Source organism: Tateyamaria omphalii (genome assembly GCF_001969365.1).
GTDB classification, from domain to species: domain Bacteria; phylum Pseudomonadota; class Alphaproteobacteria; order Rhodobacterales; family Rhodobacteraceae; genus Tateyamaria; species Tateyamaria omphalii_A.
The window spans coordinates 3,752,285-3,809,955 of sequence record NZ_CP019312.1 but is presented as its reverse complement, the minus strand read 5'-3'; the positions used below and the strand labels follow the sequence as shown (position 1 = coordinate 3,809,955).

General features: G+C 62.5%; 54 protein-coding genes (1 of these 54 cut by a window edge). 29 read left to right on the top strand and 25 right to left on the bottom strand.

Features of this window, described 5'->3' with window-relative positions; all coding sequences use genetic code 11:
• The first annotated feature begins 31 nt into the window (after positions 1-31).
• Both BWR18_RS19035 and BWR18_RS19030 read left to right on the top strand, forming a co-directional pair.
• Positions 32-1,420, top strand: a complete 1,389-nt coding sequence (locus tag BWR18_RS19035) for an MORN repeat-containing protein (protein ID WP_076629971.1) — start codon at positions 32-34, stop codon at positions 1,418-1,420.
• Entirely contained in the window at positions 1,407-2,099 is a 693-nt protein-coding gene (locus BWR18_RS19030; protein ID WP_157598842.1) for a hypothetical protein, read from the top strand. Before BWR18_RS19035 ends, BWR18_RS19030 begins: the two co-directional genes overlap by 14 nt.
• 2 nt (positions 2,100-2,101) lie before the next feature.
• Here BWR18_RS19030 and BWR18_RS19025 read toward each other — a convergent pair whose 3' ends face one another.
• From BWR18_RS19025 to BWR18_RS19015, 3 genes are all read right to left on the bottom strand, one after another.
• Entirely contained in the window at positions 2,102-3,958 is a 1,857-nt protein-coding gene (locus BWR18_RS19025) for a toll/interleukin-1 receptor domain-containing protein (protein ID WP_076629969.1), read from the bottom strand.
• Positions 3,959-4,081: 123 nt separating this feature from the next.
• Complete coding sequence (locus BWR18_RS19020; RefSeq protein WP_172839410.1) at positions 4,082-5,608, bottom strand: cryptochrome/photolyase family protein; 1,527 nt, start codon at positions 5,606-5,608, stop codon at positions 4,082-4,084.
• Positions 5,605-6,267, bottom strand: a complete 663-nt coding sequence (locus BWR18_RS19015; protein WP_076629967.1) for an SDR family NAD(P)-dependent oxidoreductase — start codon at positions 6,265-6,267, stop codon at positions 5,605-5,607. The genes BWR18_RS19020 and BWR18_RS19015 overlap by 4 nt, the downstream gene beginning before the upstream one ends.
• 273 nt (positions 6,268-6,540) lie before the next feature.
• On the opposite strand from BWR18_RS19015, the gene BWR18_RS19010 reads away from it, so the two are divergent.
• Positions 6,541-8,112, top strand: a complete 1,572-nt coding sequence (locus BWR18_RS19010) for a 2-isopropylmalate synthase (protein WP_076629966.1) — start codon at positions 6,541-6,543, stop codon at positions 8,110-8,112.
• Positions 8,113-8,222: 110 nt separating this feature from the next.
• Here the strand turns inward: BWR18_RS19010 and BWR18_RS19005 are convergent, their stop codons facing one another.
• The gene (locus BWR18_RS19005) at positions 8,223-8,801 is read right to left on the bottom strand and encodes a YceI family protein (protein WP_254684903.1); all 579 of its coding nucleotides are present in this window, start codon (positions 8,799-8,801) and stop codon (positions 8,223-8,225) included.
• A 274-nt stretch (positions 8,802-9,075) separates the two neighbouring features.
• Between BWR18_RS19005 and BWR18_RS19000 the strand changes: the two genes are divergently transcribed.
• From BWR18_RS19000 to BWR18_RS18960, 10 genes are all read left to right on the top strand, one after another.
• Positions 9,076-10,122 carry a rod shape-determining protein gene (locus tag BWR18_RS19000; RefSeq protein WP_076629964.1) on the top strand — a complete coding sequence of 349 codons (1,047 nt, stop codon included), beginning with the start codon at positions 9,076-9,078 and terminating at the stop codon, positions 10,120-10,122.
• Positions 10,123-10,271: 149 nt separating this feature from the next.
• Positions 10,272-11,162, top strand: coding sequence for a rod shape-determining protein MreC (gene mreC / locus BWR18_RS18995; RefSeq protein ID WP_076629963.1), 891 nt, complete (start codon positions 10,272-10,274; stop codon positions 11,160-11,162).
• Positions 11,159-11,701, top strand: a complete 543-nt coding sequence (locus BWR18_RS18990) for a rod shape-determining protein MreD (protein WP_076629962.1) — start codon at positions 11,159-11,161, stop codon at positions 11,699-11,701. The genes mreC and BWR18_RS18990 overlap by 4 nt, the downstream gene beginning before the upstream one ends.
• Entirely contained in the window at positions 11,698-13,641 is a 1,944-nt protein-coding gene (gene mrdA, locus BWR18_RS18985) for a penicillin-binding protein 2 (protein WP_076629961.1), read from the top strand. Before BWR18_RS18990 ends, mrdA begins: the two co-directional genes overlap by 4 nt.
• Positions 13,638-14,786, top strand: a complete 1,149-nt coding sequence (gene rodA, locus BWR18_RS18980) for a rod shape-determining protein RodA (protein ID WP_076629960.1) — start codon at positions 13,638-13,640, stop codon at positions 14,784-14,786. The genes mrdA and rodA overlap by 4 nt, the downstream gene beginning before the upstream one ends.
• On the top strand, positions 14,786-15,046 hold the full coding sequence (locus tag BWR18_RS18975) for a hypothetical protein (protein ID WP_076629959.1): 261 nt from the start codon (positions 14,786-14,788) through the stop codon (positions 15,044-15,046). Before rodA ends, BWR18_RS18975 begins: the two co-directional genes overlap by 1 nt.
• A gap of 33 nt (positions 15,047-15,079) precedes the next feature.
• Complete coding sequence (locus BWR18_RS21800; protein WP_157598841.1) at positions 15,080-15,256, top strand: hypothetical protein; 177 nt, start codon at positions 15,080-15,082, stop codon at positions 15,254-15,256.
• A gap of 101 nt (positions 15,257-15,357) precedes the next feature.
• Positions 15,358-15,768, top strand: a complete 411-nt coding sequence (locus BWR18_RS18970; protein ID WP_076629958.1) for a VOC family protein — start codon at positions 15,358-15,360, stop codon at positions 15,766-15,768.
• Positions 15,765-16,697: a 2-hydroxyacid dehydrogenase gene (locus BWR18_RS18965; protein WP_076629957.1), complete on the top strand. Its 933-nt coding sequence runs from the start codon at positions 15,765-15,767 to the stop codon at positions 16,695-16,697. Before BWR18_RS18970 ends, BWR18_RS18965 begins: the two co-directional genes overlap by 4 nt.
• 73 nt (positions 16,698-16,770) lie before the next feature.
• Positions 16,771-17,487 (top strand): class I SAM-dependent methyltransferase, encoded by a 717-nt coding sequence (locus BWR18_RS18960; protein WP_076629956.1) that lies wholly within the window; start codon positions 16,771-16,773, stop codon positions 17,485-17,487.
• 4 nt (positions 17,488-17,491) lie between these two features.
• Here BWR18_RS18960 and BWR18_RS18955 read toward each other — a convergent pair whose 3' ends face one another.
• The 6 genes from BWR18_RS18955 to BWR18_RS18930 all read right to left on the bottom strand — a co-directional run bounded on the left by BWR18_RS18955 (position 17,492) and on the right by BWR18_RS18930 (position 24,107).
• Positions 17,492-19,504, bottom strand: coding sequence for a M3 family metallopeptidase (locus BWR18_RS18955; RefSeq protein WP_076629955.1), 2,013 nt, complete (start codon positions 19,502-19,504; stop codon positions 17,492-17,494).
• Positions 19,505-19,540: 36 nt separating this feature from the next.
• The gene (locus tag BWR18_RS18950) at positions 19,541-20,599 is read right to left on the bottom strand and encodes a HesA/MoeB/ThiF family protein (protein WP_076629954.1); all 1,059 of its coding nucleotides are present in this window, start codon (positions 20,597-20,599) and stop codon (positions 19,541-19,543) included.
• On the bottom strand, positions 20,599-21,060 hold the full coding sequence (gene dut, locus BWR18_RS18945) for a dUTP diphosphatase (protein WP_076630428.1): 462 nt from the start codon (positions 21,058-21,060) through the stop codon (positions 20,599-20,601). The genes BWR18_RS18950 and dut overlap by 1 nt, the downstream gene beginning before the upstream one ends.
• Positions 21,061-21,106: 46 nt before the next feature.
• Complete coding sequence (gene coaBC / locus BWR18_RS18940) at positions 21,107-22,300, bottom strand: bifunctional phosphopantothenoylcysteine decarboxylase/phosphopantothenate--cysteine ligase CoaBC (RefSeq protein ID WP_076629953.1); 1,194 nt, start codon at positions 22,298-22,300, stop codon at positions 21,107-21,109.
• Between the two features lie 128 nt (positions 22,301-22,428).
• Positions 22,429-23,187, bottom strand: a complete 759-nt coding sequence (locus BWR18_RS18935) for a ChaN family lipoprotein (RefSeq protein ID WP_172839409.1) — start codon at positions 23,185-23,187, stop codon at positions 22,429-22,431.
• A 41-nt stretch (positions 23,188-23,228) separates the two neighbouring features.
• A complete protein-coding gene (locus BWR18_RS18930; protein ID WP_076629951.1) occupies positions 23,229-24,107 on the bottom strand; it encodes an RNA polymerase factor sigma-32 in 879 nt (292 codons plus the stop codon).
• 90 nt (positions 24,108-24,197) lie between these two features.
• Here BWR18_RS18930 and cobU point away from each other — a divergent pair, with 90 nt between their 5' ends.
• The 4 genes from cobU to BWR18_RS18910 all read left to right on the top strand — a co-directional run bounded on the left by cobU (position 24,198) and on the right by BWR18_RS18910 (position 27,662).
• Positions 24,198-24,719 (top strand): bifunctional adenosylcobinamide kinase/adenosylcobinamide-phosphate guanylyltransferase, encoded by a 522-nt coding sequence (gene cobU, locus BWR18_RS18925; protein WP_076629950.1) that lies wholly within the window; start codon positions 24,198-24,200, stop codon positions 24,717-24,719.
• Positions 24,716-25,288, top strand: a complete 573-nt coding sequence (locus BWR18_RS18920; RefSeq protein ID WP_076629949.1) for a histidine phosphatase family protein — start codon at positions 24,716-24,718, stop codon at positions 25,286-25,288. Before cobU ends, BWR18_RS18920 begins: the two co-directional genes overlap by 4 nt.
• Positions 25,289-25,348: 60 nt before the next feature.
• Entirely contained in the window at positions 25,349-26,026 is a 678-nt protein-coding gene (locus BWR18_RS18915) for a glutathione S-transferase (RefSeq protein WP_076629948.1), read from the top strand.
• A 124-nt stretch (positions 26,027-26,150) separates the two neighbouring features.
• The gene (locus BWR18_RS18910) at positions 26,151-27,662 is read left to right on the top strand and encodes a YifB family Mg chelatase-like AAA ATPase (RefSeq protein ID WP_076629947.1); all 1,512 of its coding nucleotides are present in this window, start codon (positions 26,151-26,153) and stop codon (positions 27,660-27,662) included.
• Here the strand turns inward: BWR18_RS18910 and BWR18_RS18905 are convergent.
• The 4 genes from BWR18_RS18905 to rsmI form a co-directional block, all read right to left on the bottom strand.
• Positions 27,632-28,531 (bottom strand): alpha/beta hydrolase, encoded by a 900-nt coding sequence (locus BWR18_RS18905; RefSeq protein ID WP_368073628.1) that lies wholly within the window; start codon positions 28,529-28,531, stop codon positions 27,632-27,634. The genes BWR18_RS18910 and BWR18_RS18905 overlap by 31 nt on opposite strands.
• A 5-nt stretch (positions 28,532-28,536) precedes the next feature.
• Positions 28,537-29,472, bottom strand: a complete 936-nt coding sequence (gene gshB / locus BWR18_RS18900) for a glutathione synthase (RefSeq protein WP_076629945.1) — start codon at positions 29,470-29,472, stop codon at positions 28,537-28,539.
• A gap of 99 nt (positions 29,473-29,571) precedes the next feature.
• Positions 29,572-29,988, bottom strand: a complete 417-nt coding sequence (locus BWR18_RS18895) for a YraN family protein (protein WP_254684902.1) — start codon at positions 29,986-29,988, stop codon at positions 29,572-29,574.
• On the bottom strand, positions 29,985-30,863 hold the full coding sequence (gene rsmI, locus BWR18_RS18890; protein ID WP_076629944.1) for a 16S rRNA (cytidine(1402)-2'-O)-methyltransferase: 879 nt from the start codon (positions 30,861-30,863) through the stop codon (positions 29,985-29,987). Before rsmI ends, BWR18_RS18895 begins: the two co-directional genes overlap by 4 nt.
• 90 nt (positions 30,864-30,953) lie before the next feature.
• On the opposite strand from rsmI, the gene BWR18_RS18885 reads away from it, so the two are divergent.
• Entirely contained in the window at positions 30,954-32,138 is a 1,185-nt protein-coding gene (locus tag BWR18_RS18885; RefSeq protein WP_076629943.1) for a penicillin-binding protein activator, read from the top strand.
• 29 nt (positions 32,139-32,167) lie between these two features.
• Positions 32,168-34,921, top strand: a complete 2,754-nt coding sequence (locus tag BWR18_RS18880) for a [protein-PII] uridylyltransferase (RefSeq protein WP_076629942.1) — start codon at positions 32,168-32,170, stop codon at positions 34,919-34,921.
• A 15-nt stretch (positions 34,922-34,936) separates the two neighbouring features.
• On the opposite strand, the gene BWR18_RS18875 is transcribed toward BWR18_RS18880, so the two are convergent.
• The 7 genes from BWR18_RS18875 to BWR18_RS18845 form a co-directional block, all read right to left on the bottom strand.
• Positions 34,937-36,568, bottom strand: coding sequence for an alpha-D-glucose phosphate-specific phosphoglucomutase (locus tag BWR18_RS18875; protein WP_076629941.1), 1,632 nt, complete (start codon positions 36,566-36,568; stop codon positions 34,937-34,939).
• Complete coding sequence (gene glgX, locus BWR18_RS18870) at positions 36,565-38,697, bottom strand: glycogen debranching protein GlgX (RefSeq protein ID WP_076629940.1); 2,133 nt, start codon at positions 38,695-38,697, stop codon at positions 36,565-36,567. The genes BWR18_RS18875 and glgX overlap by 4 nt, the downstream gene beginning before the upstream one ends.
• Positions 38,694-40,118: a glycogen synthase GlgA gene (gene glgA, locus BWR18_RS18865; RefSeq protein ID WP_076629939.1), complete on the bottom strand. Its 1,425-nt coding sequence runs from the start codon at positions 40,116-40,118 to the stop codon at positions 38,694-38,696. Before glgA ends, glgX begins: the two co-directional genes overlap by 4 nt.
• On the bottom strand, positions 40,115-41,374 hold the full coding sequence (gene glgC / locus BWR18_RS18860; protein WP_076629938.1) for a glucose-1-phosphate adenylyltransferase: 1,260 nt from the start codon (positions 41,372-41,374) through the stop codon (positions 40,115-40,117). The genes glgA and glgC overlap by 4 nt, the downstream gene beginning before the upstream one ends.
• 12 nt (positions 41,375-41,386) lie before the next feature.
• Positions 41,387-43,579 carry a 1,4-alpha-glucan branching protein GlgB gene (glgB, locus tag BWR18_RS18855; protein WP_076629937.1) on the bottom strand — a complete coding sequence of 731 codons (2,193 nt, stop codon included), beginning with the start codon at positions 43,577-43,579 and terminating at the stop codon, positions 41,387-41,389.
• The gene (locus BWR18_RS18850) at positions 43,579-45,168 is read right to left on the bottom strand and encodes an alpha-amylase family glycosyl hydrolase (protein ID WP_076629936.1); all 1,590 of its coding nucleotides are present in this window, start codon (positions 45,166-45,168) and stop codon (positions 43,579-43,581) included. The genes glgB and BWR18_RS18850 overlap by 1 nt, the downstream gene beginning before the upstream one ends.
• Positions 45,169-45,336: 168 nt before the next feature.
• The gene (locus BWR18_RS18845) at positions 45,337-46,251 is read right to left on the bottom strand and encodes a jacalin-like lectin (RefSeq protein ID WP_076629935.1); all 915 of its coding nucleotides are present in this window, start codon (positions 46,249-46,251) and stop codon (positions 45,337-45,339) included.
• Positions 46,252-46,539: 288 nt separating this feature from the next.
• On the opposite strand from BWR18_RS18845, the gene BWR18_RS18840 reads away from it, so the two are divergent.
• Complete coding sequence (locus tag BWR18_RS18840) at positions 46,540-47,076, top strand: hypothetical protein (RefSeq protein ID WP_157598839.1); 537 nt, start codon at positions 46,540-46,542, stop codon at positions 47,074-47,076.
• Positions 47,077-47,207: 131 nt separating this feature from the next.
• Positions 47,208-48,746: a murein biosynthesis integral membrane protein MurJ gene (gene murJ, locus BWR18_RS18835; RefSeq protein ID WP_076629933.1), complete on the top strand. Its 1,539-nt coding sequence runs from the start codon at positions 47,208-47,210 to the stop codon at positions 48,744-48,746.
• On the opposite strand, the gene BWR18_RS18830 is transcribed toward murJ, so the two are convergent.
• On the bottom strand, positions 48,743-49,426 hold the full coding sequence (locus BWR18_RS18830; RefSeq protein ID WP_076629932.1) for a rhomboid family intramembrane serine protease: 684 nt from the start codon (positions 49,424-49,426) through the stop codon (positions 48,743-48,745). The two genes, murJ and BWR18_RS18830, sit on opposite strands and share 4 nt — an antisense overlap.
• A 75-nt stretch (positions 49,427-49,501) precedes the next feature.
• Between BWR18_RS18830 and trpS the strand changes: the two genes are divergently transcribed.
• Positions 49,502-50,524, top strand: a complete 1,023-nt coding sequence (trpS, locus tag BWR18_RS18825) for a tryptophan--tRNA ligase (RefSeq protein ID WP_076629931.1) — start codon at positions 49,502-49,504, stop codon at positions 50,522-50,524.
• Positions 50,525-50,602: 78 nt separating this feature from the next.
• Here trpS and BWR18_RS18820 read toward each other — a convergent pair whose 3' ends face one another.
• Positions 50,603-51,502, bottom strand: coding sequence for a LysR family transcriptional regulator (locus BWR18_RS18820; RefSeq protein WP_254684901.1), 900 nt, complete (start codon positions 51,500-51,502; stop codon positions 50,603-50,605).
• A gap of 124 nt (positions 51,503-51,626) precedes the next feature.
• Between BWR18_RS18820 and BWR18_RS18815 the strand changes: the two genes are divergently transcribed.
• From BWR18_RS18815 to BWR18_RS18805, 3 genes are all read left to right on the top strand, one after another.
• Positions 51,627-52,610, top strand: a complete 984-nt coding sequence (locus BWR18_RS18815; protein ID WP_076629929.1) for a sterol desaturase family protein — start codon at positions 51,627-51,629, stop codon at positions 52,608-52,610.
• A gap of 280 nt (positions 52,611-52,890) precedes the next feature.
• Entirely contained in the window at positions 52,891-53,316 is a 426-nt protein-coding gene (locus BWR18_RS18810; RefSeq protein WP_216637310.1) for a hypothetical protein, read from the top strand.
• A gap of 148 nt (positions 53,317-53,464) precedes the next feature.
• The gene (locus BWR18_RS18805; protein ID WP_076629928.1) at positions 53,465-53,704 is read left to right on the top strand and encodes a hypothetical protein; all 240 of its coding nucleotides are present in this window, start codon (positions 53,465-53,467) and stop codon (positions 53,702-53,704) included.
• Positions 53,705-53,852: 148 nt separating this feature from the next.
• Here BWR18_RS18805 and BWR18_RS21935 read toward each other — a convergent pair whose 3' ends face one another.
• Positions 53,853-54,065: a hypothetical protein gene (locus BWR18_RS21935; protein WP_172839331.1), complete on the bottom strand. Its 213-nt coding sequence runs from the start codon at positions 54,063-54,065 to the stop codon at positions 53,853-53,855.
• 219 nt (positions 54,066-54,284) lie between these two features.
• Complete coding sequence (locus BWR18_RS18795; protein ID WP_076629926.1) at positions 54,285-55,163, bottom strand: LysR family transcriptional regulator; 879 nt, start codon at positions 55,161-55,163, stop codon at positions 54,285-54,287.
• A gap of 119 nt (positions 55,164-55,282) precedes the next feature.
• Between BWR18_RS18795 and BWR18_RS18790 the strand changes: the two genes are divergently transcribed.
• The 4 genes in view from BWR18_RS18790 to BWR18_RS18775 are tightly spaced (at most 55 nt apart) and all read left to right on the top strand, a layout consistent with a single transcriptional unit that may run on beyond the window.
• Positions 55,283-55,777, top strand: coding sequence for a nuclear transport factor 2 family protein (locus tag BWR18_RS18790; RefSeq protein WP_172839408.1), 495 nt, complete (start codon positions 55,283-55,285; stop codon positions 55,775-55,777).
• Positions 55,778-55,803: 26 nt separating this feature from the next.
• Positions 55,804-56,685: an MBL fold metallo-hydrolase gene (locus tag BWR18_RS18785; RefSeq protein WP_172839407.1), complete on the top strand. Its 882-nt coding sequence runs from the start codon at positions 55,804-55,806 to the stop codon at positions 56,683-56,685.
• 55 nt (positions 56,686-56,740) lie between these two features.
• Entirely contained in the window at positions 56,741-57,508 is a 768-nt protein-coding gene (locus BWR18_RS18780) for a nuclear transport factor 2 family protein (RefSeq protein ID WP_076629924.1), read from the top strand.
• 38 nt (positions 57,509-57,546) lie between these two features.
• Positions 57,547-57,671: the 5' portion of a siderophore-interacting protein gene (locus BWR18_RS18775; protein WP_368073627.1), read on the top strand. It continues 694 nt past the right edge of the window; 125 of the gene's 819 nt are visible here — the first part of the coding sequence; the start codon lies at positions 57,547-57,549; the stop codon falls past the right edge of the window.

The following is a 57,671-nucleotide window of genomic DNA, read 5'->3' as shown; positions in this document are numbered from 1 at the left end:
AGGGCAGGCCAACGAATCTGAGAGGTGAGCCATGTCCGTCCGCGGTCTGATCTTCTGCCTATGCCTGTTGCCGGGTATCGCACTGGCCCAATCGGGCGCCGTACTGACCAAGCAATACGATGATGGCGGCGTCTACGAGGGGACCTTTCGCGGCGGCCTCCAGCACGGGCAGGGCACCTACCGGCTGCCCAATGGCTACGAATATTCCGGCGAATGGGTGGACGGAGAGATCAAGGGCGAAGGCACCGCGCGCTTCCCCAACGGCTCCATCTACGAAGGCACCTTTTCCAAGGGCAAACCCGAAGGATTTGGCAAGATCACCTTCGCCGATGGCGGCACCTATGAGGGCGAATGGCAGTCCGGCGCCATCGTGGGCGAGGGCGTGGCGATCTACGCCAACGGTGTCCGCTACGAGGGCCAGTTCCGCAACGCCAAGCACCACGGCAAGGGGACCATGCAGTCGCCCGGCGGCTACGAATACCGCGGCGACTGGATCGACGGCATCAAACAGGGGATGGGCGTGATCACCTATCCCGACGGCTCGGTCTATGACGGCCAGATCGACGCGGGCAAGCGCCAGGGCGAGGGCAAACTGACCACGCCCGACGGGCTGGTCTATGTCGGGCTCTGGGCCGGGGGCCAGATCGACGGCACCGGCACGCTCACCCAGCCCAATGGCGACGTCTACGAGGGCGATCTGGTTTCGGGCAAGCGCGAGGGCAAGGGCCGTGTGACCTACGCCAACGGCGACGTTTATGACGGCCAGTTCACCGACGACCGCCGCCACGGCCAGGGCACGTTCATCGGCAATGACGGCTACCGCTATATCGGCCAATGGGCCGAGGGCCAGATCGAGGGCACGGGCCGCGTCACCTACCCCGACGGCTCTGTCTACGAGGGCGCTTTCGTCGACGACCTGCCCCAGGGCACGGGCAAGATCACCTATACCGACGGCTCGGTCTACGAAGGCGAGTGGATCGCCGGCGTGATCGAGGGGGCAGGCAAGATCACCTACCCGAACGGCATCACCTACGAGGGCAGTTTCAAGAACGCCCGCAACCACGGGCAGGGCATCATGACCTATGCCGACGGCTACCGCTACGAAGGCGCCTGGGTCGACGGCAAGCGGCAGGGCATGGGTGTCGCCACCTACCCCGATGGCACCGTCTATACGGGCGAATTCAACGACGGCCAGCGCCACGGCACGGGCAAGATCGTGATGACCTCCGGCTTCACCTATGAAGGCGAGTGGCAGGACGGCGAGATCAACGGCCAGGGCATCGCCACCTATGCCAGCGGCGACGTCTACGAAGGGACCTTCCAGAACGGCAAACGCCAGGGCACCGGCACCATGCGCTACGCCACGGGCGAGGAAGCGACGGGCGAATGGGACGGCGGGACACTGAATGAAGACAGCTAAGGCTGTCGGGGCAGCACTCTGCCTGATGGGCAGCGCGGCCCAGGCCGAATGGCGCACGGTCGACGGCTTCTCCGACCCGTTCAACGGCTTTGACACCCGCGCCGCGGTGACAGAGGCCGAGGATGGCACGCAACTGCACCTCTACCGAAACCCCGTGGGCCGGGTCTACGCCCTCTTCACATTGCCCGAGGACGGCCCCGACTTCGCAACCGAAGGCCCGGTGGCCACCCTCACCCCCGAAGGCTTCAACGCCAAATCCATCGAGGCACGGTCCGAACCGGGCCGCATCGTCGAATACGGCGCAACCCAGGGGCGCACCCTGCGCGACCGGCTCTGGCATGGCGAGGGCACCGCCCCCGCCTTCGGCACCCTGCACGACCTGATCGAAGCGCCCGCACTCACCGCGACCTTCACCCTCGCCGACGGCTCCACCCACAGTGCGACATGGTCCATGGACGGCGCAGGCACCCCCATCGCCCACGCGCTTGGCATCACCATCGAAGGGGCGGCCGCCGGACAGGAATGGGAGGACGCCGCCGCGCAAGCCCTCCTTGCGGCGATGACCACCTGCCAATTCCCCAAACTCGACGTGACCTGCGTGCAAAAGGTCACCGCCTGCTCTGACAAGATCAGCACAGACCGCGACATCGACAGCTTCGACGCCTGCGTGGCGGACTAGCCTTACTCCGCCACTTTTCCGGCGCGAATGGCGCGATCAATCTCCCGAAAATCGAGCGGTGCGCCCGTTCCCAGATCTGCCACCTGCTCCAAAAGGGCTTTCATCTGCGCATCGGTCCCCGCATCCGCCCGCCGATGCCAGAACATCACGATGGCCTGATGCAGCCCCGGATAGGCCGCCGGGCGCGGCACCCCATCCGTTTCGGGATCCCTCAGGTAAAACCATGTGTGCGGGAAGCAGGACATGCCCGTCCCATCGCACCGAAACTCAAACTCAACGGACATCATGTGCTGTGCGGTCTGCGTACAGCCAAACGGGTTGGGCACCCGATCCACCGCCTCCGTCCGGTAAACACGGTTATAGAACGCGCGACCAGAGGACACGATCAGCTCGGTATACGCGGTCCGATAGGCCAGCATGTCACGGGCAAATCGCGCGATCCGCTCGCGCCATGCCGGGTCCATCTCCTCGATCTCCGCCAGCAGACGCGGGGTCACATCTGCAACCGTTCCGCTTTTCAAGAACAGATCAAGGCCCATCTCCTGCGCATAGGACGGCTGCGGCAGCGGCAAAGAAACCCTTTTGCCATCGGCCCAGGACGGCGCATTGGTATAGGCCACCTGCTCACTAAAGATGTCGTTCACCCCAAATGCGCCCAGGTAAACGGCGCGAAAGATCGTGATCGCTTCCGCATAGGTCCGGTGAAAGTGCAAAAAGTCTTCCGGCCGGTCACAGGTCAGCGCGTCAGGCGGTTGCGAACGCCCCGCGGCCACTGACCGCAGCGGCGGCGCAACCAGGGGCAGACCGCGCAACATGGTGCCCGGCAACCGCATGCGATACGCGGTGACCACCTTGTCCACGGCTGCGTCCAGAACGGCACCCCGCACCGCGTCACTCTCACTCTGGTCCAGACCAAGCGCAGACAGGATCGCCGCGCGGCGCACAGGCTGGTCTTCCTCGTAGACCAGCCTTGGTTCCTCACTAAAAAACGGCTCAATGAAAATGGGAACGAGCGAAGGCGCGCGCGCGATGTTCAAAACCCCATCATCCGCCACGCGCAACGCCGCCCGTTCGGACGGGGACAACGCACGCGGCAAGGCAGCCGGTGCAGCCGCCGACACGCTCAGAGCGGCGTCCGCCTCGGTCGCCGTATCCGACCCGCCCAACACTGCGTTCAACGCGGGCAGGTCCAACACCAACGCCACCACAATCGTGACCGGGGCCAGAACCGCCGCGATCCCGCTGGCCCAGGCGATGGGGCGACGCCACCACCGCGACCGGCGCAGCTGCGCCAGCCGGATGCGCGCCAATTCTGCAAACAGCCCGTTCGGGTAGCGCCGCAGATAAATGTTCAACTCATCCGCAGACAAATCCTTGTGGCTGTTGATGCTGCGCCAGATCGCGGCCTCGTCATCGTGGTCGTGCAAACGGCGCTGCGCCTCGGGCGCGTGTGCCGGTACTGCCTCGGGCACGCCCAACCGTTTGGCCACAGCGGCGACAAACGGCGCAAGATCAGCCGCCCCCGCCGACCCGTCCCACCCGGTCAAATCCAGCGTATGCAGATCATTGAACGGCAGCGGGATCGCGGCACGATCCAGGCGCACCGGCAACAGCTGCGATGTCTCAAGCGCCACGCGCGCCTCGGCCCGCACCCAGGTCGACAGAACCGACCGCTCAGACCACAGAACAACGGTCAGCTTTGATTGCGCAATGACGCTCTGGATTTCATCGGCGAAGCGGTCGCCGGGCAACAGATCAACGTCCCACCATACGTGCAGACCACGGCTGGTCAGCGCCTCGGCCAAGGCGCGGGCGACCTCCTTGTCTTCCCGTTTGTAGGAAACGAAGACGTCGTTCATGTCGTCCTCAACCCGCTCTGCGTGACACTACATCTTTAATGAAATCTCACGCCAAATGTGCAGGCGGCGGAGGCGACCTGTCAACAATTCCGCGCACTGCGACAGCATAACCGCGTCCGCACTCTAAACAACCGCGCCCGCCGACATCCGCTCCAGAAACGCCTCGGCCTCCCTCAGCACCGTCTCGCGCCGGTCGGCATCCATCCGGTCCCAGGTCCGGTACATGTTCCCCATCCGCGCGTTGTTGGAAAACCGGTCGCGATGCCGATCCAGAAAATGCCAGTACAGCAGGTTGAACGGGCACGCCCCCTCGCCCGTCTTCACGCTGACCTTGTAGTGACAGCCTTTGCAGTAATCCGACATCCGGTTGATATAGGCGCCCGACGACACATAGGGTTTCGACGCGATCACGCCCCCGTCAGCAAACAGCGACATGCCCACCACATTGGGCGCCTCCACCCATTCAAACGCATCGGCGTAGACGGCCAGATACCACTCCGACACCTCGGCCGGATCCAGCCCCGCCAGCAGCGCAAAATTCCCCGTCACCATCAGCCGCTGGATGTGGTGGGCATAGGCCTCGGCCCCCGTCTGTTCGACCGCCTTCGAGATGCAGCGCATGTTCGTCTCGCCACCCCAATAGAACTCCGGCAACTTGCGCTGGTGGTTCAGCCCATTGCGGCGCGGATAGTCCGGTCCTTCGTGGAAATAGATGCCGCGCACATATTCGCGCCACCCGATGATCTGGCGAATGAACCCCTCGGCGGCATTGATCGGCGCATCGCCGTCTTTCCACGCCTGCTCGACGGCCTGACAGACCTCCAGCGGATCCAGCAGGCCGATATTGATGTAAAGCCCCACAACCGCGTGATAGAGAAACCGGTTCTCCGCCAGCATCGCATCCTGAAAATCGCCAAACTTTGGCAGCGCGTGCTTCACAAAATGCGCCAACGCCCGCCGCGCCTGCCCCTGATCGGTGGCAAACCAGAACGGGCGCAGATCGCCAAAGTGATTGCCAAAGCGGCGCTCGACCAGATCCAGCACCGCCTCGACCGTTTCATCCGGCGCAAACTGCATGGGCCCGCCAAAATCCACGTCATCGGGCGCAGGCTTGCGGTTGTCGTGGTCATAATTCCACTTGTCCCCCGCAGGCGTGTCGCCCTCCATCATCAGGCCCGTCTTGCGGCGCATGTCGCGATAGAAATACTCCATCCGCAGCGCCTTGCGCCCCTCGGCCCACTCCTCGAACTCCTTATGCGAGGCGATAAACCGGTCATCCTCCAGCAGCGTCACCTTCAGCGGGCAGTCCTCAAGCGCGGCAATCAGCCGGTACTCCCCGGGCCGCGTCGCAATGACCTCCGACGCCCCATGCTGCTCCGCCCGCCGCAACAACTCGCCACAGATCGACTGACTGTTTTCGGTATCATCCAGCTCGGAATAATCGACGGTCCACCCGTCCTTGCGCAACCGCGCCGCAAACTTGCGCATCGCGGCCAGGATCAGCGCGATCTTCTTGGGGTGGTGGGGCACATACGACCCCTCCTCCGCCACCTCGGCCATCACGACGACATCACTGGTCTTGTCGGCAGCCTTCAGCGCCGCGACGTCGTCGGTCAACTGATCACCCAACACCAAAATCAACCGGCTCACCACGGCACCTCCGCCCCGGAATAATCAAAGAACTTGCCCGTCTGGTCCGGTTCCAGCCCCTGCATGACAGCAATCAACTCATCGGCGGCCTGGGCAGGCGACACAGACGGATGCCGCCCCAGATACTTCTCGGTAAAGGCCGTCGCGACAGTGCCGGGATGCAAGGCGACAACAGCCGCTTGTTTATGCGTCCGCGCCAGTTCAATCGACGCCGTGCGCACCACCTGATTGACCGCTGCCTTGGCCGCCCGATACGAAATCCACCCGCCAATCCGATTATCCCCAATCGACCCGACGCGGGCGGACAACACAGCAAGCACGCCCGGCGCCTCCCGATCCAGCAAGCGATGCGCATGGCTCAGCACCAGCGCGGGCCCCACCGCATTCAACGCAAACTGATCCAGCATCGCCGCCGGATCCAAACCCTTCACCGTCTTCTCCGGCGCCGCCCCGTCAATCTCCAGCGCCCCTGTCGCCACGACAACGCAGCCATAAGGCCCACGCCCCGCCAGATGCCGCTCCACCGACCCCGCATCCGTCACATCAAACCCGTCCACCGACCGCGACAGCCGATGCACATCAGCCCCACGCCCCTCGAACCCAGCCGCCAACGCCGACCCGATCCCGCCCGACGCGCCTAAAATCAAAACGTTCTCCATCCGCGCTGACCTAGATCACGGCGCAGTTGCTTCCACCTTCATTGTTCCTCAAATATGCAATCCACCGATGCCCGGATTCCCCACTTCCCATTTCGAGCGCAGCGCGTATAACTACCCCCATGACCAACGCCACGCATATCCCCGAAGCGCGCCCCACCGGCGTAGCCCTGCGTGGTCTCCTGCTCCTAACCCGCCTCTGAGCGTGCCCGTCGGCGCGACCGCTCAGAGGATGCCTGTCGCGCCAAGGCCCTAGGACAGAAAAAGAGACACCAAATGACCCAAGACAAGACATCTCAGGATCGCGTCGTCATCTTCGACACGACCTTGCGCGACGGCGAACAATCCCCCGGCGCCACCATGACGCACGCCGAAAAACTGGAGATTGCCAGCCTGCTCGACGACATGGGCGTCGACATCATCGAGGCAGGCTTTCCCATCGCCTCCGAAGGCGACTTCAACGCGGTCAGCGAGATCGCCAAGAACGCCGACAACGCCGTCATCTGCGGCCTCGCCCGCGCCCAGATCGGCGACATCGACCGCTGCTGGGAGGCGGTCAAAGGCGCCAAACGCCCCCGCATCCACACCTTCATCGGCACCTCGCCGCTGCACCGGGCCATCCCGAACCTGACCATGGACGAAATGGCCGAACGGATCGAACAGACGGTCACGCACGCCAGGAACCTCTGCGACAATGTTCAATGGTCGCCCATGGATGCCACGCGCACGGAGCTTGACTACCTCTACCGCGTCGTCGAAATCGCCATCAAATCCGGCGCGACAACGATCAACATCCCCGACACGGTCGGCTACACCGCCCCGCGCGAAAGCGCCGACCTCATCGCCAAGCTCATCGAAAACGTCCCCGGCGCCGACACGATCACCTTCGCGACCCACTGCCACAACGACCTGGGCATGGCGACGGCGAACAGCCTCGCCGCGGTCGAAGCAGGCGCGCGCCAGATCGAATGCACGATCAACGGTCTCGGCGAACGGGCGGGTAACACCGCGCTCGAAGAAGTGGTCATGGCCCTCAAGGTCCGCAACGACATCATGCCGTTCCAGACGGGCATCGACAGCACCAAGATCATGAACATCTCGCGCCGTGTGGCGGCTGTCTCCGGCTTCCCTGTCCAGTTCAACAAGGCCATCGTGGGCAAGAACGCCTTCGCCCACGAATCCGGCATACACCAAGACGGAATGCTCAAAAACGCCGAAACCTTCGAAATCATGCGCCCCGAAGACGTGGGCCTGTCAGAGACAAACCTCGTCATGGGCAAGCATTCGGGCCGCGCGGCGCTGCGCGACAAGCTCGAACAGCTGGGGTTCGAGGTGGGCGACAACCAGCTCAAGGACGTCTTCGTCCGGTTCAAGGCACTGGCTGACCGCAAAAAGGAAATCTTCGACGACGACCTGATCGCGCTCATGCGCACCTCGTCCGATCCCGAAGACGAGCGGCTGAAGATCGAAAAACTGGCCGTGCGGTGCGGCACCGAAGGGCCGCAAGTGGCCGACCTGGTGATGACGATCGACGGCGAACGGCACATGACGACCCAGACGGGCGACGGCCCGGTCGATGCCACCTTCAACGCGGTCAAGGCGCTCTTTCCGCATGACGCACGCCTGCAGCTTTACCAGGTCCACGCCGTGACCGAAGGCACCGACGCACAGGCCACGGTCAGTGTGCGTATGGAAGAAGCGGGCCGCATCGTCACCGGCCAGTCGGCGGACACGGACACAGTCGTGGCCAGCGCCAAGGCCTATGTCCACGCGCTCAACCGCCTGCTGGTGCGGCGCGAAAAGTCAGGCACCGACAAGGCCGAGATCAGCTACAAAGACGTCAGCTGAAGGTCGGGCGGGCGACACGCCCGCCTTACGATTGCCGACAGGATGAACAGGGCGGGTGCGCATTCACTGCGCACCAATCGTAAGGCGGAGGTGTCCTCCGCCTCAGAACCTCAGCCGCTTCTACCATCTGCATCAAACATCAGGCGCAGCGTCACCGGCACCGCCCGCACGATGTTGGGCAGGTCTGCCAATTCCATCAACTTGTCCACACCCGGATCAATCTCCGCATCCGCCGTCGACAGGAACATCATGCTGTCTGTCGTGACCATCACCTTGTCTCGCGCCAGACGCATGATGAACATGTCGCCATAAAGCGGCACATCGACACCCAGCAGGTCCAGATTGCCCTCAACCTCCATCACGGTGCTGTCGCCCACGGCCACGGCCTCCATCGCCGCCATGTCGATCTGCGCGGAAATCGACGCACGTGGCGCGTTCTTGAACACATGCTCGACCATACGCTCGTTGCGGATGTCGATCTGCGTCTCCACCGATGACAGGTCGATGCCAAGGGTCACAGCCCCATTTTCGGCCACAGTGCCGTCGATGGATTTAAAACTGTGCACTTCGCCCGTGTCGTTGAACTTGATCGACCCAAAGGCCAGGTTCGACGCCGCGCCATCCAGCGTCGAGGTCTCGGCCTGCGCCGTGGATGCGGCCAGGGCCAGGCCCAGTCCAACTGCAGCCATGCGAAAAATCATGTTCCGTCCGCCCGGATATCACGTTTTGTCCGGGCGCATACGCCCGATGTCTCGACCAGCACCGCCCCCGCAGACTTTATTCGCCCATCACATCAAAAAACTGCGACGCACCCCGTGACCTTGGCGGGACCTTGCCGACCCTGTCCGGCTTTCGGCCCTTTCGTCCTTTCCTTCGCGACCGTATAAAGCGCTCGGTCCGCGCCTCCGCATGAGTCGCGGACCCAAATCCATTTGGGCCAGTCAAAGGCAAGGGGCACGGGGCATGTCAGTATTCGGAAATCTGGGCGGGCTGTTTTCGTCCGACATGGCGATTGACCTTGGCACGGCCAACACGCTTGTCTACGTCAAAGGGCGCGGCGTGATCCTGTCGGAACCGTCGGTCGTGGCCTACCACGTCAAGGACGGCGTCAAGAAAGTGCTCGCCGTGGGCGAAGACGCCAAGCTGATGCTGGGCCGGACCCCCGGCAGCATCGAGGCCATCCGGCCCATGCGCGAAGGTGTCATCGCCGACTTCGACACCGCCGAAGAGATGATCAAGCACTTCATCCGCAAGGTCCACAAACGCTCGACCTTTTCCAAACCTAAAATCATCGTCTGCGTGCCCCACGGCGCGACGCCGGTTGAAAAACGCGCGATCCGCCAGTCGGTCCTGTCCGCAGGTGCCCGCCGTGCGGGCCTGATCGCCGAACCCATCGCCGCGGCCATCGGCGCAGGCATGCCCATCACCGATCCCACCGGGAACATGGTCGTGGACATCGGCGGCGGCACGACCGAGGTGGCCGTCCTGTCGCTGGGCGACATCGTCTACGCCCGCTCCGTCCGCGTCGGCGGCGACCGCATGGACGAGGCGATCATTTCCTACCTGCGCCGCCAGCAGAACCTTCTGGTGGGTGAAACCACAGCCGAGCGGATCAAGACTTCCATTGGCACCGCCCGCATGCCCGATGACGGGCGCGGCACCTCGATGCAGATCCGGGGCCGCGACCTTCTCAATGGGGTGCCCAAGGAAATCGAAGTGACGCAGGCGCAGATTGCCGAGGCACTTGCCGAACCGGTGCAACAGATCTGCGAAGCGGTGATGACCGCGCTCGAAACCACGCCGCCGGATCTCGCGGCGGATATCGTGGACCGCGGCGTCATGCTCACGGGTGGCGGCGCGCTTCTGGGGGATCTCGATCTCGCGTTGCGCGAACAGACCGGTCTGGCCGTGTCCATCGCTGACGAAAGCTTGAACTGCGTGGCCCTTGGCACCGGCAAGGCGCTGGAATACGAAAAACAACTGCGCCATGCCATCGACTACGACAGCTGAACCGGTGGCGTTAAGACTCTGCTAACCATCTAAGGGTCTGTTTCGGCGCGCAAAATTTTTTGTCCCAGCATGGGACACCAGGTCTCTTGCCCTGCCGGGGCAAATGTCGGACCATCCACGGAACGGACCATATTTGAGGTGACACCGCCTTGGCCAAGGACCGCGCTCAGGTAGATTATGGCGGCCCGCTCCGGCGGCTGGTTCTGGCTGTCCTGGTCCTCATTCTGGCGGGCACCTTCCTCCTCTGGCGGATCGACAGCCCCCGCGTCGAACGGTTCCGGGCCCAGGTCACGGACCGGATCGTCCCGAACATGGACTGGGCCATGGCACCCGTAACGGGCACCATCAACCTTTTCCGCGATTTCCAAAGCTACCGCCGCATCGCCGAGCAGAATACAGAACTCCGGCGCGAGCTGCGCCAGATGCAGGCCTGGAAAGAGGCCGCTCTCCAGCTGGAACAGGAAAACGCGCGGCTGCTGGACCTCAACAACGTCCGGCTCGACCCGCGCCTGACCTACATCACCGGCGTGGTCCTGGCCGACAGCGGGTCCCCCTTCCGCCAGTCGGTCCTTCTGAACGTCGGCGCCCGCGACGGCATCGTCGAGGGCTGGGCCACCATGGACGGCATCGGCCTCGTGGGCCGGATCTCTGGCGTGGCCCAGAACACCGCGCGCGTGATCATGGTCACGGACGCCTCCAGCCGCGTGCCCGCGATCATCCAGCCCTCGGGCCAGCGGGCCATCGTGGCAGGCGACAACTCTGCCGCCCCACCCATCGACTTTCTGGAAAGCCCCGACCTCGTGCGCCCCGGCGACCGCGTGATCAGTTCAGGTGACGGCGGGGTGTTTCCCGCAGGGCTCCTGATCGGACAGGTCGCCGCCGATCCGGGCGGACGGCTGCGGGTGCGGCTGGCGGCGGACTACGAACGGCTCGAATTCCTGCGGGTCCTGCGCCACTACGGCACCGAACCCGTGACCGACGACAGCAATGTCCTGGCCCCCGGCGGCGCTGCGCTTCTGGAAACGGAGGCGACACAATGAGCGACATCGCCCCGTCGACCCGGCTCTGGACCATGCGCATCGCCTTTTCGATGCTGGTTCTGATGATCCTGTTCCTGCACCTCTTGCCCTTGCAAACAGCGACGGGCGGACTGATCTGGCCAGACTTTCTGCTGCTTTTCGCGCTCGCCTGGTCCGTGCGCCGCCCCGATTACGTGCCCGCAGCACTGCTGGCCGCCCTGTTCCTGATGGCGGACCTGCTGCTGCAACGCCCCCCAGGCCTGTGGGCTCTGCTGGCGCTGATCGCCTGCGAGCAAATGAAAGGACAATCCCGATCCCTGCGCGACGCCAGCCTCGCGGCCGAGATGATGTCGGCGGCGCTGTGGATCGTCGGGATCGGCCTGGCTTATCGCATCATCCTTGCGGTGATGGTGGTCGATGTTCCGCCGCTTGGCCCGGCCGTGATCCAGATCCTCGTTACCGCCATGACTTATCCGCTGGTCGTGGCCATCACCCACGCTCTGATGCGGGTGCGCAAGCCGACACCGGGCGACATCGACGGCAAGGGAGTGCGGTCATGAAGCGGCCCCGCATCGACATCGAGGCAAACCACCGCCTGCTCACCCGCCGCGCGGCGATCCTGGGCGGTGTGCAGCTGGCCTTTATCGGGGCGCTTGGGGCGCGGATGCAGTTTCTGCAGGTGGATCAGGCCGACCAGTTCCGACTGCTGGCCGAGGAAAACCGGATCAACATCCGCCTGATCCCGCCCGCCCGCGGCGAAATTTTCGACCGCAACGGCGTGGCGCTCGCCCGCAACGTGCCCAGCTATCGTATCGTCATCGTGCGCGAGGATGCAGGCGACGTTGAGGCCGCGGTCGAGGCGCTGAGCCAGCTTGTCACCCTCGACCCCGATGAGGTCACGCGTGCCATGGCAGAGATGAAGCGCTCGGCCCCGTTCCTGCCGATCACCATCGCAGACGAGGTCAGTTGGGAGGACCTGAGCCGCGTGTCGGTCAACGCGCCCGCTTTGCCCGGCGTGACGCCCGAAGTGGGCTTGAGCCGCGTTTACCCACTAGGTTCGGATTACGCCCACGTGATGGGCTATGTCGGTCCGGTCAGCGACTATGATCTGGAACGGATTGAAGACCCGGACCAGGTGCTGCGCATCCCGCGCTTCCAGATCGGCAAGGTCGGGGTCGAGGCCAAGGTCGAGGAAGACCTGCGCGGCAAGGCGGGCGCCCGCCGGGTCGAAGTCAACGCCGCCGGCCGCGTAATGCGCGAACTGGACCGGCGCGAGGGCACGCCCGGATCCGACCTGCAACTGACCATCGACAGCAAGCTGCAAAGCTATGTTCAAGCCCGGTTGAGCGGTGAAAGCGCCAGCGCCATCGTGATGGATGTGGACAACGGCGACCTTTTGTCGATCTGCTCTGCGCCCACATACGACCCCAACCTGTTTGTGCGCGGTATTTCCAGCCGTGACTACAAGGCACTGACCGAAAACAAGTACCGCCCGCTGGCGTCAAAGACCGTGCAGGGGACATACCCGCCCGGTTCGACCTTCAAGATGATCACCGCGATGGCCGCGCTGGAGGAAGGGCTGATCGGGCCCGATGAAACCGTCTATTGCCCCGGTCATCTGGAGGTTGCAGGCCGCCGGTTCCACTGTTGGAAACGCGCAGGCCACGGGTGGGTCGACCTGCAAAACTCGCTGAAACAGTCCTGTGATGTCTATTACTACGATCTGGCGGTGAAGGTTGGCATTGAAAAGATCAGCGCCATGGCCCGCCGCTTTGGGCTGGGCGAGCGGCACGACATCCCGATGTCGGCAGTGGCGCAGGGGCTGACGCCCACGATGGATTGGAAGCAGCGCGTCCACGGGCAAAGCTGGGTTGTGGGCGACACGGTGAACGCGTCCATCGGGCAGGGATTTATGCTGGCCTCGCCCCTGCAACTGGCGGTGATGACCGCGCGGCTTGCCTCGGGCACCGCCGTCACGCCGCGCCTGATCAAGACCATCGACGGGATCGAGCAGCCCTCGGGCGCGGGCGAGAGCCTGGGCATGAACGAAAACAATCTGCGCAAGATGCGCCGGGCCATGTACGACACGGTCAACGATCGGCGCGGCACGGCCTATGGCAGCCGCATCATCGAGGATGCAGTGCGCATGGCGGGCAAGACAGGCACCAGCCAGGTGCGCAACATCACCGCCGCCGAACGCGCGCGCGGCGTGACCCGGAACGAGGATCTGCCCTGGGAACGCCGCGATCACGCATTGTTCGTGAATTTCGCGCCCTACGACGATCCTAAGATCGCCGTGGCGGTCATCGTTGAACATGGCGGCGGCGGGTCCAAGGCCGCAGCGCCCATCGCCCGCGACATCACCCTGCAGGCGCTGTATGGCGAGGACCCCCCGCTCGAAGCCTATCCGACCAAGGACCGCGACCGTATCAAGCAGCAGCAGCAGGTGCTGCGCGGCATCCAGCCCGTCGCCAACTTTGCCGGGCGCGATCAGGCATGAGCTATCTTGAGTATACCGTCAAACATGTCCCCGCGGGGCCGCGCAAGATCCTGTATCTGAACTGGCCGCTGGCGTTGCTGCTTGTGGCTGTCGCCTGTGTCGGGTTCCTGATGCTCTATTCCGTGGCGGGCGGGTCGTTCAGCCCCTGGGCCGAACCGCAGATGAAGCGGTTTGCCATGGGCTTTGTCCTTATGTTGGTTGTCGCGATGGTGCCGATCTGGTTCTGGCGCAACATGGCGGGGCTCGCCTTTGCCGGGACGCTGGTGTTGCTGCTGGGGGTGGAATTCTTTGGCTCTGTCGGCAAGGGCGCGCAGCGGTGGATTGACCTTGGCTTCATGCGGCTTCAACCGTCTGAGCTGGCAAAGATCACACTGGTGATGATCCTCGCCGCATACTACGACTGGTTGCCCAGTCACAAAAAGTCGCGCCCGTTCTGGGTGCTGATCCCGGTTGTGCTGATCCTTGTGCCGGTGGCGATGGTGCTGCGTCAACCCGATCTGGGCACCTCGATCCTGCTGCTGGCGGCGGGGGGTGGCATGATGTTTCTGGCAGGTGTTCACTGGGCTTATTTCGCGGCGGTGATTGGCGCGGCCGTCGGGCTGATCACAGCCGTGTTCCAATTCCGGGGGACCGAGTGGCAGCTTTTGAAGGACTATCAGTATCGACGGATCGACACGTTTCTTGATCCGGCGTCGGACCCTCTGGGAGCGGGCTATCACATCACGCAATCGAAGATCGCCCTTGGCTCGGGCGGCTGGACGGGTCGCGGGTTCATGCAGGGCACGCAGTCGCGGCTGAACTTCCTTCCTGAAAAGCACACCGACTTTATCTTTACGACGCTGGCCGAGGAGTTCGGCTTTATCGGGGCGTTTTCGCTGCTGACCCTCTACGCGCTGATCATCATGTTCTGCGTGGTGTCGGCGCTCGCGAACAAGGATCGGTTTGCGTCGCTGCTGACGCTGGGCATTGCGCTGAACTTTTTCCTGTTTTTTGCGGTGAACATGTCGATGGTCATGGGGCTGGCCCCGGTCGTCGGTGTACCGCTGCCGCTGGTCAGCTTTGGCGGGTCGGCGATGTTGGTGCTTATGCTGGCCTTTGGCCTGGCGCAAAGCGCGCATGTGCACAGGCCGCGGCAGGGGTATTGATGTCGCATCTTGATCCGTATGTGGCGCGCGAGGTTCTGACGCTGCCCGCGATGCAGCAAGATGGCTGGTGCCTGAAGCGATACGCCATTGTGGCCGAGGGGCGTGCGCTGTCGCAAGCGGTGGTGGAGGCCGCCAGTGCCGAGGCATTACATCGCCTTCCGCCACCCGGCACGCTTGAGGACAGCGACGGCAACCACGGTGTTGGTTTTCAGATCATCCACTTTGCCGAAACCGCCGTCATATCGCCGGTGTTCTACTGACAGTGGGGCAGTGTACTGGCGCGCGTTCGTCAGATGCGCGCCGCTTGGGAGGCGCCCACCAGTTTTGGTGACGGCGTGGCAGAGGTCATCGGCTGCGTGTGGGAGATGAACCTAATCATCCACGAGACGCAGAGTTGGATGCGCACCCTGTTGAGTGGCCATGGCACCCAGGACGACCGTCTGGTGCGTTACATGGAGGACCACGCCTGAGCGCATCCATCGCCGATCCGTTTGGCCGCCATCACAATCTGCGGTTTCCCATTCGCCGACAGGGGCGCTACATCTCTGGCAAGGACTGACTGGAGGTGTCCATGGCCTTGTTCCACCTTGCTTATAACGTGACCGATCTGGACGAGACGCGGGCCTTCTATGGCGGCCTTCTGGGCTGTGCCGAAGGGCGCAGTACCGACACCTGGGTCGACTTCGATTTCTTTGGGCATCAAATCAGCTGCCATCTGGGCAAACCGTTCGGCAGTGCGCCGACCGGGAAAGTTGGAGACCATGATGTGCCGATGCCGCACTTTGGGGCGGTGCTGCCAATGGCGGACTGGCGTGCGCTGGCCGACAGGCTGGTGGCTCAGGGCGTGGTGTTCGTGCTGGGACCGCAGGTTCGGTTCGAAGGGGAGCCGGGTGAGCAATCCACCATGTTCTTTACCGACCCTTCGGGCAACCCGATCGAGATCAAGGGGATGGCCCACCTGAACGGAGCCTTCGACACATGACGGTCAATGTCTTGTTTGCCGCCAAACCGGCCCGTTGGGCTGAGTACGAAGCGCCCCTGCGCACAGAGATCGAGGCGGCGGGCGTGGCCGCCCACATCGCCACCGACATCCCCGCCGATCAGGTCGACTACATCGTCTATGCCCCCAATTCCGAGGTGCGGGATTTCACCCCCTTCACCCGCGCCAAGGCGGTGCTGAACCTGTGGGCCGGGGTGGAGGCCATCGTGAACAACCCGACCCTGCGCCTGCCGCTGTGCCGCATGGTGGATCCGGCGCTGACCCAAGGAATGGTCGAATGGGTGACGGGGCACATCCTGCGCCTGCATCTTGGGATGGACGCGCATATCGGGGCCGCACCGGGAACATGGAACCCTGTTGCGCCGCCATTGTCCTTTGATACGCGCGTAACGTTGCTCGGGCTTGGCGAGCTGGGCGCAGCCTGCGCCACAGCGCTCGCACATCTTGGGTTCCAGGTGACAGGGTGGAGCCGGTCGCAAAAGGATATAAGCGGCATCACCTGCTTGTCGGGCACAGCGGGGCTGGACGACGCACTGGCCAGTGCGGACTATTGCGTGCTGCTTCTGCCCAAGACGCCTGCCACCGAAAACACGCTGAACGCAAGAACACTGGCGCTGATGCCCAGGGGCGCGCGTATCCTGAACCCCGGACGCGGGCCGCTGATTGACGACCAGGCGCTGCTGGCGGCGCTGGACCATGGCCATATCGACCACGCCACGCTGGACGTGTTCCGTATCGAACCACTGCCCGCAGAACACCGGTATTGGACCCACCCACGGGTCACGGTCACGCCGCATGTGGCGTCCGAAACCCGCGCCGCCTATTCCAGCAAGACCATCGCCGAAAACATCAGGCGCGGTGAGGCGGGCGAACCTTTCTTGCATCTGGTAGATCCCGGCGCAGGCTACTGACCTTCCGGCGAAATGCTGCGGATGACTGCCGCCCGGCCTGTTCGGGCGTGTATCCCGTATCTACGTTCAGTGCATGGACATCTTTGGCAACGCCCTGCGCGACGTACAGGCCGGTCACACGGGCCGAATGCTCACCATCCGGCGGGACGACGATCATGTTGACCGGCACGATCCTGCCCTGTACTTCATGCCGGATCCCTTTGCGCATGAGGTTGCCCTGCTCGACAGGGTCGAGGGGCCCGTCCTCGATGTCGGCTGCGGCGCCGGTCGCACGCTTCTGTGGTTACAGCAGCGGGGCGTTGAGGCGACGGGCATCGACCTTTCGCCGGGCGCGGTTGAGGTCGCACGGGAGCGTGGATGCAGGGACGTTACGCATGGAGACATCATGGCCCACGACCTGCCATTGCCGCGCGGCCACTTCAGAACGATCATCGTTTTTGGCAACAACATCGGCATCGGCGGCACGTATGAAGGAGCTATTTCGCTGTTGCGAAACCTAACACATACGGCAACGGCCCAGTGCCGATTGCTTGTCACCGGCCTGGACGTCGGCAACACAGACCGGCCAAACCACCTTGCCTATCACCAGCGCAATCTGGATGCGGGGCGTCCCAGAGGCGAGATTTCCATGCGCTTCGAATACGAGGGCGCGGTTGGAGCGTGGATCCCGTGGTTCCATCCTGAGCCGGACGAACTGCGTCAGATGGCAGCCGCCAGCGGTTGGGCCGTAGAGCGGATCGCCCTGGCAGGCGGGCCGTTCTTTGCCAGCATCTTGCAGCGGGCCGGGTAAGGCGTCACGCCGCCAAACCACGCCCCTTTAGCAGCGCATCGACACCGGGCAAACGGCCGCGGAACGCCTTGTACAGCTCTGCCGCATCGACCGAGCCACCGGTGCTCAGGATATGTTCTTCCAGCGCTGCGGCCTTTTCAGGATCAAACGGGCCACCCGCCTCTTCGAACGCGGCGAAGGCGTCGGCATCCATCACCTCGGACCACATGTAGCTGTAGTACCCGGACGAATATCCATCACCGGAAAAGACGTGGGCAAAGTGCGGGGTGGCGTGGCGCATCCCGATGGCATGCGGCATTTCCAGCCCTTCCAGCACCTCGGCCTGTTTCTGCATGGGATCAGCGGGTGCCGGGCCGTCGTGGAATTCCAGATCGACCAGGGCCGACGCCACATATTCCACCGTCTGAAAGCCCATGTTGTACGTCGCAGCCGCCAACACGTTGTCAAGAAGCGCCTGCGGCATCGCCTCGCCCGTTTCGGCGTGGGTGGCGAATGCGTGCAGCACCTGGGGCACCTCCAGCCAGTGTTCGTAAAGCTGGCTGGGCAGTTCCACAAAGTCGCGGGCCACGGAAGTGCCGCTGATCGATTCGTAGGTCACGTCGGACAGCATCTGGTGGAGGGCATGGCCGAATTCGTGGAACAGCGTGCGCGCATCGTCATAGGACAAAAGCGCCGGATCGCCCTTGGCGAAGTTGCAGACGTTGATGACGATGGGGGTTTGCTGTTCGGGGAACTTGGCCTGTGCCCGCATGGCCGAACACCACGCGCCCGACCGCTTTGAGCCACGGGCGAAGTAGTCGCCGATGAACACGGCCACATGGGTGCCGGCGCGCGTGACCTCCCACGCGCGGCAGTCGGGGTGGTAGAGGGGCACATCGAGCGATTTGAATTCAAGGCCAAAAAGCCGACTGGCGCAGTCAAAGGACGCCTCGATCATCCGGTCGAGCTGGAAATACGGCTTCACCTCTGCCTCATCAAGATCGTGCAGTTCCTTGCGCCGCCGTTCGGCGTAGAACCACCAGTCCCATGGCTCGAGCGGGCCGTCGATGCCGTCGGCCTTGAGCATCTGTTCGAGCACCCAGGCGTCGGCGTTGGCCTGGCCCTTGGCAGGCTCCCAAACGGCCATCAGCAGGTCGCGCACGGCCTCCGGCGTCTTGGCCATCTCGGTTTCCAGCTTGAAATTGGCGAAATTGTCATAGCCAAGCAGGTTCGCCCGCTCTTCGCGCAGCTTGAGGATTTCGGCGGCGATCTCGCGGTTGTCGGTCTTGCCGCCATTGGCGCCACGCGCTGTCCAAGCGCGGTAGGCTTTTTTGCGAAGGTCGCGGCGGGTGGAGAATTGCAGGAAGGGTACGATGATCGACCGCGACAGGGTGACGACGGGGCCGCCTGCCTCTTTCTCTTCCCCCGCGGCGCGGACGGCATCGACAACGAAGGGGGGCAGACCGCCCATGTCGCCCTCGTCCAGCGTCATGGACCAGTCGCGTTCATCGGCGAGCAGGTTCTGGGTGAAGGCGGTGCCAAGTTCAGCGAGCCGGCCCTTGATCTCTTTCATCCGCGCGTCGTCGGCCCCATCGAGCGCCGCACCGGCGCGGACATAGTTGCGATGGGTCAGCATCAGAACGCGTTGCTGTTCGTCGGTCAGATCGAGCGTATCGCGTGCGTTCCACACGGCGGCGATGCGAGCGAATAGGGCCTTGTTGCTGGAAATCTCTGCAAAATGGGCGGCGAGCTTTGGGGAAAACGCGCGCTGCAGTTCCTCGCGCGCCGGGTTGCTGTCGGCGCCCGCGACGCTGAAAAACGTGCCCAGCACCTTGTCCAGATCCTCGCCCGATGCCTCGAGCGCTTCGATCGTATTGGCGAAAGTCGGCGCCTCGGCACTGTCCGCGATTGCGGCAATCTCGGTCTTGTGGTTGTCGAGAGCAATCTCGAGCGCGGGGGCGAAATCATCGTCCGAGATAGCGTCAAAGGGGGCGATCTGGAACGGGGTGTCCCAATCGCTGAGCAGCACGTTTGTCATGGGCGGGTCTCCTTTGGCTATGATGTAGGGCGGGGGTCAGCCTGCCACCACCTGTTTGCCGCAGGTTTCGCAGTCGGGGCGGCGGGCCAGCGTTATCTTGCGGCTTTCGCCGTAGAGTGCGTCGTAAATCACCATCTCGCCACGCAGGGGCGTGCCCGCGCCGGTCAGCAGCTTGACCGCCTCGACCGCCATCATGGAACCGACGACGCCGGGCAGCGGGCCGATCACACCCGCCTCGGCGCAGTTGGGGGCAAGTTCCGCCGCAGGCGCCTGCGGAAAGATGCAGCGATAACAGGGGGCGTTCTGTGCCGGGTCGAAGACGCTCACCTGCCCCTCCCACTGCGTCAGCGCGCCCGAGATCAGGGGGATGCCGGCGCGGACAGCCGCGGCATTCACGCGGTAGCGCGTGTCGAAGTTGTCCGTGCCATCGATGACCAGATCGTATTCGGCCACCAGTTCGTCCACGATGTCATCCGTCAGGCGGCGGTGGTAAGGGCGCACGGTGACAAAGGGGTTTTGGGCTTCCATCGCGGCCTGGGCTGAAAACACCTTGGCCATACCAATGCGCGCGTCAGTGTGGATGGTTTGGCGTTGGAGGTTGGTGTTTTCGACTGTATCGTCGTCGATGACGCCGATGGTGCCAACGCCTGCCGCTGCCAGGTATTGCAGGATGGGCGCACCAAGGCCCCCGGCCCCCACCACCAGAACCTTGCCATCCTTGAGGCGCTTTTGACCGGCACCGCCCACTTCGCGCAGCACGATGTGGCGGGCATAGCGGCCGAGTTCCGTGTCGGTGAACGGTCCGTCCTGAGATGTCGGGGCCGCCTTCGCCTCCTCTTCCTGCGCGCGCCCGCGCAGCTTGCGCAGCACGGTCCTGTACCCGAGCGCGATCAGAGCAAATCCACCAAGGATCAGCCATAGCGCCGGGCTTTCGCCCGTCGCCATCCGCAGCGGGTTGCCGTCCGGAAGCGCCACTTGCAGGGCAAGCACGACGACATAGAGAATCCCGATCATCAGCCACCGCGCGTTGTGCGGCGCCTTCATCATCACGCCAAGACCCCAGATCGCGCCAGCTAGAAGAAACACCAAAAGCATCAGCCGCGCCCCGTCGATCCAAAGCCACCCGCACCGCGCGCCGTGTCATCCAGGCTGTCGGTTTCCTCGAACGCGGCCTGCACCACGGGCGCCAGCACCATCTGCGCAACGCGCATCCCGTGTGTCACTTCGAACGGCTCGTTGCCGGTGTTCAGCATAATCACACCCACCTCACCCCGATAATCGCTGTCGATGGTGCCGGGGCTGTTCACAAGCGCAATTCCGTGCTTCAGCGCCAGGCCAGAGCGCGGGCGCACCTGCACCTCGAACCCCTGCGGGATCGCCATCGCCAGCCCTGTCGGGATCAAGGCGCGTTCGGCCGGCGCAAGGGTCAGGCCTGCGCGGTCCGGGAAATTCGCACGCAGGTCTGCACCCACCGCGCCTGCCGTCTCGTAGGCGGGCAAGGCGATATCGGGATCCGATCCCGCGACACGCATGATTTTCAGGGACACACTGCTCATCTTCATCTTGCCAAATAAACTCAAATCCCGACGTGGCCAGAGGCAATCAGACCAGCCTGTTTCCAATCCGTTCGGCAAGACGCGTGGCAACGTCCTGTTTCGACATGCGCGGCCACGTTTCCGCGCCATCCTCAGTGATCAGGATCACTGCATTCTCCGATCCGCCCATGATGCCCGTTTCGGGAGACACATCATTGGCAACAATCCAGTCACAGCCCTTGCGCGCGCGCTTGGCTGTTGCGTGGGCCTCGACATCATCTGTTTCTGCGGCGAAGCCCACGACAAGGGCGGGGCGTGTGTCCGTCATCTGCGCCACACCGGCAAGGATGTCGGGGTTCTCTGCAAACTCCAGCACCGGCAAACCGTCCTTCGATTTCTTCAGCTTGCGATCACTGGCCGAGGATACGCGCCAATCGGCAACCGCTGCGGCAAAAACAGCGGCATCCGCGGGCAGCGCCGCGTGGACCGCATCGTGCATCTGTTGCGCCGTCTGGACCGCCACGACATCGGCACCCGAAGGCGGCGCCACATCTGCCGGACCGGTCACAAAAGTGACGCGCGCGCCAGCCGCGATGAGCGCCCGAGCCAAGGCTGTGCCTTGGGCACCCGAAGAGCGGTTGGCGATGTAGCGCACCGGATCAATGGGTTCATGGGTCGGCCCGGATGTGACCAGCACATGCTTGCCCGCCAACGGCTTCGGCCCAAAATGCGCCTCAACCGCCGCGACAATCTCCAGCGGCTCCGACATACGCCCCGGCCCGAACTCGCCACAGGCCATGTCGCCATCATTCGGTCCGACAACGGCCACGCCGTCACCCGCAATCTGCGCCAGATTGCGCTGCGTCGCGGGATGATCCCACATGCGCACGTTCATTGCGGGGGCGATCATTACGGGGGTGTCAGTGGCCAGCAGCAAGGTCGAGGCCAGATCATCCGCCCGCCCCTGCGCCATTTTCGCAATGATATCCGCCGTCGCTGGCGCCACGAGGATCAGATCGGCAGAGCGGGACAGTTGGATATGCCCCATCTCGGCCTCTTCCGTAAGGTCAAAGAGATCGCGATAAACCTTTTCCCCGGCCAGCGCGGACACCGACAGGGGCGTCACGAACTGCTCTGCCGCGCGGGTCAGGACCGGCGTGACAGCCACACCGCGCTCGCGCAGCCGTCTGATGAGATCGAGCCCCTTATAGGCCGCGATCCCGCCTGTCAGGATCAGCAAAATACGTTTGTCTTGCAGCATGTTGGCGCGTCCGGCTGGCTTTGGTCAGTGAGACCATAAGCGCAGAGCCGCGCGAGGGCCAGAGTGAGGAGAGGGCCTGCCCCCGCCCTGCGGGCTCCCCGGAGTTTATCTGGCAAAGTGAAGGAGGATCAGTCTGTCTTGTTGAACACAGCGCAAGGATCCCCGCGATCGGGGCTGGCGGCGCCATTCAAGGTCCACGAGTAAACACCTTCAGGCGGTTCCTGGCGTTCGCCCTGCCCGACGCTTGTCACATCAAGCTCTGGCCGCACCCGCGAGATATAGAGCGGCACACCCCAATCCATCCGCGCGTGCCCGTTGCCGGTGATCAGCACAACCGGGCTGCCGTAGGTGTCGAGCGCGTCAATCACCGTTCGAGCAAAGGCCGCATCCCGCAGCCGCTGCGCCGCAACCATACCGCCCATCATCTCGAGCGGCATGGCTTCGCAATGAGCATCGAATTGGGCCAGTTCGCGGGTTGCCTGCTCATCCTCGGGCAGCGGGTCGGTCAGGCCATATGCTCCGGACTGCGGCCCAAACACCGCCGCCGCACCATCGGTGAAAGCGCCGCGCATGTCGTCGCGAGACAAGGCCGCGCCGACGATCACCGCGCTTGCCGCAAGAACGTCAGCGTAGTCAGCGATATTGGACCAATGAAACCCGTCGGTCGCCGCGATCATGCTGTCCGGGTCGCGAGGCGTGACGGCCAGAGCCTCAGCCTCCTTCGGCGTCAGCATTTCGAACACGACCGCCTTGGGATCGACTGCGCGCAGTGCCTTTGCCTGTTCGGCATGATGGGTTGGATTGTCGTGAAATTCCCCGAGGATCAGAAGATCCCCGTCGAAATCTGCCCAGTCTGTCGCCGAAAACGACATTGCCGCCGTGGACATAGTCACAACGGCGGCAATCATCGTAGTTTTATACATCAACCTCATACGAGAAAATGATGCACCTCGCGACTCTGGTTTTCCAGTGCCTTGCGCATCTTTGTGAACGCAGCCGCCTCCAGTTGGCGCACCCGCTCTTTGGACAGGCTCAACTCTTGACCCAAACTTTCCAGCGTGCGGGGGTCTTCGCGCAGTTTGCGCTCGCGCACGATAAAGCGTTCGCGTTCGTTCAGGCCATTCAGCGCCGTCAGAAGCCATTCGCGCAACTGCTCGGTGTCATGCGAATGCTCAACCTTTTCAGCCGCTTGCGTGCTGTCGTCTTCCAGCGCGTCGATCCACTCGCGACCCTCGTCATCCACGGATTGCGTGGCGTTCAACGAATAGTCCGATCCGCTGAGCCGTCCCTCCATCATCTCAACATCGTGCAGGGGTACGCCAATTTCTGTCGAGATCATCTGGCGCAACTGGTGCTTGTCCAGCGTTTCACCTGCGGCGGCACTTTCGCGTTCAAGCCGGGCTTGGACGCGACGCATGTTAAAGAACAGAGATTTCTGCGACGACGTGGAACCGGTGCGAACCATGGACCAGTTGCGCATGACGTAATCCTGAATGGATGCCTTGATCCACCACACGGCGTAGGTGGAAAAGCGCACGCCACGGTCCGGATCAAACTTGTCAGCAGCCTTCATCAGGCCCAAGCCGGCCTCCTGGATCAGATCGTTCATGGGGGCGCCATAGCGCTTGAACTTCGATGCCATCGAAATCGCAAGGCGCATATAAGCAGTGATCAGACGGTGCAGGGCGGCTTCATCCCGCTCGTCCCGCCAGGCATATGCCAGCCGCAGCTCTGTCTCTGCATCAAGCAATTCGGCCTTCATCGCTGTGCGCGACAGCGACATGTCCCGAACGTTATCCAATGCCATGTGTCATCCCCCTGGATGGTTATGCTTGTTTAGCGCACTTATTCTGTTTACGCGTCAAACTGCCGATCGGTTCACTCTTGAGATGAAAAAATGTTGCCTGCACTGACCCTCGTCCTAGGAGGCGCCGCTTCGGGCAAATCGCAGTGGGCGGAATCTCTGATCTTAAACAGCGGCTTAAGTCCAGTTTACCTTGCCACCTGCCGGATCTGGGATGATGAAATGCAAGCCAAGGTTGATCTGCACACGGCGCGGCGCGGGACAGAATGGGTGACAGTTGATGCGTCAAACGGTGTGGCGGCTGGCCTCGCCTCGGCGACCAAGGATCAATCGGTATTGCTGGATTGCGCAACCATGTGGCTGACAAACCTGATGATGGACGAGGCCGACGTGATCGCAGGCCAAACCGCGCTGCTGAATGCCCTGAACGCGTGCGCGGCGCCGGTCGTGGTGGTCACGAATGAGGTCGGCCAGGGGATCGTGCCCGAGAACGCGCTGGCCCGTCGGTTTCGCGAGGCGCAGGGACGGCTCAACATCGCGCTGGCAGCACAAGCCGATACGGTCTGGCATGTGCTGGCCGGGCTGCCGCAATTGCGCAAGGGCGACGCACCATGACCACATGGCACTGGGTGCGGCACGGGCCGACGCATCAAAAGACATTCACCGGCTGGCGCGATGTCGACGCCGACCTGACCGACACAGGCGCCATCGCCCGACTGGCGGCGCATTTGCCGGATGACGCGCTGATCGTGTCCTCCGACCTGGCCCGGTCGATCAACACGGCCAGCGCGATCCAAGGCAACCGCACGCGCCTGCCACATGATCCGGCCCTGCGCGAATTTCACTTCGGGGTCTGGGACGGCGTGCATTTTTCAAAAGTAGCAGACTGGCACCCCGAACTCAGCCGTGCGTATTGGGAGAACCCAGGCGATCACACCCCGCCCGGCGGCGAAAGCTGGAACACCTCTGCCGCCCGGGTGGCGATGGCCGTGCGCCGGATCGAATCGGCACATCCCGGCCGCGACATCATCGCCGTTGCCCATTTCGGCGTGATCCTGACGCAAGTGCAAGCGGTGCTGGGCCTCACCGCGCAAAAGGTGCTGGGCCACAAGATCGACCCCTTGTCGGTCACCACGCTGAACCGCGCACAGGGCACAGCAGAGCGCATCAATCACGCTCCGTGATTGCAGTCCTCACAAATCAGCGTTGGGCAAATGCGCCCGGCTGCGCCTAGCCTCGCGCGCATGACCTACGACCTCTATATCGGCGACCGCACCTTTTCGAGTTGGTCGCTGCGCGGCTGGCTCATGCTCGAGAAATTCGGCCTGCCCCACCGCACGCACATGATTGGCCTCTATTCCGGCACCATGGCCGATGACATGGCCCCGCTGGCCCCCGCCCGCCTGGTCCCGGCGCTCAAACTGCCCGACGGAACTGTGGTAGGCGAAAGCCTGGCCATGGCCGAAACCCTTGCCGAACGGCATCCAGAGGCCGGGCTTTGGCCTGAGGGTCCCGGCGCACGCGCCACAGCCCGATGGCTGTGCGCCGAAATGGTGGCAGGCTTCACAGCGCTGCGCGGCGCCTGCCCGATGCAACTCAACCACGTGAACAAGGGCTTTGCCGTATCGGACGCGGTGCAGATGGATCTGGACCGCATCGAAACACTCTGGGCACATGCGGCCAAGTTCAAAATAGACGGACCCTGGTTGTTCGGGACATACTCACTGGCGGACGTTTTCTATGCCCCGGTCTGCGCACGCATCGTAGGCTATGATTTGCCGGTATCGGACGCCGCGCGCAGCTACTGCCAAACCGCGATCACCGACCCGGCGTTCAAGGCGTGGCGCACCGAGGGGTTAAAGGTGACATACGACCCGTTCCCCTACGAAATGGACTTGCCAAAAGAACCTTGGCCAGCCTGACGCGCCGGGCATCCCCTTCATTGTTCCAAAAATATGCACGGCCCCGAGGCGCACACATCTCCGCCGTTAACCAATCGTAAACCGCGGGTCGCTAGCCATTAACCATCTTTGAAGAGGTGGAGACATGGTGGCACGCGCCTACACGGTGGCATTTCAGGGCGTCGACGCGCGCGAGGTCGAGGTGCAATGCGCCATGACGCCGGGCCTGCCCGCGTTTTCGATCGTGGGCCTGCCGGACAAGGCCGTGTCAGAGGCGCGCGACCGGGTGCGCGCGGCGCTGACGGCCATGTCCATCGCGCTGCCCTCCAAGCGGATCACCATCAACCTGTCGCCCGCCGATTTGCCCAAGGAGGGGTCGCATTTCGATCTGCCAATCGCGCTATCCCTGCTGGCCGCGCTCGGCATTCTGCCGGAGGACACGGTTGAAGGCACGGTGGCTCTTGGCGAGTTGTCCCTGGACGGCACGCTGGTTCCGGTTCTTGGCGCCCTGCCCGCCGCCATGGCCGCCGCCGAGCAGGACCGCGGACTGCTGTGCCCTGCGGGTTCCGGTGCCGAAGCGGCGTGGGTCGATGCCACCAAGGTGATCGCCGCGGCGTCCCTTGGCGATGTCGTGCGCCACTATACCGGCCAGGTGCCATTGGAGCCGGCCAAGGCCGGACGGATCGCGAGCGGCACGGGCCTGCCGGACCTGCGCGACGTCAAGGGGCAGGAACGCGCCAAACGCGCCATGGAAGTGGCTGCCGCAGGGCGGCACCATTTCCTGATGGTCGGGACACCGGGCTCCGGCAAGTCGATGCTCGCCGCACGCCTGCCCGGCATCCTCCCCCCGCTCTCCGCGATGGAAGCGCTGGAAACCTCGATGATCCACTCGCTGGCGGGGCTGCTTGACGCGGGCGGCATCTCCATGGACCGGCCCTTTCGCGAACCGCACCACACCGCGTCCATGGCCGCCATCATCGGCGGCGGGCGCGGGGCCAAACCGGGCGAGGTTTCACTCGCGCACAATGGTGTGCTGTTCATGGACGAGTTTCCCGAATTCCCGCGCACGGTACTCGAAACCCTGCGCCAGCCCATTGAGACGGGCGAGGTTATGGTCGCACGCGCGAACAACCACATCAAATACCCCTGCCGCTTCATGCTGGTGGCCGCGGCGAACCCCTGCAAATGCGGCTACCTGTCCGACGCTTCGCGCGCCTGCGGACGCGCGCCAGCCTGTGGTGACGACTATTTGGGCCGCATCTCTGGCCCACTGATGGACCGGTTCGACCTGCGGGTCGATGTGCCGCCTGTGACCTATTCCGACCTCGATCTGCCCGCCACCGGCGACAGCTCTGCGGCGGTTGCGGCCCGCGTCGAAGCAGCACGCAAGGTGCAGGCCGCACGGCTCGACGGTACAGGCATGCGCAGCAACGCCGACCTGTCGGGCGGTGCGCTAGATGACTTCGCAGCACCAGATGCGGAGGGACGCGCGCTGCTGACCAAAGTGGCCGACCGCTTTGGCCTGTCGGCACGCGGCTACCACCGCGTGATGCGGGTCGCGCGCACCATTGCCGATCTCGACGGTGCAGAGGACGTGCGCAAAACCCACGTGGCCGAGGCGGTGAGCTACCGGGTTGGCGCACTCGCCCCGGTCTGAGCCTCGATCCAAGCAGCAAGCGCCATCAGCGTTTGCCGTGCCTCAGGCAGCGTGTTGTGAAATATGGGCCAGACATGCGGCAGGTCCCGTTCTTCGACATAAGTGACTGACACGCCCTGCTCCTCCATCCGCAGCACGATGCGTCGGCTGTCGTCGCGCAGGATCTCTGTGTCGCCCGCCGTGATCCAAACGGGGGGCGCACCGGTGAAATCTCCGAACAGTGGGCTCGCACGCGGATCTGTCGGATCCGCACCGGCAAGATACATATCCGCCATCTCGTCCACGCGCTCGGCGGGCAAGATAACCTCGGACTGCGCATTGTCGCGAATGCTGGTCCCGGAAAAGGTCAGATCGGTCAGCGGTGAAAAAGCAAAAACACCGGCAGGCAGCGGCGCGGCGTCCGTCAGCAAAGACACAAGCAGCGACAGCGCGAGACCGCCCCCTGCACTATCGCCGCCAATGATCACAGGCCCACCCGTCGCCAGACATGCGTCATAGACCGCGCGCGCATGATCAACGGCTGCGGGAAAGGGATGCTCGGGCGCCAGCGGATAGCAGGGCAGCACCGCCTGCGCCGCGGCACGATGAGCCAACGACGCGAGCATCGCACCATGCGTACGGGGCGATCCGAACACATAGCCTCCACCGTGGAAGTAAAGGATGGTGACGTTACTCGCCTCACGGCGTGGCCTGGTCCAAAGCGCATCGCCCCCGGCCAACGTGCCCCATTCCAACCGCATCGACCACGGCGCATGAAAAAACAGGCGCGCTTTGGCTTCAAAGCTGCGGCGTAGGTCTTCGGGGTGCCGCGCGCGGCGCATATGCGGCTTTTCCGTCAGCCGCAGGTACTGGTTCAGGATAGGTCGCAAGAGGCTCAAACGACTTTAGCCTCGATCGCCTGCCAGATCTTCTCGGCAATGTTCACGCCATCAAAACGTTCCAGCTCCTGAATGCCGGTGGGCGAGGTCACGTTGATCTCGGTCAGGTAGTCGCCAATGACGTCGATGCCGACAAACACCTGGCCCTTTTCCCTGAGCAGCGGCCCGATGGCGGTGCAGATCTCGCGGTCACGATCGGACAGGCCGATCTTTTCCGGACGTCCGCCCACATGCATGTTCGACCGTGTCTCGCCCTCGGCGGGTACACGGTTGATGGCGCCAACGGGGTCGCCATCCACAAGGATCACCCGCTTGTCCCCGTTCGAGACGTCCGGCAAAAACTTCTGCACAATCAGAGGCTCGCGGCTGAAGCCGGTGAAAAGCTCGTGCAGCGAGGTAAGGTTGCGGTCATTGGCATCCAGGCGGAACACACCTGCACCGCCATTGCCATAGAGCGGCTTCAGGATGACATCGCCATGCTTGGCCTTGAACGCCTTGATGGTGTCCAGATCGCGCGCAATTGTCGTCGGCGGGGTCAGGTCGGGAAAATCGAGAACCAGCAGCTTTTCGGGATAGTTCCGGACCCAGAACGGATCGTTGACCACAACGGCGTCACCCTTCAGGCGGTCCAGCAGGTGGGTCGACGTGATGTAATGCATGTCAAAGGGCGGATCCTGGCGCAGCCAGATCACGTCGAAATCGGCAAGATCAACCTCGCGCATCTCGCTCAACTCGGCGTGCTCGCCCTGCACCCGCTGCACGGTGAAGTCATGGCCCCGCGCCGTAATGCGCCCCTCCTGATAGGCCAGATGATCCGGCGAATAGAAAAACAGGCTGTGCCCACGCGCCTGCGCCTCCTCGGCCAGGCGGAAACTGCTGTCTGCGTTGATATTTACCGCCCCGATCGGGTCCATCTGAAAGGCAATCTTCATGGCACACCTCTGCTGTCGTCCGCGCCTTTGATGGCGCAGAGCGGCGGGGCGCGCAATGGCAAGGCACTGTACGAGGGCGCAAACCGGCGTGCGCGTCGGTCACATGTACCCGGCGAACGCGTTTTCGTGGATGTTCAAGCGACCCGCCTGATCGACCAGCGCCACATCAAATCGGATGTCCGTCAACGATCCGTTCGGCAGCGTGGCAAGGTATTCTTCCGCCGTCGCGTAAAGGCGCGCGACCTGCGCAGGGGTCAAATGGTCCGCAGCGGCGGACAACGTCTTGCTGGCCTTCACCTCGACCATGACGATCCCCACCACGGTCGAAAACACCAGATCAATTTCGCCGCGACGACCGCGCCAGCGTTCGGCGACGAGCGAGTAAGCGGCCGCGCGGTAGGCCCGCGCGACAATGTCTTCGGCGGCCAGACCGGCCAGATACGCCGTGCGGCCACGCGAAGCACGCGCATCGACAGGCTGTGCAGGATCCAAAAACCGTTCATGCCGCGCCATCATTCAGCCTCATCGCCCTGTTTCACATCGCGCGCCATGTCCAAGGCGCGCTGGTAGACACGTCGCCTGGGCAGTTCCAGGCTTTCGGCCACAAAAGCCGCCGCATCTTTGACCGTCATATCACTCAGCGCCGACTGTAGCGCACGATCAATGTCTTTTTCCTTAACGTCCTTCGTCTCTCCTCGCCCGATCAGGACAACGATTTCCCCTTTTGGCGTCTCGCGCGCATAGGCTTCTGCCAATTCACCCAGCGTCCCGCGCCTGACATCCTCGAAGCGTTTTGTCAGTTCCCGGCACACTGCCGCCGGGCGCTCTGCCCCCAGTCGATCCGTGGCATCGGACAGAAGCGCACCAAGACGTTTTGGCGATTCGTAGAGCACCAGCGTGGCCGCGATCCCGGCCAGCCCCTCCAGCGCGCGCTGTCTTGCACTGCGCGTCGCGGGCAGGAAGCCGCCAAAATGGAAGGCATCCGTCGGCAATCCCCCGAGCACAAGGGCGGTGAGAACGGCGGACGGCCCCGGCGCGCATGTCACGGGGATACCTGCCACCCGCGCGGCGCGCGCCAGCTCAAAGCCCGGATCCGCGATCAGCGGCATCCCGGCCTCGGACGCATAAGCCACGCTCTCCTCCGTCGCCCGCGCCAGAAGCCGCGCGACCTGCGTCTCCTTGGAATGCTCGTGCAGCGCCTCGATACGGCGGCCATCCAGCGGCACGCCGTGGATATCCATCAACTTGCGCAGGCTGCGCGTGTCCTCGGCCGCCAGAACATCGGCAGAGGCCAGCACATCAAGCGCCCGCAAGGTGATATCGCGCGCGGTCCCGATAGGCACACCGACAAACCAGATCCCCGGGCGCAGCGTCGTCTTGATATGATTCAAAGCTGGACCCGCCTCACCTTACCACTATGATCCGCCCAAAATATCAGGGCGGGGCAATGTCATGCCCTGCATCAATGGGAGTGACAGTTCATGTTTGCGTTTTTCAAATCGCTGCGCAAGTCGGTGCGGCGGGCGGTCTTGCCATTTGCCGCCCTTGCGCTCGCGGCCTGCGATCCGGCAGCCATTGGCGGCATCACGGCAGGCGGGCCACGGATTGACACGACCCAACCCGTGCCTGTTGCACTTCTCGTCCCACGCGGATCGGGCCAGGCCAGTGACGAACTGCTCGCAAACAACCTCGAAAATGCAGCCCGGCTCGCCATGCGCGACCTGCGCGGGGTACAGATCGACCTGCGTGTCTATGGCACGGCAGGCAATGCACAGACGGCAGCCGCGCAGGCCGCCCAAGCGGTGAATGACGGCGCGCAGATCATTTTGGGTCCGCTCTATGCCGAGGCTGCGAATGCCGCAGGGGTCGCGGTCGCCCCGCAAAATGTGAACGTGCTGGCCTTTTCGAACAACACGACCATCGCGGGCGGCAACGTGTTCGTGCTGGGGTCGACCTTCAACAACACAGCGGACCGGTTGGTCAGCTATGCGGCCGGGCAAGGCAAGGACCGCATCGTCGTGGTGCACGCACAGGATGTAGCAGGCCAGCTTGGGCGCAACGCCATCCAGCAAGCCGCGTCGCGCAGCGGTGCAACGGTGACGGGCACGGTGGACTACCCGCTGTCGCAGCAGGGCCTGATCGCCGCCGTGCCACGGGTCAAATCGGCGGTCGATAATGCCGGTGCAAACGCCGTGTTCCTGACAGCCGCCCCCGCAGGTGGCCTGCCTTTGCTTTCACAACTTCTGCCCGAAACCGGGGTTAACCCCGCCGCTACGCAGTTCATTGGCATGACGCGCTGGGACATCCCGCGCCAAACGCTGGACCTGCCGGGCATTCAGGGCGGCTGGTTCGCGCTGCCTGACCCGAACCGTGCGGGCGCCTTTCGGGCGCAATACGAATCGGCCTATGGCAGTGCCCCGCACCCGCTGGCCGGTCTGGCCTTTGACGGGATTGCAGCGATCGGCGCCCTGGCCGCACAGGGCAACGCAGGGGCGCTGACGGGCGCGGCGCTGACCCAGGGGTCCGGGTTCCAGGGGGCCTCCGGCATCTTCCGGCTGCGCCAGGACGGCACGAACGAACGCGGGCTTGCCGTGGCCACAGTGCGCGACAACAAAGTCGTCGTGATCGACCCAGCCCCACGCGGCTTTGGCGGCGCAGGGTTCTAACTCTGCCGCCGCTCGAAACGGAGAGCGCCTTGAACAATACCGCCCTTCAGGCAACCGACCCGCCCGACCAACACCTGATTTGCGCCGCGACCGAGATCTTCGATAGCGACGCTTTCCATGCGTTGATGGCCAGCAACCCCGACCGTAAAGCGGTCGTGGCGCATCTGAAGGCCGCGCAAAAGGCGGGGCGGGATGCTATTGCAACCGCCTTCCGCACAGCACCGTTTGCGGCGCGGCCCACGACACGGTCGTACACATACCTGACCGATTGCCTGGTCGATGCCGCGCTGCACACCGCGCAGACGCGCATGCACCCCAACCCGAACCCCACAAACAGCGAACGGCTCGCCGTGCTGGCCGTCGGCGGCTATGGCCGGGGCGAGATGGCGCCGTTTTCCGACGTCGACCTGCTGTTCCTGACCCCCTACAAGATCACGCCCTGGGCGGAAAGCGTGATTGAGTCCACGCTCTACATCCTATGGGACCTCAAGCTGAAGGTGGGCCACGCCAGCCGCACAGTGCGGGACTGCCTGCGCCTTGGGGCCGAAGATTTCACGATCCGCACCGCCATGCTGGAACACCGGTTTCTCTTTGGCGACGCGGCCCTCGCAACCAAGCTGGATACCAAGCTGCGCACCGACCTTTTCGAAGGCAGCGAACGCGCCTTTATCGAGGCGAAACTGGCCGAACGGGACGCGCGTCACACCCGTCAGGGCCAGCGTTACGTGGTTGAACCCAACGTGAAAGAGGGCAAGGGCGGGCTGCGCGACCTGCAATCGCTGTTCTGGATCGGCAAATACATCCACAAGGTGCAGGACGCTGCCGAACTTGTCCCCCTGGGCCTCTTCACGGACGAGGAATTTGACGCCTTCGTCGCGGCAGAGGATTTCCTCTGGGCCACACGCTGCCATCTGCACCTGCTGTCGGGCCGGGCCACAGAACAACTGACCTTCGACATGCAGGTCACCGTGGCAGATGCGATGGGATACGAGGACGCGGCCGGACGGCGCGGCGTGGAACGGTTCATGCAGGACTATTTCCTGCACGCCACCGAAGTGGGCGACCTGACACGCATCTTCCTGACCAAGCTGGAGGCCGATCACCTGAAGGCCGAGCCGCTGCTGGACCGGCTGTTCAAGCGCAAGCCGCGGGCCAAGGCGGGTTATCAGGTGATCAACAACCGACTTGCGATCGAGGATGACGCGGCTTTCCTGACGGACAAGCTGAACCTCCTGCGCATTTTCGAGGAAGCGCTGCGCACCGGCATGCTGATCCACCCCGACGCCATGCGACTGATCAAGTCGCATCTGGATCTTGTCGATGATGGCATGCGCAAGGACCCCGAGGCGCAGCGCATCTTTCTCGACCTGCTCTTGAAACACGGCAACCCGGAACGGGCCTTGCGGCGGATGAACGAGCTGGGGATGCTGGCCACCTTCATCCCCGAGTTTGAACACATCGTCGCAATGATGCAGTTCAACATGTACCACTCCTACACGGTGGACGAACACATCATCCAATGCATCGCCCAGCTTGCGATGATCGAACGCGATGAGCTGGAAGAAGACCTGCCCGTCGCCTCATCCATCCTGAAGGACGGCGTAAACCGCAAGGTGCTCTACGTGGCACTCCTTCTGCACGACATTGGCAAGGGGCGGGAGGAGGACCATTCGATCCTGGGCGCGCAAATGGTGCGCAAGATTGCCCCGCGTCTCGGCCTGAAGCAGGACGAGGTGGATACGGTCGAATGGCTGGTGCGCTACCACCTTCTGATGTCTGACATGGCCCAGAAACGCGACATCGCCGACCCCCGCACCGTGCGCGACTTTGCCAAGGCGGTGCAGACGGTCAAACGGCTCGACCTGCTGTGCGTGCTGACTGTCTGCGACATCCGCGGCGTCGGCCCCACCACCTGGAACAACTGGAAGGCCGTGCTGATCCGCGCACTTTACCGCCAGACCCGCCGCGCGCTCGAGGACGGGATGGAGGCGCTGACCCGTGCGGGTCGCGGGGCGGAGGCGAAAAAGGCGCTGCGTGCGGAACTGTCGGACTGGGCACGCAAGGACGTGCAAACCGAAGTTGCCCGTCATTACGATGCCTATTGGCAGGGGCTGCACGTCACTGCCCATTTGGTGTTTGCCAACCTGCTCAAGAACATCGGCGAAAACGAAATCGTCATGGACCTCCACCCGGACGAGGACCGCGATGCCACCCGCGCCTGTTTCGTCATGCCCGACCATCCCGGCATCTTTGCCCGCCTCACCGGAGCACTGGCCCTCGTCGGCGCCAACATCGTCGACGCACGCAGCTACACCACATCCGATGGGTTCGTGACCGATGCCTTCTGGATCCAGGACGCCGACGGCAACCCCTACGACGCCGCACGCCTGCCCCGCCTGCGCAAGATGATCGAACGCACACTTGCGGGCGAGGTTGTCACGCGCGACGCGATCAAGGACCGCGACAAGGTCAAGAAACGCGAAAAGGCGTTCAGGGTCCCGACCCATATCACCTTCGACAACGAAGGGTCCGACATTTACACGATCATCGAGGTCGACACCCGCGACCGCCCCGGCCTGCTGCACGATCTGACGCGGACACTCGCGGCATCCAACGTCTATATCGCCAACGCGGTCATCGCGACCTATGGCGAACAGGTGGTCGATACCTTCTACGTCAAGGACATGTTCGGCCTGAAATACTACTCCGAGGCCAAGCAGAAGACGCTGGAAAAGAAACTGCGCGCCGCCATCGTCGAAGGGGTGCAGCGGGCGGCGGACTAGCCGCCCTTGGTCACATCAGGTGATGACGTCAGGGCCATCGCGGCCTGTGCGCACCTTGATCTCGGCCAGCGCGTCGGCTGCTGCGATGATGCCCGCCAACGCTTCTTGCGGGTCCTTGCCCAAAGCGCCCGGCGCTGTCTCCAACTGCTCAAGGTAGACGCGCAACGTCGCACCGTCCGTCCCAGTCCCCGACAACCGGAACGCAACCCGTCCACCGCCCTCGAAAAATATGCGGATGCCCTGGCCAGACGAGGTCGAGCCGTCCACCGGATCGTCGTAGGAAAACTCGTCCGCGCCTGACACGGTGAGGTTGCCGACCGTCTGCCCCGGCAGGTCGCCAAGACGCCCACGCAGATTGGCGATCAGGTCATTGGCCGCCGCACTGTCCACCGCCTCGTAATCATGGCGCGAGTAGTAATTGCGCCCGTAGGTCGCCCAATGATCCGCCATCAGGTCGGCCACCGACTTGCCCGTCGCCGCCAGAATGTTCAGCCACAGCAGAACCGCCCACAGCCCGTCCTTTTCCCTCACATGGTTCGACCCGGTCCCGGCGCTTTCCTCACCGCACAGCGTCACCTTGTCCGCATCCAGCAGGTTGCCAAAGAACTTCCAACCGGTTGGCGTCTCGAAATGCGCCATACCCTTGGCCTCGGCCACGCGGTCGGCGGCGGCAGAGGTGGGCATGGACCGCGCCACGCCGGCCAGGCCTCCGGCATAGCCGGGCGCAAGATCGGCCTTGTCCGCAAGCAGTGCCAGACTGTCCGACGGACTGACATAGCAGCGCTGGCCAACGATCATGTTGCGGTCGCCATCGCCGTCCGACGCGGCGCCAAAGTCGGGCGCGTCCTCGGCATACATCACATCCATCAGCGCCTTGGCCCAAACCGGGTTCGGGTCCGGGTGGCCACCACCAAAATCGGGGCTCGGCACGCCATTGATGACAGTGCCCGCAGGCGCGCCCAACCTGTTCTCAAGGATCTCGTGGGCATACGGGCCAGTGATCGCGTGCATGGCATCGAAACAGACCCGAAACCCACCGCGGAACAGGTCCGCAATAGCGTCAAAGTCAAACAGCGTCCCCATCAGGTCGGCGTAATCGGCCACAGGATCCACAATCTCGACCTGCATGCCGGCCAAGGCAGTGTCGCCCAGCGCATCCAGATCCACATCGCCGCCATCCAGAATGCGGTAAGCGTCAATCTCCTCGGTGCGCGCAAAGATCTTGGCCGTCACGCCCTCGGTCGCAGGCCCCCCGTTCGGCCCGTTGTATTTCAGACCAAAATCCGCCTTTGGGCCGCCCGGGTTGTGGCTTGCCGACAGGATCAAACCGCCATCGGCCCCACGCTTGCGGATCAGGTGCGATGCGGCAGGGGTGGACAGCAACCCACCCTGTCCGACGATGCACTTGGCCGCCCCATTGGCCGCCGCCATGCGCAGGATCGTCGCGATGGCCACGTCGTTGAAATACCGCCCATCACCGCCGACGACCAGCGTCTTGCCGCCAATGCCTCCAATCCCGTCGAAAATGGCCTGCGTATAATTCTCAAGATACCCCGGTTGCATGAACACGGCTGTCTTCTTGCGCAGCCCGCTGGTGCCCGGTTTTTGTCCGTCAATCGGTTTGGTTTCAATGGTTTGGATGGTCATGCCTTGATCTTCCTGTTTTCAAATATCTCTTCGCCCACGGACATTCCGTCCACAGCGCATAATTCAAGGGCCACGACACTGTTCGGTGCGATAGACACGGCGTCGGACCTGGGCGCTGCCAGCACCTGACCAGAGGTGTCGATGACCCGGTGCCACCGGTGCCCCGGCAGCGTCTCGGGCAGGGTTGCTGTGGTCGCATCGCCTGCGTTGAATAACAGGTAAATCGCACCCAGCCGGGGCTCGTATGCGGGCGTCCCACGTGCCATCCGCATCTCGACCCCGAGGAATTTCAACTCGGCGCGCTGCCAGTCTTCCTCTTCCATGGCGGTGCCGTCGGCCTTGCGCCAAAACACGTCCGGCTTGCCATCGACGGCCCGCTTGCCCGCGTGCAAGAACCGCTTCTGGCGCAGGATCGGGCTGGATTTGCGAAACGCGATGATCTGACGGCAGAAGGCCAGGAAATCCGGGTCCGCTTCGTCCCAGTTGACCCAGCCGATCTCGTTGTCCTGACAATAGGCGTTGTTATTGCCCATCTGGCTGTTGCCCAACTCATCGCCCGCCAGGATCATCGGCGTGCCCTGGCTCATCATCAGTGTGGCCAGCATGTTGCGCCGCCGCTGCGCGCGCAGGGCCATGATCTGTGGATCATTTGTCGGGCCCTCGACCCCGCAATTGTCCGAACAATTGTGGTCGTGCCCGTCGCGGTTGCCCTCGCCATTGGCCGCGTTGTGCTTTTCATTGTAGCTGACGGTATCCATCAATGTGAACCCGTCATGGGCGGTCAGAAAGTTGATCGACGACGTCGCCGGGCGCCCGTCATGATCAAAGCGCAGCGCCGAACCGGTCACGTTCCCGGCCAGCTTGCGGATCATGCAGGCATCGCCCCGCCAGAACCGGCGCACGTGATCGCGGTACTTGTCATTCCACTCAGTAAAGGGCGACGGGAACGCGCCCAGCTGATAGCCACCGGGCCCCACGTCCCACGGCTCTGCAATCATCTTGACCTTGTTCAACACCGGGTCCTGCCGGATGGCCCTGCAAAACGGCCCGTCCCGGTCAAACCCACCCGACGTGCGCGCAAGGCTCGACGCCAGATCAAAGCGGAAGCCGTCCACATGCATGACCTCGACCCAATAACGCAACGAATCCATCACCATGCGCAACACGAAGGGATGATCCAGATCCAGCGTGTTGCCGCAGCCCGTGTCATCCACATAGTAACGCGGGTCATCCGCCAGCCGGTAATAGCTCGCGTTGTCAAAGCCCCGAAAGCTCAGTGTCGGCCCACGCTGATCGCCCTCGGCCGTGTGGTTGTACACCACGTCCATGATCACCTCGATCCCGGCCGAATGGAACCGTGCCACCATCTGCTGAAACTCGGAAATATCATGGTTACTCAGGTATTTGGGCTCAGGTGCAAAGAACCCGTAGGTCATGTAGCCCCAATAATTGCTCAACCCCTTGTCCACCAGAAACCGGTCATCAACGGCGGCCTGCGCAGGCAGTAGCTCGATGGCCGTGACACCCAGATCAGTCAGATGTTCCAGCATCTGGTCCGACGCCATGCCCAGGAACCGCCCCGCGTGGGGCACATCCTTGCGCTGCGCCGTCAGCCCTTTGACATGCGCCTCGTAAATGACCGTGTCGGACCACGGCGTATCCAGCCGCACCTGCTCATTCCGGCCCCAGGTGAATGCCGGGTCCACCACGACAGACCGGGGCATGTAATCGGCACTGTCGCGCGCATCGAAACTCAGGTCCTTGTCCTTGTGCCCGATCTCGTAGCCGTAAAGCGCATCATGCCACTGCACCTGCCCGCTCAGCCGCTTGGCATAGGGGTCCATGAGCAGCTTGTAGGGGTTGAAGCGGTGCCCCTCGGCAGGGGCACAAGGCCCGTGCACGCGGTAGCCATATTGCTGACCGGGACGCAGGCCCGCGATGTAGCCGTGCCAGATATGCCCCTCGCGCTCGGCCAGGTCGACAAGGTACACCTCGCGCCCCTGCGCGTCGCACAGGCAAAGTACCACGCGGGTCGCGTGCTGGGAAAACACGGCAAAGTTCACGCCCTCGCCGTCGAACGTGGCGCCCAACGGGTGGGGGCGGCCCGCGCTCAGTTGGAATGGTGTCATTCGGCAGCCTTCACCAAGTCATCATACAGCGCAGCATAGGCCGCAGCCGACGGCGCCCACCCCACGGGCTGCGCCATCGCATTTCGCTGCATCTTTGACCACAGCTTGGGCGTTTCGAAAAGGTCACAAAGCTGCATCAGCGCGTTTGAGAGCGCATCCGCCGTCACCGGATGAAATTGCAGGCCCGTCGCCACCCCTTTTGCCATCGTGGCAGGCGTCGCCGGGATCACGGTATCGGCCAGCCCGCCGGTCAGGGCGACCACAGGCAACGTACCGTAGCGCAGACCGTACAATTGCGTCAGCCCGCACGGCTCGAACCGCGATGGCACCAAAATCGCATCGCCCCCCGCCATCATCCGGTGCGACAGCGCCTCGTCATAGCCGATGCGGACCGCAACACCGGGATGGTCATAGCTGGCAAAGGCAGCCTCAAGCGCCGGATCACCCGACCCCAGCAGCGCCAATTGCCCGCCCCGGTCCAAAAGCGCCGGCAACGCATCCAAAAGCAGGTCCAGCCCCTTTTGCGCCGTCAGCCGGGACACGACAACACACAGCGGCCCAGCTGCCTCAGGCAACCCGAACTCGGCGCGCAGCGGCGCCTTGTTCGCCGCCTTCCCGCGCAGTGTCTTGTAGGGGCGGATATGGCCATCCACCTCGGGCGACCACACGTCCAGATCAATGCCGTTCAGAATGCCCGACAAGTCAGCCTTGCGGCTCTGCAAGACACCATCCAGACCCATCCCGAACTCCGGCGTCATCAACTCGCGGGCATAGGTGGGCGACACGGTGGTCAGCCGATCCGCGTGCAGCAACCCCGCCTTCAACGCCGAAATCTGCCCCCAGTATTCGACGCCCTCGCGGGTCAGGTCCGCCTTGGCAATGCCCAGCGCCTTGGCGCGGTCCATGGGCACAAGGCCCTGAAAGGCGATATTGTGAATGGTCAGGACACTCGGCACGCCCACTGCATTGCGCTTCAGGTAGTATGGCACCAACCCCGCCTGCCAATCATGGCAATGCACCAGATCAGGGCGCCAATGGCCCAAGGACCCTGCGGCCAAATCCGCCGCCACCCGGCACAGCGCGGCAAAGCGTTCGGGGTTGTCGGGCCAATCAACGCCATCGCCATTCAGGTATATCCCGGCCCCCCGGTCAAACAGAAGCGGCGCGTCCAGCACAAACAGGTCCAGCCCCGCCGCCTCTCCCGCCAGCAGACAAGCCGAGCCGCCAAACAGATCGCCAACCTCGGCAACGACATCTGCCGCCCCAAGCGCATCCATCACAGCCGGATAGCCCGGCAACAGGGTCCGCATATCCACGCCCAGGGGCGCAAGCGCCGCGGGCAAGGCACCGGCCACATCTGCAAGGCCGCCAGTCTTGACCAGCGGCGCACATTCCGAAGCGACGGACAGAACGCGTGTCATTGGGCCGCCTTCCACGCCTCCACCATCGGGGCGGTGATCAGGGTCGTACCCTTGTCGGACACCCGGAAATGTTTCGCGTCCTCCAACGGATCCTCGCCCACCACCAGACCTGTGGGGATCTCCACCCCCCGGTCAATCACGCATTTGCGCAGCCGGGCCGACCGGTGGATGACCACGTTGGGCAGGACGACGGAATGATCCAGTACGGCATAGGAATTGGTATGCACATCGGTGAACAGCAGCGAATTGCGCACCTCGGTCCCCGAAATGATACAGCCGCCCGACACCATAGACGAAATCGCCACCCCGCGCCGGTCCTTCTCATCATGGATGAACTTCGCGGGCGGCACACTTTCGGAATAGGTCCAGATCGGCCAGTGCTGATCCCACAAATCCAGCTCGGGCGTGAAGTCGGTCAGGTCGATATTGGCTTCCCAGAAGGCATCCAGCGTCCCCACATCGCGCCAGTAGCTGGGCGCCTCTTCGGCCCGCACACAACTGTCATCAAAACGGTGGGCGACGGCCTTGCCGTTCTTCACGATGTCCGGGATCAGGTCGTGCCCGAAATCATGGCTTGAATTCGGATCCTCGGCGTCCCTTATCAAAAGCTCACGCAGGAATTTCCAGCTAAAGACGTAAATGCCCATCGACGCCAACGCCTTGGTCGGATCCTCGGGTGTCGCAGGCGGATCAGCGGGCTTTTCCAGAAATGACGTGATCCGGCTCTGCGCGTCCACGCCCATCACGCCAAATGCACTCGCCTCTTCGCGCGGCACCGTCAGGCAGCCCACTGTCACATCCGCCCCCTGCTCCACATGCTGGCGCAACATGACCTCGTAATCCATCTTATAGATGTGATCACCGGCCAGAATGACAATATATTCAATATCGTAGCTGTCGACGATGTCGATGTTCTGGGTCACCGCATCCGCCGTGCCACGATACCACATCTCTTCTGACACACGCTGGGACGCGGGCAGGATGTCCAGAAACTCGTTCCGCTCGGCGCGGAAGAAACTCCACCCCCGCTGGCAATGGCGGATCAGCGAGTGTGCCTTGTACTGGGTGGCCAGCGCCATGCGACGGATACCGGAATTCACCGCATTGGACAGGGCAAAATCCACAATTCGCGTCTTGCCGCCGAAATACACCGCCGGTTTCACCCGCCGGTCGGTCAACTCTTTCAGGCGCGACCCGCGCCCCCCCGCCAGCACAAAGGCCATCGACCTTTGCGACAGCCGTGTCGTGTCCACCATATCCAATCCTCCCTAAATTTCATGTCGGAACATCACCGTGGCCAAAGGCGGCGCCGTGACGTCCGCAAATTGCGGCTGACCGTCCCAATCACCCGTCTGGGTTTGAACGGCCCCCCCGTTGCCCCGGTTCCCGCCGCCATAGGCCGCAGCGTCGGTGTTCAGAACCTCCTCCCAGGTTCCAGACACCGGCACACCGATGCGCCACTGGCGCTCCACCGGGGTGAAATTACACACCACAATCACCGGCGCATCATCCTCCGCGCCCCGCCGCATGAAGGCAGTCAGGGATTGATCCGGGTCATTCGCTATCCATTGAAACCCGGACGGATCGCAATCGCGCCGATGCAACGCAGGCGTGTCGCGATAGAGGTGGTTCAGATCGCGCACCAGCGCTTGCACCCCCTTCTGCTGCGGCCCGTGCAGCGCATCCCAATCCAAGGTCGCATCATGGTTCCACTCGGCCCACTGTCCAAACTCACAGCCCATGAACAGCAGCTTCTTGCCGGGATGCCCCCACATGAAACCGTAATAGGCGCGCAGGTTGGCGAACTTCTCCCACTCATCGCCGGGCATCTTGGCAATCATCGACCCTTTGCCATGAACCACCTCGTCATGGCTGATCGGCAGCACGAAGTTTTCCGAGAATGAGTAATCAATCGGAAAGGTCATCAAATGATGATCGTGCTTGCGGTGAATGGGGTCCTTTTCGATGTACCGCAGGGTGTCGTTCATCCACCCCATGTTCCACTTGTAGCCAAAGCCAAGGCCACCGGCATCCACCGGCGACGACACGCCGGGAAAGGCCGTGCTTTCCTCGGCCACGGTCATGATCCCGTCAACCTCGCCATAGCAGACGGTATTCATCTCTTTCAGGACATCAATGGCCTCGTAATTCTCGCGCCCGCCGTCCTTGTTGGGCACCCATTGCCCGTCATCACGCGAATAATCGCGATAGAGCATGGACGCCACCGCATCCACGCGCAGCCCGTCGATATGATATTCCTTGAACCAATACAGCGCGTTGGCGGTCAGGTGGTTCTTCACCTCGCGCCGCCCGTAGTTGTAGATCAGCGTGTTCCAGTCCTGATGAAACCCCTCGCGCGGGTCGGCATGTTCGTACAAATGCGTGCCATCGAACTCCGCCAGCCCATGGGCGTCCGACGGAAAGTGCCCCGGCACCCAGTCCAGGATCACACCCAGCCCCGCCTTGTGCGCCGCCTCGACCAGATCGCGAAACTCATGCGGCGGGCCAAAGCGGATGGTGGGGGCATACAGACCAAGGGGCTGATACCCCCATGACCCGTCAAAGGGAAACTCGCTGATCGGCAGAAACTCCAGATGGGTGAAGCCCATCCACTTGGCGTACTCGACCAGTTCGGTCGCCAATTCGCGATAGCTCAGCCGTCGCCCATCAGGCGTGTGCCGCCAAGACCCGAGATGCACCTCGTAGATGGAAATCGGCTTGTCCCGGCTCTGCACCGCACCGCGCTGCGCCATCCACTCCGCATCGTCCCAACCGTAGCCCGAAATGTCCCGCACGACCGACGACGTCTCGGGCGGGTGCTGCGCCCCAAACGCCAACGGATCGGCCTTGAGAAACGGCGCACCGTCCTGCGGCGCGATCTCGTATTTATACAGATCACCTTCGGCGATACCGGGCAGGAAAATCTCCCACACGCCCGTCTCGCCCACACGGCGCATCGGGTGGCGGCGCCCGTCCCAGATGTTGAAATCGCCCACAACGGACACGCGCACCGCATTGGGCGCCCAGACGGCAAAGTGCGTGCCCGCAACGCCGTCCAGCTCCATCACATGCGCGCCCAGCGCCTGCCATAACTGCCGATGCGTGCCCTCACTGATCAGATGCTGATCCAGATCACTCAGGATCGGACCAAAACGATAGGGATCGTCAAAAGACCATTCGGACCCGTCTGCATGGATCGCAGTTAACGCATATGCAGATTTCGAATTGGGCACCTTGCCCGCAAAAAGCGGCCCTTTCACACGGTCGAGAGGCACGGCTTTGCGCCCCAAGGTCGCCACAATCTGCACCGCATCCGGCACAAGGGCAACGCACCACGCCGCACGGTCTGTCTTGTGCAGACCAAGCACATCAAAGGGGCGGTCATGGCGCGCCTCTAGCAGCGCATCGACATCCCCTTGGGTCATATGGGGCGGCAGGGTCTTGGTCTCCGCCCCACCCATCAGGCGACGCGCCCGATCAAAAACCCGCTGCCACCAAGTGTGACTTGCGCACCATCGACCTGCGCCGATTGATCCAGAACAGACGTCACCGCATGGGGCAGCGCCACGGTGACCGGATCAGGCGACAGGTTGTAAATGCACATCATGTTCTCCCCTCGCATAAACCCTAGCACGGGTTCCGGCAGATCAAGAAACACCGTCTTGCCCGCCCGCAAATCCTGCGTCCCGCGGCGCAGCGCCAGCATCTCGCGATAGAACGCCAGAACGCTGTTCCCCCCCTGCGCTGACACGGCCCGCGCTTGCTGAGGCGCCTTCACCGGCAGCCACGTGCGGTTGGCCTGGCTAAAGCCGCCATTCGGCGCATCCGCCTCCCACATCATCGGAGTCCGGCAGCCATCGCGCCCTGTCTTCTCCGGCCAGAAATTGATGCCCTCGGGGTCGGTCAACTCGTCAAAGCTCAGGACCGTATCGACCTGCCCTAGCTCTTCCCCCTGATAGATGCAGATCGACCCCTCAAAGCTCAAAAGCAGCGCCGCCGCCTGCTTGGCCAGCGCATCCTGATCCACGCCATGCGCCAGCCAGCGGCCAACATGGCGCGGAACATCATGGTTCGAAAACGCCCAGCACGGCCACCCCTCCGGCGCATCGCGGAAAAACGCCTCAATCCGCTCGCGGAAATGCTTGGGCGAGAAATCGGGCCCCAACATCTCAAAGCTGTAGGCCATGTGCAGACGATGGCCCGACGTATATTGCCCCATGATATCAATGGCATGGTGACTGTCACCCACCTCGCCCACCATCGTGCGGGCATCATATTCGTCCAGCAAATCACGCAACCGCTTCAGAAACCCAAGATTCTCCGGCCGGTTCTTCGAAAACAGCGTGTACTGCATCTCGAACGGGCGCACGGCGTCTTGCGCCCAATCCGATGGATTGGCTGCGTTGTCGCGTAACAAATGGTCGTGGAAATAGAAGTTCACGGTATCCAACCGAAACCCATCCACCCCGCGCTCCAGCCAGAAGCGCACGCAATCCAGCAGGTAATCCTGAACCTCCGGATTGTGGAAATTCCAATCCGGCTGCTCTTTCAGAAAATTGTGCATGTAATATTGGCGACGGCGGGAATCCCAGGTCCAGGCCGGACCGCCAAAGATCGACAGCCAGTTGTTGGGCGGTGTGCCATCGGGGTTCGGATCGGCCCAGATGAACCAGTCGGCCTTGGGGTTGTCCCGGCTCTGACGGCTCTCGGTAAACAACGCATGCTGGTCAGACGCATGGCTCAACACCTGATCAATGATGACCTTCAGACCCAGATCATGGGCTTTGGCAACCATGGCATCAAATTCTGCAAGCGTGCCAAAACTCGGATCGATGTCCAGATAATCCGAAACATCATACCCCATGTCGGCCATCGGCGACGGGAATACCGGGCTCAACCAGATCGCATCGACCCCCAGCGACGCCACATGGCCCAACCGGTCCATGATGCCCTTGATGTCGCCAATCCCGTCGCCATCCGCGTCCATAAAGGACCGGGGATAGATCTGATAGGTCACCGACCCACGCCACCAGTCTTGTCCGTCTGCCATCGTCAAAGCCCCTATTGTCAGATGTTAGCACTAACACTCAAAGCGCTTTGATAGGGGCCAGCGGCTCCCAAAGCAAATGATTCACAACGCGCACAAATACGAAAAAAGACCCCTGCACGAAACAGGGGCCTCGAAAGTGCTGAAATAAAGTGCTGCAAAAGTCTTAGGTCACGCGGCCATGCGCGCGGCAAAACTGTCGTAGTCAAATGTCTGCGGAGCCATGTTGGGCAGATGCAGCGTCAGCACGCCCGTCATGTCATACAGGTCCGATGTAATCACACTATCGCCCGACACGGCGGCGGAAATGATGTTCGGCTCGGATGTCGGAAAGAACCAGATGATCCCGTCGCTTGCCTCGAACACGTCCATCACGACAACCTCGATCCCGACATGGCCCGCAGGCGGAGCATAGGTGATCTTTTCGGTCTCCTTCCGCTCCTCTTCGACGATGGAATTGAACTCGGCCTGCGTGGTGACCGTCAGACCAAAGGTCGTGCTGGCCTTGGCCGAAAACTCACCCATCGCCGCACCCGCTTCATTGGTCTGTGTCACGCTGCTCACAGTTTCAAAGAACAGGCGCGTGCTGTCCATCTTGGCCACACGGCTAGAGACCGAGCGTTCGAATGTCTGGCCCTGCGGGATGACATTGGTGACGGCGAACACGCCAGTCTGAACCACGGACGATTCCTTGTAATCCGAGATGTGGTAAACGCGCAGCTTGAACAGCATGTGGCCTGCATTGCCGCCGATACCCAGCACCCGGATGTTTTTCAGAACACGCTTCGGCCCCCGAAACGTCCCGCACGTGAGGCTGCGGCCCAGGTTGGTCGTCAGTTCAACACCACGGATCCTGTCTTCGTTCTTCTTATCGTCATGGCTTTCGTAGACGACAAGGTGATTGATGTATTCGTCCTGCTGAAAGTTCAGAACGTCGGTTTCGTCGCCCTGCACGTCACCGTAATACGTGCCATTGATCCGAACGCCCTCCACCATGTCGTCACCGCGAAAGCCGATGGAATTGATGTGCTCAATACCGAAATCTTCGCCGTGGTCCCCGCCAATGGCAACAGTCTGAATGGTCATTTCAAGTCTCCTTTTGTTTGCAATAAGCGTCTGATATTTTCTGGCGCCGACACCGCGCCGGCCTTGCACAGAGTTAACGATTGCAGCCCGGGTTTTATTCGCGCGTCGCGGGAAAAATGTGCGCAACGACGCGCTGACGATCGTCGACATCACAGAATCCGTGGCGGAACCCCGCCGCCCGAAACCCCGTCAAATGGCGGAAAATCGCAAGCGTACGGATGGGCGATTGAACTGACGCGGCGTCAAGATACCGTTCCCAAGTCATTAACTAATGTTTGGAGATTTTTTATGAGCTTTTCATCCTGGGACCCCATGTCCATGACCAGCGAAAACAACATCATCGTCACCGGAACCCGACCCGACCCTTGGACGCAATCCATCTACATGGATGACCTCTATGCCGTTGGCATTTTCAACCTTCAGGACGCCCTGTTCGGCGGCGCACCGCAGGTCGATATGCCCACAATGAACAACCCCGAAGGCGGGCAGCAGCCCCGCCGGATCGACGAAAAAAAGGCGCCGTCCGAAGGACAGGAAGACTTTGCCGAAGACGGCGACCCCTTCAACGACGGCGAAGCCCCAACGCTCCAGACCGTCGAAGCGTGGCTGGAATCCGAAGCCGCAGCAGATCAGGACATGACCTATCTGGTCTCAAGCGACGTAAGCGACCCCGATGCCTACTCTGGCTGGTACACCACCGGTGACGGAGACACATTCACCTTCTACTCCGACGGGGAGGGTGGCTTCGGCCAGACCCCGGTCGCACCGGAGCCATCCGGCGACGCCGGTGCCGATCTTGGCCTCGGGGACGGCTTCCTGTTCTGATCCAAAAAAACCTACGCAAGGGTCAGGGGGGCGCTCCTGACCCTTGTTAAAGGCGGCAAAGCGGACACGCTGAAAATCCGTTGTAACAGCGACCATTGCGCGTATCGGCACCACCCGCTACCCCGTCTCCAATGAAACCGATCCGCCTTATCAGCGGCTTCCTGACCGTGGGTGTCTGGACGCTGCTCAGCCGCATCCTTGGCTTCGTGCGCGAGGTGATGATCCTGTCGCTGATCGGCCCCGGCCCGCTGATGGACGCCTTTGTCGCGGCCTTCCGCCTGCCCAACATGTTCCGCCGCTTCTTTGCCGAAGGTGCGTTCAACGCGGCCTTCGTGCCGATGTTCTCCGCCAAGCTCGAAGGGGACGAGGACGCCGCCAAATTCGGACGTGACGCCCTGAACGGGCTGGCGCTCTGCACACTCATCCTGACGGCGCTCGCCATGATCTTCATGCCCGCACTGGTCTGGGCCACGGCGGGCGGCTTCGGGCCGGAACGCTTCGACCTCGCCGTGGGCTACGGACGGATCGTGTTCCCCTACATCTTCTTCATGTCGCTCTCGGCGCTCTTCTCCGGCATCCTGAACGCCACGGGCCGGTTCGCGGTCGCGGCGGCTGCACCGGTCCTGCTGAACGTGCTGGTGATCGCCGCCATGACGCTCGCCTGGGCCACGGGGGCCGAGGCAATCACCTGGCTCGTCTGGACCATCCCGCTCGCCGGGATCGCGCAACTGGCCCTGACCTGGGGTGCCGCGACCCAAGCAGGGTTCGCCCTGACACCGGCCCTACCACGCTGGACCCCGGACATGAGCCAGATGGTGCGCACCGCCATTCCTGCCGCCCTCGCCACCGGCGTCATGCAGATCAACCTGGTCGTGGGCCAGCTCGTTGCGTCGAACTACGACAACGCGGTCAGCTGGCTTTTCGCCGCCGACCGGCTTTATCAACTGCCGCTCGGCGTCGTCGGCATCGCCGTGGGCATCGTCCTGCTGCCGGATCTCTCCCGCAGGCTCAAGGCCGGGGACAGCGACGGCGCCCGCGACGCCTATTCCCGCGCGACCGAGTTCTCGATGGCGCTCACCCTGCCGAGCGCTATGGCGCTCATGGTGATCCCCCTGCCGCTCGTGTCGGTCCTGTTCCAACGCGGGGCCACGGGCGCGGATGACGCTGCCGCCATCGCCACGGCCGTGGCCATCTACGGCGCGGGCCTGCCCGCCTTCGTGCTGCAAAAGGTGCTGCAACCGCAGTACTTCGCGCGGGGCGACACCAAGCGACCGTTCTACTACGCCTGCGTCGCGATGGTGATCAACGCAGGCATCGCCATCGGCCTGTCGTCGATCCTAGGCTGGATCGCCCCGGCCATCGCCACAACCGCGGCGGGCTGGGCCATGCTCGGATTGCTTTATCTCGGCGCACGGGGGATGGGCGAGGTGGTGCGCACCGACACACGCTACCGAAAACGCCTGCCCCGGATCATTCTGGCCTCCGTCGCGATGGGCATCCTGCTGGGCGTCCTCGCCACAGTGCTGAAACCCGCGCTGGGCACCGACGGAATTCGCTACATCGCCCTTCTGGGGCTGATCACCGTGGGCGGCGCGGCCTATTTCAGCATCGCCCACGCCATCGGTGCCCTGCGGCTCTCTGACATCCGCGGAGCGGTTCGCCGCAGCTAACGCCGCCGCAACATGGCAAGCACCCGCGCCCATCCGCCGGGCATGACAAACGCGGTCAGCGCAAAGCCTGCGCAAAATCCCGCCAACTCAGCCACCCAGGCATAGCCCACCTGGAAAAACATCCCGAACAGCAGCTGCAACCCCATCAACACCCCAATCAGGGTAAAGGCCCGCGATTGCGGCCCCCCTGTCGCGGCCAGCTTCTGCCACAGCAGAAAGGTAAAGACACCGATCAGCCCATACACACTCGGATAGGCCCCAAACAGCCACGCCTGGTCGGTCACAAGGGCAAAGACCAGCGCGCCAAAGATCCCGCACAGCACGAAAAGTAGAATGACAGCCCAACCGCCCATCACCTCGGCCACCATCTTGCCCATGGCCAGCAGGATCACCGCCGCAAACAAGGTCGAGGTGAACGCGCTGTGGACAAAGGGATAGGTCACAAAACGCAGCAAATGCTCCGGCAACAAAACGCCGTTGCCCAGCATGAAATCAAAGGCTTCGCCAGAAAACCCATACTCATTCAGCGCCTGCAGCCGCCACCCCACGGCGGCAGGCCCGCCCATCAAATTCGCCTCGCCCAGCGAAAACGCCAACTCCGGCAGCGCAATGGCGGCAAACAGCAGCCACACGGCGGGGGGCAAGGGGTTCACGGGGCTGGGATCATACTGCTCTGACATCTCGGGCCTGCCTGCTTGACGCTTGTTTACGCCATGGGTAAGCCAACCCGGCAGATTTGCCCAGAGGTGCGCCCCATGTCCGACAGCCAATTCACACCCCGCGTGTTCTCGGGCATGCAGCCGTCCGGCGGGTTGACACTGGGCAACTACCTCGGCGCGCTCAAACGCTATGTCGAAATGCAGGACACAGGCACGTACGAGACGATCTATTGTATGGTCGACCTGCACGCGATCACCGTCTGGCAGGACCCGACCGAGCTGGCGGCCAAAACACGGGAACTGGCGGCTGCCTATATCGCGGCGGGCGTGGACCCGGCCAAGTCGATCCTGATCAACCAAAGCCAGGTGCCCGAACACGCGCAACTGGCCTGGATCTTCAACACCGTGGCCCGCATGGGCTGGATGCAGCGGATGACGCAGTTCAAGGACAAGGCGGGCAAGAACGCGCAAAATGCCTCGCTCGGCCTCTTTGCGTACCCGGCGCTGATGGCGGCCGACATCCTGATCTACCACGCCACGCACGTGCCTGTGGGTGACGACCAGAAACAACACCTCGAACTGACGCGCGACATCGCGACCAAGTTCAACCACGACTACGGCGTCGACTTCTTCCCCATCACCGAACCGGTGATCGAAGGGGCGGCGACGCGCGTGATGTCCCTGCGCGACGGGTCCAAGAAGATGTCGAAATCCGACGCGTCCGACGCGTCCCGCATCAACATGACAGACGACGCCGACACGATCGCGCAAAAGATCCGCAAGGCCAAAACCGATCCCGACGCGCTGCCGTCCGAATACAAGGGCCTCGACGACCGTCCCGAGGCGCGCAACCTCGTCAACATCTACGCCGCCCTTGCCGACATCAGCGTGGATCAGGTGCTGGCCGACCACGGCGGCGCGCAATTCGGCACGTTCAAACCCGCGCTTGCAGAACTGGCAGTGGCCAAACTCAGCCCTATCGCGTCCGAGATGACACGGCTCATGGCGGATGTGGCCGAGATTGACAAACTGCTGGCCCAGGGCGCCGAACAGGCACGCGAGATCACGCAACCGATCCTCAAACGCACGTACGAAATCGTGGGCATGGTCGGGGCCTGAATAAGCGGGCCAAGCCCTGACGCGTGCAGCGCGGCAAAGCCCGCGCGATCACGCACCAATACCGTCATGTCACTACAGTTACTCCAGAATACACTGCCCGGCACCCGTTTTGGAAAAATGGTCCTGACAAGCCTCTACAAATGCCTGAACGATCCGGCGCGGAGCGGCCTTGTCATAGCCGACGGCCAGCGTCAGTGGCGGCAACGTCTCTGAAATCGGGCGTTCTACGACCCGCGCGCCAGTATAGCATTCATGTGTCATGGGTCGCATGTTCAGGATTGCGCAGCCCCGCCCCTCTGCAACAAGGCTGCGCACCATCTCGGTCGAGGTCGCATAGGCGACAATGGGCGCCTGCCTGCCATGCGGCTGAAACAGGCGCTCATAATAGGGTCCGGTGACAGGCCGGTTCAGGACCACAAGCGACTCGCTCGCAATCTGAGCCATGGACACTGCGGACTGACGCGCCAGCGGATGCGCCTCAGGCAGCAGGCAATAGGGCCGCGCCGTGATCAAGGTATCGTAACGCACCGCCGGACGAACATCCTCGGTCACAAACAGGATCGCGTCATAGGTCCCAGCGATCAAACCGTCCTGCGCCGCATCATTGTCGCATTCCTCCAGCTCAAGAATGACATCGGCACCGGGCGGCAGGCAGGCATCAAAGATCGACGGCAGGAACGCAGGTGCGATGGGCGCGTAATAGCCGATCCGCAGCGTCCCGTTCAGCGACTGCTTCAGGTCCGCGCCTTCCGCCAAAAGCGCGTGATAGTCTTCCAACAATCGTTCGCATTTGCGCGCCACTTTGATCCCGCTGGCATTGGCTTGGATGCCCCGCGCGCGTTGTCGTGTCACAAGCGTCAGATCAAACTCCGCCTCAACCTGGTCAATGGCTGTTGCGACGGCGGACGCCGCGATATTCAACTCTGCCGCCGCCCTGGCGATGTTGCCATGGCGCAACGCAGTCGTGAAATAGGACATAGCTTTGAGGGACAGCGCCATTCTATCCTCTGAAACTCAGAATATGTTCATCAATAAATACTGTTTTTCAACGGATGTCATCCGTGTCACCCTGACAGTCGCCGCGAGACGCAGGAAGTAACGGATGTCAGATGCACCACTGAAGGGCTGGAACCACGTTCCGGACGTACCACTCCAAGTATCACCGGTTTTCCAGTGGCCGCCGCAGCCGTTGCGCATCCTGCACTGGTTCTGGAGTTCGTGGTTTTTCATATCCGAACGGCTCATCATCGTCGCGATTGCCTGCATCTCGTTTTTCTGGTTCCAACCGCCGCTTGCGGAAACGCAAACGTTCGCCTTTGGTTGGATCGCCGAGATGTTCATCCGGAATGTGGCACTCATGACGCTCGTGGCAGGCGGTCTGCACCTCTACTTCTACACATTCACCAAACAGGGGCAGACGCTTAAATACGATCCGCGCCCACTGATGAAGAACGGGCGACAATTCACGCTGGGTGGTCAGATACGGGATAACATGTTCTGGACGATCGCCAGCGGTGTCACCGTCTGGACCGCCTATGAGGTGCTTATGTTCTGGGCCCTGGCCAATGGCCACGCACCCATGCTGATGTGGGCGGCCCACCCTCTCTGGTTTGTTGCGCTTTTCCTGCTGATCCCCATCTGGGAAAGCTTTTACTTCTACTGGATCCACCGGTTCTTGCACATTCCGTTCCTGTACAAGCACGTGCACGCCCTGCACCACCGCAACATCAATGTCGGACCTTGGTCCGGCATGGCGATGCACCCTGTGGAACACCTGATCTTTCTTGGGTCGGTTCTGATCCACTTCATCATCGCGGCCCACCCGATCCACATCCTCTTCCATCTGCAGTATTACGCGCTGACAGCCGCGACCACGCATACCGGCTTCGAAGGCATGGTAATCAAGGACAAGAACCGCCTGAAGCTCGGCACCTTCCACCACCAGATGCACCACCGCTACTTTGAATGTAACTACGGCTCGCTCGAATTGCCGTGGGACAAGTGGTTCGGCTCGTTCCACGACGGAACACCCAAGGCGGATGCCAGGATCCGTGAGCGCCGAAAACGCTTCACGAACAGGGCATAAGCTGTGAAATCGCGCGGCGGCAGAGATACCGGCGCACTGCCAATGCCGCTGGCAACGGCTATTCCGCTCAGATGACCCTGGCTGTCACGGACCAAGCACCCTTTCGACCAAAACAGCGCGGCGACGGAAACCATCCCCCAGCGCGTTGAACCTGAACACCCGTTGCAAGGAGCGCCCCATGCCACCATGCCTGCCTTGCCTCGCCCTGTTTACTTTCACCGCCGGGGCAGCATCTGCCGAAACCTTTGCGGCGGACGTCTGGGCTGACAATTGATTCGAAATGCGTATCGACGGCATCCAGGTCGCCGAAGACAGCGTTCCAATCACAACCGAGCGGTCGTTCAATGCCGAAAGCTTCACATTTCAGGCCGAACGCCCATTCGTGATCGGTCTCGTGGCCAAGGACTTCAAACAGAACGACACCGGGCTGGAATACATCGGCACACGGCGCCAGCAGATGGGCGATGGCGGCGTGATCGTGCAGATCAAAACGGCCAACGGGGCACAGGTCGCAGTCAGCGACGCAGGCTGGGACATGGCGGGCTTTGACACATCGGACTGGCCCGCAGCCAATGTCTATTCTGCGCGGCAGGTCGATCCAAAGGACGGCTACGACCAGATCACCTGGGCGCAAGAGGCCAAGCTGATCTGGGGTCCGGACCCGGAACAAAGCAACACGGTCCTGTGCCGTATCACCGTCGAGTGACCAGCTCAGGACAGATCAACGTCACCCGGCATCTCGGATCCACGACCCTTTCATCGCTCCGCTGGCTGCTCGCCGCACCCGCCTTCGCCCATGAAAACCACCGCGCAGCTGTCGCCGCCTCAGGCGAAGAGGGAGCCTTGCCAACAGCGTGACGGTCACCTGCACCGACGCCCATGCCACACGCACGTTCGATACCTTTCGCGATCACCAGATGATGACAGGGATCGTCACCACCAACGAACAGGTCCCGGTGCCCGCGTACCATTGGGCGCCGATCCTTGTGGCGCGTGAATGGAACGGCACGCCCCTGACCCGGGATGCGGCGCTCGGCGTCGCTGTCAACGGTGTTCAGATTTACGACTATCTGGCCGCAGATAGGGTTCACTGATCGAATTGGCTTTTCGCACAAAGTGCGCGCGCCGATTGCGTGGTCCAGTTTGATTGCAGCGCATCGTCGGTCCCTGGTCCACTGGGGCGATGCTTTCAGGCGCGGACCGCCTATACCGCAATCGCACCGCATTCGAGCCTCGACGGGCTCACCCCGCCGGAATGCCACCAACGGTCAAAAGAGGACCAAAACCTGAACAGAGCCAACTTAAACGAGCGGGCTCCAACGGGAACACATCACTGTCGCCAAAGTGCTGAGGAAGGCGACAGACAAACAGATCAAACACGCGATTTGCCAGAGCGTGGCCAACGAGCAAATTCCGGAGACGGAAAAAGGTCGGCCAGATTTTTTTGATCGTCATCGCCGCCCACCGACCGGAATTCAGGGATTACGTGCTGGCCCCCGATGCGGCCCGGGTCGTGCGGCGGTGGCAACAAACCCTGATCAAGTCGATAAGCGGCGAGACAAGGTGACAAGCCGAAACCGGACATTTCGGAAGCGAAACTGACGCAAAACAGGACGTTCCAAGCAGCCGCATAGACACAGTCAATGCTCAGTTTCCATGGCAAGCGCATGAGTCTTACCCATCACCTGCGAGAAACCTGACAAACAAAGTGGTCAAGTTTTCCCTTCGGGAGTGATCCGGCCAAACCGCATAGAGACCAAGCGGCCGTAACGACCAGTCTGGCAAGACATGTACCAACTCGCCACGGTCAAAGCCGCGGCACGCGAGGTGTTCTGGTATTGACGTCACACCAAGACCGCGCGCGGCAAACTCGTAAAGGGCATCGGCAGAGTTGACCGTGAGATGCGACTTGCCTGTGATGACGGCCTCCTGTCCGCTCGGATGTGCCAACAGTGTTTGATCCGGGCGTACAGAAAACCGGATCCAGTTCCAGGCTTCTAGATCAGAAGGCCCAGAAGGTGTTCCCCGCTGTTTCACATAATCCGCGCTTGCCACCAAAAGCCGGTCGGCAACTCCGATGCTGCGGACCATGAATTCGCTGTCTTCCAGCCAACCGGCTCGGATCGACACGTCATAGCCATCCTTGATGAGATCGCGTGGTGTATCAGAAAAATCGAAGTGCAAGTCGATCTTCGGATAGCGTTCACCAAAGGCCGCAAAGTCGTCCATGAGTGCAGTTTGCGTCACAAAGGCCGGCGTTGTGATCCGTAGGGTGCCTTGCGGGTGTTTCGAGCTTGGGTTGATCGCGTCCAGCCCGCTTTCGGCGGCCGCCACCATTGCCTGTGCCCGCTCATGCAGCAGGCGGCCTTCATGTGTGAGCGAGAGCTGCCGTGTTGACCTGTACAGCAGGGTGACATCAAGGTCTTTTTCCAGATTGGATACCGTTTCGCTCACCCGCGAGGGTGCAAGGCCCAGATGTTGTGCGGCCCCCCGAAAAGAGCCTTGGTTCACAACCGTCGAGAAAATCGCGATAGCACGTAGCTTATCAATCATTGTTCGCCCCAGCGGAACAGTCCTGTCTGCATGGGTCTACTTATGTGACTGACCGACCGTCAATACCTTGGCTTCAATCCGTCGCGATGGGCGGACCACCACCAAACCCGGAGGCCGAAATGGATCGCAGAACCGTCATCAAAACCACCCTTGCGGGTGCGCTTGCCGCGAGCCTCGCAACCCGCGCAAGCGCGCAAGACATGGACGCAACAAGCCAAGCGTCTTTCGACACCGTCATGGCCTTCATGGGCGCTATGGGATCCGGTGACATGGAGCAAATGAGCGCACTGATGGCTGACGACATGGTGTGGCACAATGAAGGTGATACCAGCTTGCCATGGATCGGCGAAACCGTCGGGAAAGAGAAGATCTTTGACTTTCTCGGCGTGTTCTCAGCCAATTTGCGCACAACGCTCTGGGAAAATACAGATGCCTTTGCGTCCGGTGACACCGTTGCCGTCTTTGGGCGGATGAACGGGATCACCACCCATTCGGGCGCAGAAACCGGCGAGTTTAGCTTTGCACTGCGGGCCAAGGTGCGCGACGGACAGGTTGTGCTGTGGCACTGGCACGAGGACAGCTTTGCCATCTCCAAAGCCTATCACGCTGAATGACCAAAGCGCCGGCACAGGAGAGACCGATGACGTATGCTTTGAACCGCCGCGCACTTTTGCAAGGGGCTACCATAACAGCAGGGGCTGCGGGCCTGATACGGGGCAGCTTTGCACCAACACCCGCGCGTGCACAGGGCGCGCTGCCTGCCGGGACCGTGCATGCGTTTGTGAGTTCAGGCGTGACCTTCCATACCTACGTGTCACCCCCGCAGGCCGTCAGCGTGACGTCGCATGTGATCGAACTTGGGGATCAGATCTTGCTGGTCGATGCCACATTCCTGCCACCGACCGCCGCCGAAGTGGCACAGCTTGTGGCATCGACGGGAAAGCCAATTCACACGGCGTATGTCAGCCACGAACATCCTGACCACTGGGGCGGGGTCAGCACGTTTGAGGGCGTGGAATTTGTGACCTTGCCGGACATCCGCGAAGGTCTGCGCGTTGAGGCGACCAGCGGAGAGCAGCCTGAGCCCACCGCGCTGCTCAATGGCGGCGATCTCGCACTTGGCATGACTGACATTGGCGGGGTTCCGATTGAATTCCGCGCCTACGAGAACGCCGAAGCCCCCAAAGCCATCGTCGCCGTCTTGCCCGAACAGCGCGTCGCCGTCGTGCAAGATCTCGTCTATAACGGCATCTACTTTGCCCCCGGGGTGGACCGCAAGAATTGGATCGCCACACTTGAAGCGTTGCGGGATGACCCCGCCTTTGACACCCTTCTGGTTGGCCACGGACTGCCTACAACGCGCGGTGAACTGGACACGGCCATCGGATACCTCAAAACACTTGATGCGGCATGGGAAGCGGCGGCCACACCGGATGATGTCGTCGGCGCGATGAAGGCCGCGTACCCCGGATATGGCGGCGCATTCCTCTTGGGCCTGACCGCCGCCTATTGGGACAAGTAACGCAGCACGCCGCGGAGCAGCGACGCTGCCCGCCTTTACACAACAGGAGCCGGCGATGGGACAAGCACTCGACAATGTGCGCGCGATTTACCTGGAAGGGATTGCAGGCGGAAATGCGCGCGAGGCTGTGCATAAGTACACCGGCCATCGTTATACCCAGCATTCAACGGGCGTTGCCGATGGGGCCGATGGGTTTCTGGCGTTCTTTGAGCCCTTCGTCGCGCGCAATCCAAAGCGAGACATTGAGATCCTTCGGATCTTTGAAGACGGCCCATGGGTCTTTTGCAGCGCCTATCAATCGCTCAACGATGGGGCCGCGGAGTGGGTCACGATGGACATGTTCTATACGGATGCGGATGGGTTGATCCTTGAACATTGGGACACCATCGCACCTTACGTCAAAGACACGAGGTCCGGCAAAGACATGGTGGGCGGCGTACGCGATGTTGATGCAGGCGCAGACACTGTGGCGAACAAAGCGCTTGTGTTGGAATTCACGAAACAAGTTTGCCAAGAGGGCCGCCACAACAAGATCGCCGATTTTGTTGCGCCAGATGTCGTGCAACATGCCCCCACCATCGGCGCGGGGCGCGATGGGCTTGCCGCATGGCTCGCATCAAACGACGCCGGGTGTTACGAAATGCTGTTCCAGTTGATCGGCCAAGGTGATTTCGTCGTGACCTACGGAAAGCGCCGTGCGCAGGGCAAAGACATCGCCGTCTTCGACCTCTACCGCGTTGCAGGCGGTAAGATCGTTGAACATTGGATGAATGCCGAAGACATCAGCCCGCGTGCAGATTGGGGCAATTCCGGTAAATTCTGACATCGCTCCAGGTATCCTGGTCACCGAAAGACAGTCACATGGCACTGATATCAAGGATGGCTCAAACCATACGTAACGTCGCCCGACGCCCGGCCCCCCGCGTGCTGACGGTTGCACAAGCGTGGTGCCTGACGCCGAACATGATCCGGGTTGTATTTGCCGG

Coding starts and splice junctions, on each gene's coding strand:
- BWR18_RS21935 (WP_172839331.1), bottom strand. CDS start 54,065: ATGACGATCAAAAAAATCTGGCCGACCTTTTTCCGTCTCCGGAATTTG.
- BWR18_RS18965 (WP_076629957.1), top strand. CDS start 15,765: ATGACGGTCAATGTCTTGTTTGCCGCCAAACCGGCCCGTTGGGCTGAG.
- BWR18_RS19030 (WP_157598842.1), top strand. CDS start 1,407: ATGAAGACAGCTAAGGCTGTCGGGGCAGCACTCTGCCTGATGGGCAGC.
- BWR18_RS18815 (WP_076629929.1), top strand. CDS start 51,627: ATGTCAGATGCACCACTGAAGGGCTGGAACCACGTTCCGGACGTACCA.
- BWR18_RS19000 (WP_076629964.1), top strand. CDS start 9,076: ATGTCAGTATTCGGAAATCTGGGCGGGCTGTTTTCGTCCGACATGGCG.
- BWR18_RS19025 (WP_076629969.1), bottom strand. CDS start 3,958: ATGAACGACGTCTTCGTTTCCTACAAACGGGAAGACAAGGAGGTCGCC.
- BWR18_RS18795 (WP_076629926.1), bottom strand. CDS start 55,163: ATGATTGATAAGCTACGTGCTATCGCGATTTTCTCGACGGTTGTGAAC.
- BWR18_RS18955 (WP_076629955.1), bottom strand. CDS start 19,504: ATGACAAACGTGCTGCTCAGCGATTGGGACACCCCGTTCCAGATCGCC.
- glgX (WP_076629940.1), bottom strand. CDS start 38,697: ATGACACCATTCCAACTGAGCGCGGGCCGCCCCCACCCGTTGGGCGCC.
- BWR18_RS18910 (WP_076629947.1), top strand. CDS start 26,151: ATGGTGGCACGCGCCTACACGGTGGCATTTCAGGGCGTCGACGCGCGC.
- trpS (WP_076629931.1), top strand. CDS start 49,502: ATGTCCGACAGCCAATTCACACCCCGCGTGTTCTCGGGCATGCAGCCG.
- BWR18_RS21800 (WP_157598841.1), top strand. CDS start 15,080: ATGCGCGCCGCTTGGGAGGCGCCCACCAGTTTTGGTGACGGCGTGGCA.
- BWR18_RS18810 (WP_216637310.1), top strand. CDS start 52,891: ATGCGTATCGACGGCATCCAGGTCGCCGAAGACAGCGTTCCAATCACA.
- BWR18_RS18920 (WP_076629949.1), top strand. CDS start 24,716: ATGACCACATGGCACTGGGTGCGGCACGGGCCGACGCATCAAAAGACA.
- BWR18_RS19035 (WP_076629971.1), top strand. CDS start 32: ATGTCCGTCCGCGGTCTGATCTTCTGCCTATGCCTGTTGCCGGGTATC.
- BWR18_RS18780 (WP_076629924.1), top strand. CDS start 56,741: ATGGGACAAGCACTCGACAATGTGCGCGCGATTTACCTGGAAGGGATT.
- glgA (WP_076629939.1), bottom strand. CDS start 40,118: ATGACACGCGTTCTGTCCGTCGCTTCGGAATGTGCGCCGCTGGTCAAG.
- gshB (WP_076629945.1), bottom strand. CDS start 29,472: ATGAAGATTGCCTTTCAGATGGACCCGATCGGGGCGGTAAATATCAAC.
- BWR18_RS18930 (WP_076629951.1), bottom strand. CDS start 24,107: ATGGCATTGGATAACGTTCGGGACATGTCGCTGTCGCGCACAGCGATG.
- BWR18_RS18915 (WP_076629948.1), top strand. CDS start 25,349: ATGACCTACGACCTCTATATCGGCGACCGCACCTTTTCGAGTTGGTCG.
- BWR18_RS18875 (WP_076629941.1), bottom strand. CDS start 36,568: ATGACCATCCAAACCATTGAAACCAAACCGATTGACGGACAAAAACCG.
- rodA (WP_076629960.1), top strand. CDS start 13,638: ATGAGCTATCTTGAGTATACCGTCAAACATGTCCCCGCGGGGCCGCGC.
- BWR18_RS19005 (WP_254684903.1), bottom strand. CDS start 8,801: ATGGCTGCAGTTGGACTGGGCCTGGCCCTGGCCGCATCCACGGCGCAG.
- BWR18_RS18820 (WP_254684901.1), bottom strand. CDS start 51,502: ATGTCCTATTTCACGACTGCGTTGCGCCATGGCAACATCGCCAGGGCG.
- glgC (WP_076629938.1), bottom strand. CDS start 41,374: ATGGTGGACACGACACGGCTGTCGCAAAGGTCGATGGCCTTTGTGCTG.
- BWR18_RS18840 (WP_157598839.1), top strand. CDS start 46,540: ATGAGCTTTTCATCCTGGGACCCCATGTCCATGACCAGCGAAAACAAC.
- BWR18_RS18785 (WP_172839407.1), top strand. CDS start 55,804: ATGACGTATGCTTTGAACCGCCGCGCACTTTTGCAAGGGGCTACCATA.
- BWR18_RS18845 (WP_076629935.1), bottom strand. CDS start 46,251: ATGACCATTCAGACTGTTGCCATTGGCGGGGACCACGGCGAAGATTTC.
- mrdA (WP_076629961.1), top strand. CDS start 11,698: ATGAAGCGGCCCCGCATCGACATCGAGGCAAACCACCGCCTGCTCACC.
- BWR18_RS19010 (WP_076629966.1), top strand. CDS start 6,541: ATGACCCAAGACAAGACATCTCAGGATCGCGTCGTCATCTTCGACACG.
- murJ (WP_076629933.1), top strand. CDS start 47,208: ATGAAACCGATCCGCCTTATCAGCGGCTTCCTGACCGTGGGTGTCTGG.
- dut (WP_076630428.1), bottom strand. CDS start 21,060: ATGAGCAGTGTGTCCCTGAAAATCATGCGTGTCGCGGGATCGGATCCC.
- BWR18_RS18935 (WP_172839409.1), bottom strand. CDS start 23,187: ATGTCCACGGCGGCAATGTCGTTTTCGGCGACAGACTGGGCAGATTTC.
- BWR18_RS18850 (WP_076629936.1), bottom strand. CDS start 45,168: ATGGCAGACGGACAAGACTGGTGGCGTGGGTCGGTGACCTATCAGATC.
- BWR18_RS18790 (WP_172839408.1), top strand. CDS start 55,283: ATGGATCGCAGAACCGTCATCAAAACCACCCTTGCGGGTGCGCTTGCC.
- BWR18_RS18970 (WP_076629958.1), top strand. CDS start 15,358: ATGGCCTTGTTCCACCTTGCTTATAACGTGACCGATCTGGACGAGACG.
- BWR18_RS18960 (WP_076629956.1), top strand. CDS start 16,771: ATGGACATCTTTGGCAACGCCCTGCGCGACGTACAGGCCGGTCACACG.
- coaBC (WP_076629953.1), bottom strand. CDS start 22,300: ATGCTGCAAGACAAACGTATTTTGCTGATCCTGACAGGCGGGATCGCG.
- BWR18_RS18885 (WP_076629943.1), top strand. CDS start 30,954: ATGTTTGCGTTTTTCAAATCGCTGCGCAAGTCGGTGCGGCGGGCGGTC.
- BWR18_RS18895 (WP_254684902.1), bottom strand. CDS start 29,988: ATGATGGCGCGGCATGAACGGTTTTTGGATCCTGCACAGCCTGTCGAT.
- cobU (WP_076629950.1), top strand. CDS start 24,198: ATGTTGCCTGCACTGACCCTCGTCCTAGGAGGCGCCGCTTCGGGCAAA.
- BWR18_RS18975 (WP_076629959.1), top strand. CDS start 14,786: ATGTCGCATCTTGATCCGTATGTGGCGCGCGAGGTTCTGACGCTGCCC.
- BWR18_RS18990 (WP_076629962.1), top strand. CDS start 11,159: ATGAGCGACATCGCCCCGTCGACCCGGCTCTGGACCATGCGCATCGCC.
- BWR18_RS18830 (WP_076629932.1), bottom strand. CDS start 49,426: ATGTCAGAGCAGTATGATCCCAGCCCCGTGAACCCCTTGCCCCCCGCC.
- BWR18_RS18950 (WP_076629954.1), bottom strand. CDS start 20,599: ATGCTTTTGGTGTTTCTTCTAGCTGGCGCGATCTGGGGTCTTGGCGTG.
- glgB (WP_076629937.1), bottom strand. CDS start 43,579: ATGGGTGGGGCGGAGACCAAGACCCTGCCGCCCCATATGACCCAAGGG.
- BWR18_RS19015 (WP_076629967.1), bottom strand. CDS start 6,267: ATGGAGAACGTTTTGATTTTAGGCGCGTCGGGCGGGATCGGGTCGGCG.